We start from the raw sequence: 55,273 nt of genomic DNA, 5'->3' as shown, positions 1-55,273 counted from the left end.
CGTGCCAGCCGTTGAGGCCCATGAGCGTGGCCAGGGCCAGGAGCTCTTCCTCGTCGATCCGTCCCGCGTCCACCGCGGCCACCAGCGCGCTCATGACGTCCTTGCGCGGCTCGGCGCGGCGCTGGGCTGCCAGCGAGCTGAAGTAGGCGCGGGCCGCCCGCTTGGCTTCTTCCGCCCGGCGCGCCTGAGCGTCATCCGAGGCCCGCGTCAGGATGGTCTGCGCCCATGCCCGGATCTGGGGCTGGTCGTCGGCTGGAATGCCCATCACCTCGCTGATCACGCCCAGGGCGAAGGGTGAGATGACGTGGCCCACGAGGTCGGCGGGTGCGCCCTCGGCTTCCAGCTCACGGCAGCGTTCTTCCAGGAGCTGATTCGCGCGGGCCCGGTGCCGGTCGATGCCGCGCTGGGTGAAGTAGGGGGCGACCACGGAGCGGACCCGGGCGTGGTCGGGAGGGTCGACGAAGCTGACGGCGCGGTCCAGGGGGATGAAGTGTCTGGTCATCTTGGGAACGGAGCGACCCAGAATGTCCCGGCTGAATCGTCGGTCGGAAGTGACGAACCGAACGTCCTCGTGCCGAGTGACGAGCCAGCACTCTCCTGTGCCGTGCGGAAGACGGATCCGGGACACCGGCGCGTCGGTCAGGGATTCCCACAGGAAAGGATCGAAGTCCAGGCCAGGAAGGTCATGGACGTCATAGACACGGACATCGTCGCTTTCGGACACGTCGGCCTCCCGGTAATGGCGTTCACCGCGAGGCTGAGTCTGGGGGATCAGGGCGTCCTGTGGGGTGCGTTGAAGGAAGTGTCATGCTTCCTGACGGAGTTGCACATGCGTTCGGCGTACTGTGGCACGACCAGCGCACGTTGGGTCACGCGTACCGTTGGCTCCGTTGGCGTTCTTGTTCCGTGTGTTTCGCTTAGTTCTTGCTCTTCGGCCTGCTGGCGCGGGCGGTAGGAGCGCTACAGTCGTGAGTGTGAGGGCCGGTCTGTGCCTGCCTCTTCATTGTCGGGGGTGAGGCCGATGGGCCGGGCCTGGGGGTACGTCGTCAGCGCGGTGGTCGCGGTGACCGGGGAAGTCACGGTCAGTGTGATCGCCAATTCGATGACGATGCCAAAGAAGTACTACCTGACACCGCTCTTCCTCTTCTTGGCACTGTGTCTTCTCATGGCGGCGGCCGACTTCCTTCGGGAGCGCGGACAGCGGCAAAACCCCCCATCGCAAGGCCGGCGGCCTGCCGGCCCGACCGGACCGAGGATCGTGCTGCGCCGCGGGTGGGACGAGGAGCCCCGGCTGATGGTGATGATCGGCCTGTTCGGACTGTTCGCGCTACTGAACGCGCAAGTGTTCTTCGGTGGCCATCCGGGCGTCCATTGGACGGTGGCACAGCAGCAAGTGGCGGACATCGTGGTCGCGGGGTGCACAGGGGTACTGGGGCCCACGATTGCCTGGCTGCTCGTCAGCCGGCGGCCCGGGATCATCGTGTCCGCCCAGGAGGTGGTGGTGTTCGACCGGCGCGGAACACGCATCGTGCTGCCCTGGTCCGAGGTGAACGACATCTACACGGATGCCGGGCGGGGCGGGGCCTGGCTGCTGGCCACGGTGCCGCCCCACTCCCCCTTGATCTACCAGTCACCCACGGCCAAGCTCTACGACTCCAAACAGGGCGTCCTCAAGGTCTGCGACCTCCGACACCTCAGCCTCCTCCAGCACCAGGTTGACGGCGCACTCAACGCCTTCCACCCGTGACAATCGCGCAACTGCCGCCGGGTGTACGGATTCCCGCGCGGCCCATCAACGGCGCACACGACGTGGGGCCCGGCCGAAATCGGCCGGGCCCCACGTCAACCTGTGTCGCCAGCGGTGATCCTCACCGCTGGCGAGAAGCCGCCTACCAGCGGTACCAACGGCCCCGACGACCGCCACTGTCCGCGGACCGGGCAACGAAGCCCAGGAGCCACACGGCCAGCACGATCACCGCGATCCACCACAGTGCCTTCAGTGCGAAGCCCGCACCGAAGAGGATCAAAGCCAGCAGAAGAACGAGAAGCAGCGGAACCATTGTTATCAACCTCCTGGCCACCGGATGCCCTTACATCGCTCCTACATGCATACAATCTGTCAGTTTCTGCGGCGAAGTTCAGGGCAAGCGCATGGGCCATGACGTTGCCCGCGTTACTGCGTCTGATGCGTCACGAGCAACCCACGCTCTCCGCGCCTCGACCGCGGTCGCGCTCGCCCTCGCGGTCTCGACGGAGTCGCCGCGCGGCTGGGTCACACCGTTCGCGCAGTCGGTGGACGAGCGCCCTGGCCGAGGCGACGAGGAGCGCGGCCGGGAGTTCGCCGAGCAGCCCATGAATGATCTCTGCCGACAGGTCGTGCAGCATCGTGCGCGCCTCCTTGAGAAGGAGTGAGGAACTGGTGCGCACAGATCAGTCCCATTCGGCCCGCAGTGGGCTCAGACTGCGGACTTGTTTCGTAATCTGCGTCGGGATCGGCAAAGCCACTGATCGGGCGGGCGCAGGGCTCCTAGGATCCATGGAGAAACAGCGCTGGCTGAGGGGGACTGCGTGGCGGAACCGGTCGGGGTACGGAATCAGGCACAGCTCGTCCAGCAGGTCCGGCTGCTCCTGGAGCAAGCACGGATCCCGGTGCAGGAACTGGCCCGGAGTGCGGGGGTGTCGGAGAACACCATTCGGGGGATGACGAAGGACTCCGCGGGGTTTCCGCAACAAGGAACTCTCGAGCGCCTCGTCAAGGCCTTGGGCAAGGATCCGAGGCCGTGGATGGACGCCTGGCACCGGGCCAACGACTCACGCCCTCGGGTGAAGCGGACCGCAGGCTCCACGCCGACGCAGGCGAAAATCGATGAACTTGGTGACACCGTACGTCAGTTGGCGGGCCGGGTAGCGCAGCTGACCATCGCACAGAGCGCGGCGGACGAGGAACAGGCCGACCGGACGAAGAAGGAGGAGCTCTACCACCGGTTTCTGCACAGCCTGCCCCACCCGCAGTTTCCTCAGGGCACCTGGCTGAACCCCGAGCACACCGAGCCGGGACTCACCTCCGTCCCGGACAAGCCCTGCTACTACAGCTCGGTCGTGTACCAGACCGTGAAGAACATCGGATACCAGGCGGCGAACACCGACAGCCTGCCGAACCTCCTGGGCTATCTGAATTCCCTGGTCTTCTCTCCCGTGACAGGTCACGACCTCGCCAACGAGGGCCCAGCGGCGCCCGACATCGTTCACCAGGCCGCTGTCGACCAATACCTCGGTCAGGTACGCCAGTGTCTGCGCACCTACTTTGCGGAGTTGGCGGAGAACACCGTTTCCCACCCTGACGGGCACGAAAGCCCACCCACCTGACGAGCTCGTGCCGCCAGGGCTCGCCGGGTGGGTGAGGTCGAACGTCAGGCCGGGCCACCTGTCGAAGAGGGTGGCAGGGTGGCCCGGTCTCGCTTCAGGTGCCGGGTGAAGAACTGGGCCGCGGCGTCCCCCGCGAACTGCGGGACGCCAGTGTGCCCGCCGAGATTGGCGTGCAGGGTTTTCTCCCGCGTGCCGAAGGCGTCGAACAGGTCCAGGGCCGCCTGCCGGTCGTTCCCTTCGTCGTCCCACTGCAACAGGACGTGCAGCGGAATGGTGATCTGGCGGGCCTCCTCGAACATGGCGCGGGGTACGAAACTCCCGGCGAACAACACGGCCGCCGAGATGCGCGGCTCCACCACCGCCAGCCTGACCCCGATGGAGATCACTCCCCCCGAGTACCCGACCGGACCGCCGATCTCAGGCAACGCGAGGAGGGCGTCCAGGGCGGCCTGCCATTCAGGGACGCCCTTTTCCACGAGCGGGAGGATGAGGGCGTCGATGATCTCGTCGCTGACCGGCTCGCCGGCCTGCAAGGCCCGGCGCAGGTCGGCGCGCGCCTGCTCGACGGCCGGCCAGCGGGGCCGTTCACCGCTCCCGGGGAGCTCGATGGTGGCGCTGGCGAAGCCGTCCGCCGCGGAGTGCCGGGCCCGTCCCGCCAGCCGGGGGTACAGCTTGGGCAGACCGCCGGGGTGGCCGAGCAGGATCAGCGGCACCGGCGTGGATGCGGACGCCGAGGTGGGCGTCCACAGGATTCCGGGGATGTCGCCGAGCGTGAATGCGCGCTCGATGACATCGTCGTCGAGGCTCTGCTCAGAAGTGAAGTGCATGGTCGTGCCTTTCGGGAGTGCTCAGAGCGGCGCTCCCGGACGACCTGCCTAGCGTCCGACCGTGACCCCGGAGGGGAGCACCCATGTCGATTCCGCGTTCACGGGTACCACCTCCTCGTTCTCTCGCACGGCCGCCGGAAACGTAGCAGCGGTCGCGGTGGCCTGCCAAACGGATTACCGCGCGGAGGTTCCGGATCGAACCGAACGCGCGGCCCGGTGGCGCTGCCGTCGGGGCCCATGAGGCGCGTTCGACGACCTCGACAAGGTCCCTCCGGTCCTCGACACGCCTCATTCCCTCCGTGGGAGTTCCGATGCGTCGCTCCGATCTGCTGACTCTGCTCATCGCCCACACCGGTGATCTACGGCCCGGTGACGGAAGCACCCACGCAGAACTCACGGACCTCCGCCGAGCCGTCCTCGCCGCGGCGCCGCACGCCGTACCGGACGGGCACCGCTCCTCGCAGTCGGCGCCGGACGAGGCATTGCGCCGGGAACTGGAATATCTTGTCGAATCCCACATCACCGGCAACGCGTCCGCGCCGCCCGGACTGCGCCTGTGGCGGCGCGGCACGCCCGGCGACGGCGGCACCCCGCCGGACTGGGCCGTCGCGATGCGTCCCGAGCGGACCTTCGGCCCGTTCCTGGATTCCGAAGGCGGACGCGTCTGGTACGACCTGTTCCATGCGGCCGAGCGCTGGTTCACGGTCCGGTACGAGAGCGGGGGGCCCGTGCTGCTCGCGCTGCCCTGGGAGCCGCGACCGGACGAACGGCACCCGCTGACGGCGGGCATCCCGGCGGGTACGGTGTGGATCGCCGCAGGTCGACTGGACCCGGCAGCACCCGCCAACGCCTGGGCCGGGCTGCGGATCACGTCCATCCAGGCCGACGGACAGGACTGGCGCAACGTCCTGCTGCAGACGCAGTACGCCACCGCAGCCGACGAAGCCCCTCACGACGCGGCCGACCGCCCCTTCTTCCAGAGCATCGTTGTCTTCCCCCACACCACCGTCCGCCAGCGCCTGACCGCCCTGGGCCTGCCGGACGACGCCTCGCTGAGCGTTGTGGCCGTCGAGCTCCTGCCGGCGCGCACCGGTGAACCGCTCGGCACCGACTTGGGCGGCACACGGGTGCTACGGACCTCCGCGCTGACGCCCGTCCCGGAGGTCTGCACACCCGTCAAACCGCTGGTCGCGCTGGGGCATCCGCCGGGCGCCACCAGGGCGGGCCGGCCGCGCCCGTAGACCGTTCACGGCGCCACCGTGCCGGTCAACGCGCCTACTGGCGGGGGGATTTCGGTACATCGCCGGCCGACTCGCGTCCAAAGTGTTGACAGTCAGGGGGAGTTACCTATTATCAATCCTCGTCCGTAATCGCGACCATAGTTCGAAACTTCGAACATGCAGATGTCATGTACATGCCTTTAGGAGCCTCTGGGCTCCTTCGCCCGCGTCGGTGAACGCCGCCGTCCTCACCCACCCCCGGGAGAGAAACCATGTCTGTGGGATCGGTTCGCTCAAGGCCGACCAGGCCATTGGCTCTACTGGCGCTCATGCTGGCCATGGCCGCGGCTCTGCTCGGCGGTCAGGTGTCCGCCGGCAGCAGGGCCGCAGCCGCCGGCTCGCTGCCCTGTGACCTGTACGCAGCCGGTGGCACGCCCTGCGTCGCCGCACACAGCACGACCCGCGCCCTGTACTCCTCCTACAGTGGCCGCTTGTACCAGGTCAAGCGCTCCTCGGACGGTTCCGTGCGGGACATCGGCGTGCTCGGCGCGGGCGGCTACGCCGACGCCGCCGCGCAGGACGCGTTCTGCGCGGGGACGAGCTGCCTCATCACCGTCCTCTACGACCAGTCCGGCCGCGGCAACCACCTCACCCAGGCACCGCCCGGCGGATTCCAGGGTCCCGCGGCGGGCGGGTACGACAACCTCGCCGAAGCCTCCGCCGCACCCGTCACCGTGGGCGGCCACAAGGCGTACGGCGTGTTCATCGCCCCTGGCACCGGGTACCGCAACAACCAGACCAACGGCATCGCGACCGGAGACCGGCCGGAAGGCATGTACGCGATCCTCGACGGCAGCCACTACAACGGCGGCTGCTGCTTCGACTACGGAAACGCCGAGACCAACAGCCGGGACAACGGCAACGGCACGATGGAAACCATCTACTTCGGCAACAGCAAGACCTGGGGCTACGGGACGGGCAACGGCCCCTGGGTCATGGCTGACCTGGAGAACGGCCTGTTCTCCGGAGTCAACCGCGGCTACAACGCCAACAATCCCAGCGTCAGCCACCGCTTCCTGACCGCCCTCGTCAAGGGCGAGCCCAACCACTGGGCGATCCGGTCCGGAAACGCCCAGTCCGGCGGCCTGTCCACCGCGTACAACGGCCCCCGCCCCAACGTCGCCGGATACAACCCGATGAAGAAGGAAGGAGCCATCATCCTCGGTATCGGCGGCGACAACAGCAACGGTTCCGCCGGCACCTTCTACGAGGGCGTCATGACATCCGGCTATCCGACCGACGCCACCGAGAACGCTGTACAGGCCAACATCATCACGGCCGGGTACACCGCGTCCCCCGTGGCCGGCGCGCCCACCGCGGGCTCCCGGGTCTCGCTGCGCGCCACCACCCCTTGCTGCACCAACGACTACCTGCGGCACAACACCGCCGACAGCAACGCCGTCATCGCGGCGACCTCCGCTTCCAGCCCGGCCGCCGACAAGGCCGCCGCCACCTGGATCGTGCGCGCGGGCCTGGGCGACGCCTCGTGCGTCTCCTTCGAGTCCGCCGACAAGCCGGGACAGTACCTGCGCCACTACGACTACCGGCTGCGCGTCGACAGCATCGGCGACGGCCTGTCCCGGCAGGACGCCACCTTCTGTCCGCAGGCCGGCCACCACGGCCAGGGCATCTCGCTCCGGTCCGCCAACTACCCGAGCGACTTCGTCCGCCACTACAACTACGCCACCTACATCGCCGGCGACGGCGGACCGAACGCCTGGGACAGCGCCACCTCCTGGGCCGACGACACGAGTTGGACCGTGACCTCCCCCTGGGCCTGACCCGGACCTGTTGGGCGATGGACCCCATGAGCCTCCGCGGCGGACTGGGGTCCATCGCCTGCCGCCGCGCGGAAGAGCAGGACCCGGTGGCGCCGGTGACCCGTACCCGGAGCCGGCACCGCCCTCCAGGTCCGGAAAGAGCGTTGCCCGCCCGGCACCACGATCCGACTGCGTGTCACCTTCATGCCTTCCTCGGCCGCTGACGCTGCCGCGCACACAACGGGGACATCAGCCACAGTGCTACCAAGAAGCGACCTCGCGCGGGGAGGTGTGTCATGAAGATGATCAAGGGTACTGGGGCGTGGTCGGGCTCGGCCGGCGGCACGGCCGATGGGTGCGGTCGACGCGAGCGAGCGATGAGTTCGGGCGGCGGATCAGGTCTGCCCTGACATGACTCGATTCACCGGCGATCTCCAGGCCGACGCCTCAGTGCCTCTCGACGGCTACGTCACCAGACCCGGTCCCAGCCCGGACACCGGTTCGCACAACTGCCCGGACACCGGCGCCGAGTCCGTGCGCGCACGGTCGTCTTCCGCCGGCCCGAAGGCCGCCACGGGCTGCCCGAAGGGACCGCTCGGCGGGGCGTCGTCGCCGCCCGCCGGCATCTCTTCGATGTGGCCGGCGGGCTCCTCTGCGGCAGGGCCACGATCGACTCGGCCGGTCTACAACGTCTTCCGGTGACCCGATGAGCACGGTCCACGTCAATGGGATCACCTTGGGCATCGAGTCGTTCGGTGGCGAGGACGCGCCACTCGTCCTGCTCGCGGGCGGGACGACGATGCTCTCCTGGCCCGACGCGCTGTGCGAGCGCCTCGCCGCCGGCGGGCGCCGTGTGGTGCGCTACGACCTGCGCGACAGCGGGGAGTCGACGACGGCGGATCCGCAAGCACCCGCCTACACCTTGCGCGACCTGGCCGCCGACGCGGCGGCCCTCATTGACGCGCTCGGCGGCAGGCCCGCGCACCTCGCGGGGATCGGTCTCGGCGGGATGGTCGCCCAGGTGGCGGTGCTCGACCATCCGGGCGCGTTCTCGGCGCTCACACTGGTCGGTACCCGCGCGGTTGCCCCTGGTCCGCCCGATGATGACCTTCCCGGCCATGACGACGAGGCGATGGGTCGACTGTTCACACGTCCGATGCCCGATTGGGCCGACCGTGAGGCGGTCGCGCAGTTCGTCGCCACAGGTGCGGAGATCCTCGGCGACGACCCCGAGGCCGCGCGCGCAACCGCCGCGCGCATCTGGGACCGCACGCCCGGCACCGCACCTCCGGTCCAGATGGCCAACCAGATGGGCATGGCGTTCTCCGGGCTCGACTGCACGCCCCGCTGGCGCGAGCGCCTGGCCGAGATCGAGACCCCCACGCTCGTCGTCCACGGCCACCGCAACCGGTTCTTCCCCTCGGCAATGGCGAGGCGATCGCGCGCGAAATTCCCGGGGCACGGCTGCTCGTCCTCGAAGAGGCCGCCACGGCGATCCCCGAAGGGGCGGTCGGCGACGTAACGGAGGCGATGCTCGCGCTGGGATGAATGGCGGTGCCGCGCCGCGACTATCGACGACCCCCGATGCCCGCCCGACAAGACCCCGGACGCGGGAAAAACCGACAGTTGTAGGCCACGCGGAATCACGTGGCCTACACTGCCGATTCGGTCAGGAGTGAATTCATCCGAGGGGAAATTCACTCAGGACAGGAAGATGACAGGACCGCGGGACCCGAGTCGGCGCGGCATTCCAGGACATCACCTGCCCGCTCGACCGTTACAGGATTTCGATGTCCTTGACCCGCGGGGGACGGTTCGGGAAAGTAATGTCCGTCCACCGGTTGATACGGACCGAGTCGCCATTCGCGTCGTAGTAGATGAGATCGTTGTTGCCCGTCGAGATGCGGTCGACCCACCAGCTACCGAAGGACTTCCGCCCCTTGTTGGCGTAGCAGTCCACGCTGCTCTTGCCGTCCAGGTGCGACCAGATCTTGAGGAAGTTCTCGCCGCCACGGCACTCGACGTGGTCGATGGCGAACGCGTTGCCCGTGGGCATGGCCACGGTGACGGCCGTGGTGGCGGCAAACGCCACGATCACGGAGCGGGCAATCCTCTTCGTCTTCGAGATCACAAGTTCTCCTTCATTCGATGCTCGAACGGGGAGGCCACATCGGGGTCGCAGAAAGGAAGGCATATTCAAACATTCACCCACCTCAGCGCGAACCTGCCATTTTTTCCATCCCCGGTATCCGTTTTTCATTCGTCAAGAAGACGGCATCTCCTCCCCCCTTTCTCGCCCCGCGGGGAACGGGCACGCCACCTCTCTCGTTGCGGTCCCTTACTTCTTGTACCGACCATGCACATCACCGGCCAAGGGCTGAACGGGCAGTCCGGGAGGCACGCTCGCTGCCCGGCGGCGCACCTGGGCATCACACCGACCGCACGGAGAGCCATTCCATACCGTCACGCACGGTGACGTGAACGAGCGCCTCAGTGACGATCGGCTTAGCCTGACCGGGGAGGTGCCCAGGCCCGGACAGACTCCGAGCCGTTCAGCACTCGTCGGGTCCTCCCCCGGTCCACGGATACGTGGAGGTTCCATGCGACTCGCCCACATGTACTCAGCAGCTGCCGCATCCGCGACGCTGGTTCTGGCCGGCGCCACGACCGCCTTCGGTGCGCCCAGCCCGTCCCCGGCCGCGGCCCCGGACACGGTCTTCCTGCAAACGATCCACCAGGCCAACCTCGCGGAGATAGCCGCGGGCAAGGACGCCCGTACACACGCGAAGAGTGCCTGCGTGAAACAGGTCGCCGCGATCCTCGTGCGCGACCACACCATGCTCGACAACAAGGGCGCGGCTCTCGCCAAGACCAAGGGCCTGTCCCTGCCCAACGCACCCACAGCGGCCCAGCAGAAGCAGTTGAGCGCGCTGAGGTCGAAGAACGGCACGACCGGCTACGACACCGCGTGGCTCAAGGACCAGAACACCAGCCACCAGCAGGCCCTCGCGCTGATCGACAAGGAAGTCTCCACGGGCAAGGACACGCAGATCCGTGCGGCGGCCAAGGCGGCGCGGCCGGTGGTGGCCGAGCACCTCAAGATGGTCCAGGGCGGCACGTGTCACATGCCGACCCCCTCTTCCACCGCCTCGCCCAAGCGGTAGCGCAGAGCCCGCGCACGCCCAACCATCACCGGCGCAGCACGGCCCCACCACCCTGGCGGCGCGCGGCCGAAGGGAGCGCAGACCGGCGGTGCGGTTGGGCCAACAACCTTGAATGCGGCGGGCGCGTCCTGTCCACGGTGAACGGCCGTGGACAGGGCGCGCCCGTTCGTTCGTCCACGGGGAGGAAACATGGTGGGAACGAAATGGTCTGCCGCTTCAGGGGGGCGCGGGGCTTGCCCCGCTTGCCGTGATGGCATCTGCCGGAGCACCTTGCCGGGGCCGGCAGGGTTTCGGGCGTCGTGGAGGGGTGAGCGCTGCCCAGATACCCACTCAGCAGCGCACCAGTTTGCCGCTCTTCAGAGTGGATTTGTCGCTGAACAGCCAGCCTTCGGTGGTCGTGCCCTGGATACGGGCGTAGATCCACTTGTTGCCCTGGGCATTGGTGACGTAGCAGTGGTAGTACACCTTCACCCCGGACTTGACCACGGTCACATAGGAGCACACCGCGTACGGCCCGGTGTAGAGGTGGGTGTTCTGGGCCACGTAGCCGTAGCCGTCACTGCGGTTCGAGTGCGCCCAGCCGGTGCACGTCGTCGATACCGGGACGGGCTCCTTCACCGTGGAACTGGGCTTGGCCTTCGGCGAGTCGGAGGGGGACGCGGTCGGTTTGCCGCCGGGCTTCGGCGTTGCCCCGGTCTCCCGACCCCCGCCCTTCTTCGGCGAGGAGCCGGACGGACTCTCGTCGGGGCCGATGGACGTCAGGTCCCCCGGGAACGTGGGGCCGTCGGTCGTGTCGGACATGTCACCGCCGGTGGCACTGCGCGCAGGGGAATGCGCCGCGTCCGTCCCGCCGCCGTCCCCGCCGCCCCGCATGTCCACCAGGGCGTAGGCGCCTCCGCCGCAGGCGAGGACGGTTGCAGCCGCGACCGCGACAACGGTACGGGTACGACGGCTGCGCCCGCGGACCTTCGTCGTACTGGTCTCGGGACGGCCCCCGAAACCACCGTCCGCGCCGAACGCCCCATCTGGCCGCGGCGGGCCGCCGTAGCCGCCGGTCGGCGGCGTGTGGGCGACGACGGACCCGGGGGCCGGCTGGAGGAACGGCGCCGCGGCGGGACCGAAGCCGGGCGGGGGGCCGTGCTGGAGGGGCGGTGCCGGCGCGGGGTCCGGGATCCCGCCCCCGGCGACCGCTTCCAGCATTTCGCGCGCCTGCGCGGCGTCGGGCCGTTGCGCCGGATCCTTGGCCATCAGAGCCTGGAGCACCGCGGTGAGCGGCCCGGCTCGCCGTGGCGCCGGCAGCGGCTCGCCGACGATCGCCGCCAGCGTGGACCACACCGACGTACGGCGGAAGGGCGCAGAGCCCTCCACCGCCGCGTACAGCGTCATACCGAGCGCCCAGATGTCCGAGGCGGCACCCGGCTCCCGGCCCTGTGCGCGTTCCGGGGGCAGATAGTCGAGGGAGCCGACGATCTGGCCGCTCTGGGTGAGCTTGGCCAAGGCGTCCTCGCCGGTGGTCTCCATGCTGGCGATGCCGAAATCGGTGAGGACGACCCGGCCGCTTCGTTCAAGGAGGACGTTTCCGGGCTTCACGTCCCGGTGCAGGACCCCGGCCCGGTGTGCCGCGTCGAGCGCGTCCATCAACTTGGCGCCGATCGCCGCCGCTTCGCGCGGGTCCAGCGAGCCGCGCTCCGCCAGCACGTCGTCGAGGGAGGGCCCGTCGACCAGTTCCATGACGATGACCGGCAGCCCCTGCTCCTCGACCACGTCGTGGACGGTGACCACGCCGCTGTGCCGGATACGGGCCGCGGCCTGCGCCTCCCGCCGCATCCGCACCCGCAGATCGGCCAGTTCGGCCTGGGAGGCGTCGGTGTAGGTCCGTACGACCTTGACGGCGACCTCGCGGTTCAGCAGCTCGTCCACCGCCCGGGCGACCACACCCATGCCACCGCGTCCGATCATCGCGGTCACGCGGTACCGCCCGCCCAGCACTACTCCGACCAGCTCCGCGCCGTTCGCCCCCGTCACCTGTCACGCTCCTTCGTCGCACGTCCAAGATCCGCCACGTGGCAGGCACCAGCGTAGGGGGACGCGGGCGGGCGGGTTCGCACGGCCCATCCGTGAAGGCTCCGACGCGCCTTCACACCGCCACGAGAGCTGCCCTGCTGCGACCGTCGTTCGTCCCACCCGGCTGGGGAATCACCGGCAGAGCGGCCTGTGGGTACCGGGGCCGGCCCCGCTCACATCACTGGGCGGGGACCTTATGGACGGTGGTGTCGTCGGGGTTCAGCCGTCGCCCGTCCGCGGACAGGACTTCCAGTGGGCGCAGACGCCGCCCCTCTCGGCGGTCGACCAACTCCGAGTGCGGTTCGTCGGGGGCGAAGAAGTTCTGTTCGCCCCATTGCCGCAGTGCCACGATGACGGGGAAGAGCGCCTCGCCCTTGGGAGTCAGTACGTACTCGCGGTAGGCGCTGCCGTCCGACGCGGGGACGGATTCGAGCACACCCCCGTCGACCAGGGTGCGCAGACGCGCGGTGAGGATGTTCTTCGCCACGCCCAGGCTGCGCTGGAACTCTCCGAAGCGCCGGCTTCCGTCGAAGGCGTCCCGCACGATCAGCAGGGACCACCAGTCGCCGATCGCGTCCACCGACCGGGCGACGGGACATTCACTGTCGTCGAAGCGCGTCCTGGTCACCATGGCGTCCGCGTCCCTCACTCTCCTGATGGTTGCAACATGCTACCAAGAAAGTTACGGTCAGCACTGGTAGCAAGATGAAACCAGAATGTGGAGGAGTGCTGATGCCCGGCAACAGCGAGGCCGCGACGCAGCGGCCTGAGGCCCGGAGTGAGGAAGACACCGCGTTCGTTCTGCCCCGGGGTCTCGTCCTCCTGTTCGCCGTCGCCTGCGGAGCCGCGGTGGCCAACGTCTATTTCTCCCAGCCGCTCCTGGTGACGATGGGCCACGACCTCGGCATGAGTCCGGCGCTGGTCGGCAGCCTGGTCACCCTCACCCAAGTCGGCTACGCGCTGGGGCTCTTCTTCCTCGTGCCGCTGGGTGACGTGGCCGACCGCAGACGGCTCATCGTGGTCCAGCTGCTGCTCCTCGTCGTGGCGTTGACCGTGACAGCCACCGCCCGCACAGCGGCGATCCTGCTCGCAGGCATGGCCGCGATGGGGCTTCTCGCGGTCGTCACCCAGACGCTGGTGGCCTTCGCGGCATCCCTGGCCCCTCCCGCCGGGCGCGGACGCGTCGTCGGTACGGTCACCAGCGGTGTGGTCAGCGGCATCCTGCTCGCCCGCACGGCATCCGGCCTGCTGGCCGATCTCGCGGGCTGGCGCTCCGTCTACTTCGCCTCGGCATCCCTCACCGCCCTGCTCGCCCTGGTCCTGCACCGCGTGCTGCCGCGCCCCGGTGACGCGCCGACGACAGCCCTGCGCTACGGACAGCTCCTGCGCTCCACGATCGCCCTGTTCGCGCGGGAACCGCTGTTGCGCTTACGGGCCCTGCTCGGTCTGCTGATCTTCGCCGCCTTCAGCACCCTGTGGAGCAGCGTCGCGCTGCCGCTCAGCGAAGCGCCGTACTTCCTGTCCCACAGCGCGATCGGGGCGCTGGGGCTGATCGGTGTCGCCGGCGCCCTGGCCGCGGCCGTGGCGGGCCGCCTGAACGACCGCGGACTTTCCCGGCGGACCACCGGCATCGCCCTGGCCCTGCTCGCCGCCTCGTGGCTGCCCTTGGCGTTCACCCGCGACTCGCTCTGGGCCCTGTTCGTCGGGGTGATCCTTCTCGACCTCGCCGTACAGGCGGTCCATGTCACCAACCAGACCCTGATCTACGCGCTGCACCCCGACGCGGGCAGTCGGTTGATCGGCGGATACATGGTCTTCTACTCGATCGGCAGCGCCACTGGTGCCATCGCCGCGACCTCCCTCTACACGGTGGCCGGCTGGGGAGCGGTATGTGCCCTGGGAGCGGCGTTCAGCTGCCTCGCACTGGCGTTGTGGGCGTTCACCCGACACAGCACCCCGGGCCCCGCCGCCGGCTAGATCCTGCGGTCCGTGGCGGAGGCGAAGCCCAGCCAGGTGTGGCGGTTGCCCCACCAGCACCAGCCGACCTTCGGGGCGTCGCGTCGGTCACGGCCGTCCCGCCCGGTGCCGTTGCTGATCCAGATCGCGGGAGTGCGGGCGTCCAGGAAGCCGTTGGCCTTGCGCAGCCGGGACCCGATGGTCATGAAGCAGTGGTTGCGTTCAAGAGCCGCCGGCTGCTGGAGCACCCAGTGGATGCCTTCGGTGAGCAGCAGCGGGGTGCGGTTCTTCTCGGTGAGGGCGGGCAGCGCCTCTTCCGGACTCCAGTTGGCCAGGTGGTCCCCGCGGTCGACGCCGGTGATGAGGTAGAGGGGAGCGTCGGGCAACTCGACGGCGCGGGGGGCGAAGTGGTCGACGTCCGGCATGTCGGTGACGACGAAGCCCGGCTTGCCCTCGCGGCGCAGCAGCGGTGCGAGGGCGGACGCGGGGACGCGGTCCGGGTGGACGGCGAGCAGGGCGTGGCTGTCGGCGCGGCCGGCGTCTCTCGCGAAGGCGCGCAGGTCCTCGGCCGGCAATCCCGCGAGCTGATGCACACCAAGGGCGATCAGGTGTTCCGCCTGGGTGCTGAGCGGCGGGAGAGAGAGCACGGTGACGGTGGACGACGTAGCGGGCAAGGTACTCCTTCGGTCGCGGCGTGGAGCGGCAGACCTGGGGTCAACGAAGCGCCCCCTCTCGGTGTTCCCGGCGACCGCGCCGCGACAGGCCCAGGCAGGTGTCAGTACTGCCAATGGGGACGGCCGCTCACCATCCGGCAGTGAATCGTCCTGCCGTTCGCGGCATGCGTGGACCGCCCCAGGTCGGCTTTGCGGCAGAACTGGCCCGCGTTGTAGCAGTTGCCGGCGTTGGAGACGATCTCGCAACTGCCGGAGTGGACGGAGCCGGTGGCCTTCGCACTGGGGTGGCTGGTCGGCGTCGCTGACTTCGGGGTGCGCGGCTTGGTGGGTGCGGGTGCCTGGGTGTGCGGCTTCGTGCTCGCGTGGTTCGGCGCGGGAGCGGAGGAGGTGGCGACGGGCGTGGCCGGAGAGGAGGGGGAAGGGGAGGCGCCGGCCGTGGTGGCGGTGACCGAGGGCGGTGGCGGGGTCGCGGTGGAGTCGCCGTCCTGGCAGCCCGCCAGGGTCAGGGCGGCCACCAGGGCCGCGCCCACCACAGCGGCTCTGCCGCGCCGCACACGGGAGGGTCTGGGTATGTCCATGGCTGAGCACTCCTCGTACGGGATCGAATCGGGCACGCGGCGTCCCTGCCGCTCGTGCCGCGCAGCAGGCTACGCTCCCGGCACCCGTCATACGGGGCGAACGGGCGACTCACTGGGGCCGCTGAGGGTCCGTCGGTCCGGGAGTGGCGGGAAACCGCGAGACACCCATGGCATGGCCCGTGCGGACCGCCCGGGACGAGGGATGGGCGATGGCTCTGGTCGACTGTCCTTCCTCGATACCCGGACCGTGACGCAGCTGGTGTGCCTGGTCCATCAGGCGTACGGCGGGTGCGTGGTTGCCCAGCGCCCATTCGACCTTGGCGAGGAGGCGGTAGGCGTAGCTGAGCGACGCGGGATCGGCGATCGCCGCGAACCGCTCCAGGGCAAGGCGTGCGGGGGAATGCGCCTTCTCGGGGTCCCCCGTCTTGCGCAGCGCCTCGGCCACCGTCGCGAACGCGTGCGCCGCCCCCTCCCGATCGTCTCGCTCGTCCAGCAGCAGGGCCGCCCGCCGAGCCGGTTCCACCGCCTGCGCATACTGCCCGGCGTAGATGCGCAGCGCCGCCTCGCCGACAAGGCACTCGGCCAGCAACCCCTGCTCCCCGGCCTCCTCCGCGTGGGAAAGTGCCTCGGTCTGGAACCGCAGGGCCTCGTCGACGAGGTCGGCGGCCAGCGCCCGCTCGGCGAGGGTCATGAGGTGCCGGCCGTACGAAGTCCCGTTCGGGGGCGCCTGCGCAGCCGCGCGGACCAGGGCGGCGGCCACGTCCTGGCGGGTGGCCGAGGAGCCGGACACCGCCCACAGGGCCTGGTCCTGCCGGGGGTGGGTGCCCAGACGGGCGAGCGTCGCCCGGGCCCGGTCTGCCCCGGGCCGGTCGCTGCTGCCCGTGGCATACCGATAGGCGGCGTCGGCCTCCTCCCTGGCTTCGTCGGTCCTTTCCTCCGCGTCCAGCGCGTCGGCCACGTCACAGCTCAGCTCGGCCGCCGGGCTCCACCGGTCCTGACGCGCCGCACGCGCCGCCGCACGCAGCTCTCCCAGTGCGGCGGCCCGCCAGGTCCGGGGCGGCCCGTCGTGGTGCGCGGCCCCCAGTCGACTGCGCAGATGCCCGTACAGGGCGGCCCGCCGCCGGGCCTCCGCCGCGGGCGTGGTGCGCGAATAGCTGCGGTAGAGCTCGTGGAAGGCGTAGCGGGCGCCCGCGCGCTGGAGGAGGCCGACATCGACCAGCTCTTCCAGCATCAACCCGCAGATGCCCGGCGGCAGATGACACAGCGCCGCGGCGGAGTGGCGGTCGAAGTCGGGCCCGGGGTGGGCGGCACAGTCCTGGAGCGCCCGCTGTTGCTGATCGCTGAGAGCCTCGTACGAGACGGTGAAGGCCGTACGGACGCGGTCGTCGTCCTCGTGGAGGTGTTGCAGCGGCCGGTCCGACTCGCGCATGGCGTCGAGGAGCAGGTCGGGCGGGGTGCGGCGGAGCCGGGCGGCGATGGGGCGCAGTGCGAGCGGGAAGCAGCTCAGCAGTTCGGCGATCTCGGTGAGTTCGCCGGTGTGGCCGGTGAGCCCGCTGATGTCCTGAAGCAGCGCCACCGCGTCGGCCACCCGAAGCGGGGCCAGTGCGTAGTGGCGCACCTGGTGCGGCGCCAAAGCGTCGGAGAGCGAGGCCCGGCTGGTGACCACGATCAGGGCGTCGAGGGGCGTGGCGTCGGTCCGGGAGAGGTCGGCGAGACTCGTTATGTCGTCGAGCAGGACGACCGGCACTCCCGCGGTCCTCGGCTCCTCGCTGTTCTCGCTGGCCTCGCTGTCCTCGCCGGCCTCGGCGAGCCCTTGGCAGAGCTCCACCGCGAGCGCCGACTTGCCCACCCCGGGAGGGCCGTGGACGACGAGGACGCCGGGGCCGTGGGCCGCCAGCGCGGTGAGCTCCCGCAGCTCACGCTCGCGCCCGAACAACCGGGTGGCGGGCAGCGGTTGCGGCACACCGGAGTCTCGGCCGGCTTCGGGCGGGGTCGGCGCGGTGAACGCCGGGTTCCGGAAGATGGCGATCCGCTCACCGGAGTTGTGGGCGCCGATCTGCGGGTGCTGGGGGTGCTCGCGGGTACTGAGGGTCTGGTGCAGCCGGGTGTGGAGGGTGCCGAAGTCGAGTACCGGACCGGCCTCGGGCACGCCGGTGCGCAGCAGCGCAAGCATGGCGCCGGTGAAGGCCGACAACTCCTCGTCGGCCGGGGCGTAGGCCACCTCGGTGGCCGCGCTGGAGGTCAGGACGCACACGCCGTCAATGTCGGCGGCCTGCCGCAGCAGGGTCTCCGGGGCGCTCATGCCTCCTTCCACGGCCGCCCCGCTGAAGCAGCAGTCGAGGATCATGGCGCACTTGAGGCCGTGCCGCCGGTGTGCCGCCCGTACTTCGTCACGGATGTGCGCGTACGGCAGGGCCCGCCACATCTGCTGTTCGTTGGAGTCGTGCAGGGCGAGATGGAGTTCGGTGGGCCGGTCGGGGTGCAGCAGGCCGTGCCCGGCGTAGTAGACGAGCAGCGTGTCGGTGGCTTCGCCCACCGCCGCGTAGATGGCGCGCATGACGTCACCGCCGTGGGCCTCGCCGTCGAGTACGCGGCAGCTCTCCGGTGCCAGACCCCACACGGCGTCGTCGCACAGGGCGTCCCGCAGCGCCTTGATGTTCCGCTCCACGGAGGGGATTTGGGTGAGGCGGCCGTCCGGGGAGTACCGGGGCACGCCGATGAGGACCGCCCGGGAGGCCGCCGGGTCGGACAGCAGAGCCGTCATGCGTCGGACTGCTCCCGCTCCTCGCGGGCTCGCAGTATGGACAGCACGTCCTCGGCCGTTCCCTCAAGGACGGTCCCGTCGCGCTCGGTGATCCGCACGATCGGCTTCCGTACGCCCCGTGGGCGCCGCCAGGCGGCCGTGGTCACGAGCAGCCCGAGCAGGCCGACCGTGCTGTTCGCCACGGCGGTGATCGTGTCCACGGACCCCATGGCCGTGGCCGGTGACGCGGGAGCGGCCATGGGCTCGATGGTGATGCCCGCGCGCGCCACGGACGGGTCGCGGCGCAACCACCCGGTCAGGGCTGTGGCACTCGCCGCGCTCTCCGCACTGATCCGTACCTCGGCCATCCCGCTCCCCCGTGGATCATGTGACCACCATCAGCTCAGCATGGTCAGGATCCCAGTTCGGTCGGGCGATTGGGAAGACTTCCCGGCCTTTCCCCCGGCAGAGGGACAGGGTTCCGCGGGGCCGGTCCACCACTTGGCAGGGGCCGCTCCGGTACCGCCGGGCCTCACCCCGGGAAGCGGCCCGTGGAGCGCAGTCGCCAGCGCCGTTCGGCATAGGCGAGGTCGTCCCGCCAGAGCCGTCCGGCGGCGGCGCGGATCAGCGGGCGCAGCACCGGGGCGGCCCGGCGTGCCAGGGCGAAGCCCGCGCGGTCGGAGGAGGCGACGACCGCCTCGACGACCGCTGTGCGCGGGCGGCCCCGTTCATCGGGTCCCAGTGGGGTGGCATGCGTCTCCACGACGCTGCCGGCGCCCTCCCCGCGCGTGATGCGCATGACCACGGTGCGCGGTTCCGGGGCGGTGAACACCGCCCGCACCGGCACCACCAGCCGTCCGGCGACCTTGAACGACACGTCCACGGTGAAGCTGTCGTCGTCCTCGCGGGCGCTGTGCCCGGGCACGTCCAGCACGGTGAGATCGACGAACGAGTACGGGTGGAACCAGGCGCCGTGCCAGGGGTCCAGCCGATTGGCCAGGACGTCTTCGGGCTCGCAGGTCCCCACGCCGGTGTAGACGGCCGACACGGCCCGGGCCGGTGCGGGGCGGACGGGGACGACGGGTGCGTCGAGCGGCTGCTCGCCCCCGACGTCGTCCAGCCGGACCCACACCAGCACCCCGTCGTCGTGGACCGGCCACGGGCTCCAGCCCGCGAACGGGGCGCCCGCCAGGGCGAGTCCGTGCCAGTGGCACACCAGCCGCCCGCAGCGTACGGGGCTGTCCTTCAGCGGAGCCCCCAGGTGCGGGCAGATGCCGGGCCCTCCCACCGCGCGCCCCTCGGCGTCGCGCCAGACGACTACTTCGTGCCCGGCCACGGTCTGGGCCAGCGGCCGGCCGCCGTCCAGGCCGTGCGAGGCGCCCACGACGTACCAGTTCCCCGACGGACGCGCCTGGGCCCGCTTGACGGCCGCGGCGATCAGGCCCGGCTTGGCCTCGCGCCAGGTGGGCTGCTGACGCGCCCAGGGAAGCGCCCGCCCGCGCAGGGACAGGGGCAGCCGGGCGCGCCGGTCCGCCGGTTCGGGCTTCACGCGACCTCCTCGTGAACCGGGCGGCGCGAGCCGGTGGACGCGGGAGGGGACGGGAGGTCTGCATCCGGCTGCCGCCCGCGGACGCGCAGCCGTGCCGCCGCGACGCGCACCAGCCCGTCGGCGGCGACCGTCGCACGGCGTCTTCGGGACACCGCCGCGCGGCGGTGCACCACGGCGTACCCGTCGGCGGCCACGGCGTCCAGGATGCCCCCGTACAGCACGCAGGCGGTACGGACGCACGGCCGCGAGACGTCGGCGAGCATGGGGATCCCGGGCACGGCCTCGCGGTAGACGCCGCGGGTCAGGGCTTCGAACTCGCGCAGCGCGGCCGTGATACGCCGGTCGGGGCGGCCCGTCGCGCGGCTCCAGCGCAGCAGCGGCCGGTCGGCGCCGTGTGCCGCGAGCAGGTCGGCGGGCAGGTACACCCGGCCGCGGTCGAGATCCTCGCCCACGTCGCGCAGGAAGTTGGTGAGCTGGAAGGCGACACCGAGCGCAGCCGCGTGCGGAGCGGCCACCTCCCGTGGCGCGACCGTGCCCAGGACGGGCAGCATCTGGAGTCCGATCACGGCCGCGGACCCGTGCATGTAGGAACGCAGCTCGGCGTAGGTGGCGTAGCCGGTGACCGACAGGTCCGCGCGCATCGCCGCCATGAAGTCGGCGAACAGTCGGTGGTCGATGGCGTACCGGCGTGCCGTGTCGGCCAGGGCCAGTACCACCGGCTCGTCGCCGCCGCTCCCCCGCAGGCCCTCGGCCAGCGTGCCGTGCAGGGCGCGGAGCGCGGCGTCGCGGTCGTCGACGCCGACCGTGGGATCGAGGGTGTCCACGATGTCGTCGGCCCAGCGCGCGAATCCGTAGAGGGCGTGCACGGCCGCCCGGTGTTCCACCGGGAGCAGCCGGGTGGCGAGGAAGTAGGTCCTGCCGTGGCGGGCGTTGAGCCGGCGGCACTGGCGGTAGGCCCGGCGCAGCGCGGGATCGGTGATGCCGGCGGCGTCGAGTTCGCGATCGGTCATGCGGGGGTCTCCTGGGGAGGGACGCGCGGGCCGTGCCGGTGTGCACGGGCAGTGGCTCCGGTGATGCGCGCCGCCGCGAGCTTGCCGGAGAGCAGCACGGTCGGCACGCCGACGCCCGGGGTGGTGCCGCAGCCCGCCAGGACGGCGTTGTCGGTGCCGCGGACCAGGTTGCGGGGCCGGAAGGGGCCGGTCTGGGGGAAGGTGTGCGCGGCGGAGAAGGGGGTGCCCGCGGCGTGTCCGAGCGCGTGCCAGGAGGCGGGGGTGACGAGGCACTCCTCCTCGATGGCGGACGCGATGCCGTCCAGGCCGCGCCGCTCCAGCTCTCGCAGGAGGGTGGCGCGGTAGCGGGGTGCCAGGTCGTTCCAGGCGCCGGGGCCGGGTCCGATGTCGGTGTTGGGGCACGGCGCGAGGACGTAGTGCAGGTGTTTGCCGGGTGGGGCCAGGCCGGGGTCGGTGGCGGTGGGCCGGGTGATCAGCAGGGAGGGGTCGCTCATCAGGTGTCCGGTGCGGGTGAGTTCGTCGAAGGTGCTGTGCCAGGCCGCGCCGAAGGAGAGGGTGTGGTGCGCCAGGTTCGGCCAGGTGCGGTCGGTGCCCAGGTGCAGCACCACCGCGGACGGCGCGTGCCGCAGGCGCAGCGGCCGGCGGGGGCCGCGGCCCAGAAGCCGGTAGGCGACGGGCAGATCGGTGGTGAGGACGACGGCGTCGCAGGGGATGCGGTCGTGGTCGGTGACGACGGCGGTGACGGTGCCGCCGGAGCGTTCCAGGCGCACCACCTCCTGGCCCAGGCGCAGTTCGGCGCCCGCGTCCACCGCTGCCGCCGCCATGGCCCGGGGCAGTGCGTGCATGCCGCCGCGGGGGAAGTACACCCCGGCGACGGTGTCCATATAGGCGATGACCGCGTACGCGGCGAGCGCCCGGGCCGGGGGGACTCCGGCGTACAGGGACTGGAAGGTGAAGACGCGGCGCAGCCGCTCGTCCTTCAGGAAGCGCCCGATGCGGGCGTCCAGTCGGCCGAATCCGCCCAGGGCGGCCAGCCGCGCCAGGTCGGGGGTGAGCAGGTTCAGCGGCGAGTCGAAGTTCGCGTCGATGAAGCGGCGCATCTGGGCGCGGTAGACGCGCTGGAGCCATTGCCGCAGTTCGCGGTAGCCCGCGGCCTCCCGGGCCCCGGCGAAGCGCTCGACCTCCGCGCTCATCGCCTCCGCGTCGGTGTGCACGTCGAGGCCGCTGCCGTCGGCGAAGGTGGCGCGGTAGGCGGGGTGGAGCGGGATGAGTTCGACGCGTCGGCGCAGGCTGTCCCCGACGGCGGCGAAGGCCTCGTCGGCGAGGTGGGGCATGGTCAGGACGGTGGGACCGGTGTCGAGCCGGTAGCCGCCGAGGTCGAGGCGTCCGGCACGGCCGCCGGGCAGCGGGTCGCGTTCGACGACCGTCACGCGCCGTCCGGCGCCCAGCAGGTGCAGGGCGGCCGACAGTCCGGCGAGCCCGGCCCCCACGACCACCACGTGGTCGGTGCGTCCCGGCACCGTGCGCATCACGAACGCGCCCTCTCGGAGCGGCGCTCCACCGGCTCGGAGCGGCACTCCAGCCGCTCCGGGCGGCCGGTGCCGGACCCGTCGCCGCCGGCTCCTCCCGTACCGCCACCGCCTCCCGCACCCGCCACGGAGTGCAGCAGCGCGCCCAGTCTCCGCCCGGCGACCGGATCCAGGGCGGCGCCGTCGAGGTGGCGCAGCGCCTGGTCCACGAGCTCCTCGATCCGGGCCTCGGCGCTGTCCCTGGCGCCCGTCGCCACCAGGACCTCGCGGACCTCGTCGAGGTCGGCGCGCGTCAGGTCCGGGCGGCCCAGCGCGCGTTCGAGTACGGCCAGGGCATGCCGGTCACCGGCGGTTTCGAGCCGCTGCCTGGCCAGGGCGACCAGCCAGGTCGGCTTGCCCTCGCGGATGTCGCTGCCCGCGGGCTTGCCGGTGAGCCGGGGGTCGCCGAAGACGTCATTGAGGTCGTCGCGCAGTTGGAAGGCCATCCCGACGCGCTGACCGGCGCGGCACAGCTCCCGCCGCGTGGCCTCGTCCGCGCGTGCCAGGGCGGCACCGAGCGCGAGCGGCCGTTCGACTGAGTAGCGGGCGCTCTTGAGGCACGCGGTCCGCTGCGCGCGGACCAGCGAGTGCGAAGCCGTGGCCTGACCCTGGACGTCCAGGTACTGACCGGCGATCATCTCCGTCCGTATGTCGCTCCACAGCCGGCGCACCGCGATCGCGGTCCCGGCCGCCAGTGGTGTCTCCGCCAGCAGATCGTCCGCCCAGGACAGCGCCAGGTCCCCGGCGAGGATCGCGGAGGCGTCGGCGAAGGAGGCGAGGCGTACGGGTGGGACGGCGCGGGCGTACTGCTCGCGCACGTCGGTGTGCAGGGCGGGCCGTCCGCGGCGCAGAGCGGACCCGTCCATGACGTCGTCGTGGACGAGCGCACAGGTCTGCAGCAGTTCCAGGGCGGCGCCGATGCGCAGCGCGGCGGCGACCGGCGCCCCGTCCGCACCGCCGCACGCCCGCAACGACCACCACAGCAGCTGGGAACGGGTCCGGCCGCCGCCCCGGCTGAAGCGCGCGACCCGTTCGGCGATGTCCGCGGCGAAGAGCGGGTCCAGTGTCCGTGCCCGCGCGACCCGGTGGGCCAGGACCTGGTCCAGCACGCGCCCCACGGCGCCCCGCACGTCCTGGTCCACGCGGTGGGCCGCCGCGGGCTTCGCGCACGGCGACTGCGCCACGGCGCCGCGCGCGCGGCCCGCCGTTGGAGCCGTGCGGCCATATGGCCGCACCCAGGCGGTGGAGGCCGACACGGCTGTCGTGCGCGGTACGGAAGGCGGACCGTCCGTCAGGTGATCGGTCGCCGGTGAGCGGCGCATCCCGGTTCCTCTCGTCGTGCTTGCGTGCATCGCTTCGTCCCCGCTGACTACGCGCCGAACAGCCGGCACGGATGCACAAGGGGCGACATACGCCACGGACACGGGCGCATGTGTTCCCGTCCCTGGCCGGTTCGCGCACCGACAGGCCGCAGTCACCCGAGCGAGTGGCCTGCATCCGATCGGGCCCCCGGACAGGAATGCTGGGGGCGGGGCATCACGAGAGCTGGAAGAAGGAGGCCGCGGTGTTCGAGGCGGATGTCGTCATCATCGGCGCGGGAGCGGCCGGACTGTCGCTGGCGCACCGGCTGTCCGGGCCCCGTTTCCGGGCGCGCGCGGGCACGGTAGCCCTCATCGACGCGCCGCCCGGCCCGCTGCGTCCGCCCCGCCGGACCTGGTGTTTCTGGGAGTCTGGTGCCGGCCGCTTCGACGCCGCGGTCTGCGCGTCGTGGCAGCGGTTACGTGTCCGGCCGCGCACCGGCGCGCCCGTCGAGGGCGATATCGCACCGCTGCGGTACAAGATGATCAGGTCGGACGCGTTCGAGGCGCTGGTGGCCGCACAACTGGCCCACCATCCGGCCGTGCGGCGGCTGGAGGCCACCGTGGAGGCGGTGGACGACGGCCACCTCGGGGCCCGCGTCCATCTGCGCGACGCCCAGGACCGTCCGCGCGTGCTGCGCGCCCGCTGGGTGTTCGACTCCCGTCCGCCGGGCAGCCTGCCCGCCGCGCGCACCACCCTGCTGCAGCACTTCCACGGGTGCTTCGTCCGCACCGCGCGCCCCGTCTTCGACCCCGCCACCGCCGATCTGATGGACTTCCGCACCCCCCAGCCCGTACGCGGCCTGTCCTTCGGCTATCTGCTGCCGCTCACGCCCCACGAGGCCCTGGTGGAGTACACCGAGTTCTCGCCGCAGGTCCTGACGGCCGCTCAGTACGAGGCGGCGGTAGGCCACTACACCACGGATGTGCTGGGCCTCGGCGCGCTGGAGGTGGTCTCCACCGAGACCGGCGTCATCCCGATGTCGGACGCCCCGCTGACCCGCCAGACAGGGGCGTCCGTGTTCCGTATCGGCGCCGCGGGCGGCGCGACCCGGCCCGCGACCGGCTACACCTTCGCCGGACTGCAACGCCAGACCCGGGCGGTGGCCACGGCGCTGCACCAGGGCCGCAGACCCGTGCCGCCGCCCGCCCACTCGGCCCGCTCCCGCGCGATGGACGCCGTGCTGCTGCGCGCCCTGGAAAGCGGCCGGGTCGAGGGACCGGAGCTCTTCGCCCGCCTGTTCAGGAGGGTGCCGCCGGGGCGGCTCCTGCGGTTCCTGGACGGACGCACCCGGCTCCACCAGGACCTCGCCATCGGGCTGCGCACCCCTGTGGCACCCATGCTGCGCTCCGCGCTGGAGCTGCCGTTCCTGCCCCGCCGCCCCTACGAGCTCACCTGACCGCACACCGCACACAGGAGACCGCATGACCTTGCTGCGCGACCAGGACCTGGCCGTCGCGTTCGACCACGCCGCCCGCGGTTACGACGCTCTGGTGGCCGTCAACCCCGGCTACCACTCCCACCTGCGCCGTTCGGTACGACGTCTGGGCTTCACGGGCGGCGGCCGGGGCCTGCGCATCCTGGATCTCGGCTGCGGCACCGGCGCCTCCACCGCCGCCCTGCACACCGTCCTGCCGGACGCCGTCATCACGGCCGTGGACGCCTCCGCGGGCATGCTGCGACGGGCCGCCGCCAAACCCTGGCCCTCCCACGTCACCTTCGTCCACGCGCCCGCCGAGCGGCTCGCCGAGGCCGGTGTCCAGGGCCCGTTCGACGCCGTGTTCGCCGCCTACCTCTTTCGCAACCTCTCCGACCCGGACCCCGTGCTCGGCGCCGTACACCGTCTGCTCGCCCCGTCCGGCCGGCTCGCCGTGCACGAGTACACCCTCAGCGGCCACCGCGTCGACCGGGCGGTGTGGACCCTGGTGTGCCGCGGTCTCGTCCAGCCCCTCGCCGAGGCGCTGGGAGACGGTGATCTCTACCGCCATCTGTGGCGCAGCGTCGTGGACTTCGACACCGCGGACCGCTTCGCCACCCGTCTGCGCACCGCCGGATTCGACGCGGTACGCGTGCTGCCGCTGCCCGGCTGGCAGACCGGTATCACGCACACCTTCGTCGCCCGCCGCGCCGACACTCCCACCGGAACCGAGGGAGCACGATGACCCGACCGCGCGGGAACACGACCCCGCACCCCGGCCGGGACCGGCGGGCACGCGCGCTGCCGCCTCCGGCCGGATCCGCACACATCCGGGGCGAGCGGCCGAGCACGGCGGTGGTGGGGGGCGGCATCGCGGGCCTGGCGGCGGCGACCGCGCTGGCCGAGCGGGGCGTGGCCGTGACGGTGTACGAGCGCGAGCCCTATCTGGGCGGCCGGGTCGGGGCCTGGCCCACCCGGTTGGCGGACGGGACACGGGCCACCATGAGCCGCGGCTTTCACGCGTTCTTCCGCCAGTACTACAACCTGCGCGGCCTGCTGCGGCGCGCCGACCCCTCACTCGCCCGCCTCACACCCCTGCCGGACTACCCGCTCCGCCACCGCGACGGGATGCGGGACAGCTTCCGCCACGTCCCGCGCACCCCGCCCTGGAGCGCGGTGGGGTTCGCCGCGCTCAGCCCCTCCTTCGGCCTGCGCGACCTGCGCCGGATGCGTCCGGCCGCGGCCCTGCCGCTCCTCGACGTCCGCGTCCCCGACGTCTACCTGCGCCTCGACCGCACCAGCGCGCACGACTTCCTGGAACACATCCGCTTCCCGCCCAGCGCCCGCCATCTCGCCTTCGAGGTGTTCTCCCGCAGCTTCTTCGCCGACCCGCGCCAACTGTCGGCGGCCGAGATGGCCCTGATGTTCCACATCTACTTCCTGGGCTCCTCGGAGGGGCTGCTCTTCGACGTGCCCGACGCGCCCTTCACCGAGGCCCTGTGGAACCCCCTCGCCGCCCACCTGGGGCGGCACGGCGCCGATGTACGTACCTCCAGCCCCGTGGAGCACATCGCCCCGCTGCCCGACGGCGGTTTCGAGGTGACCACCGGCGCCGGGGACCACCAGCGCCACGACGCCGTCGTGCTGGCCCTGGACACCGGTGGACTGCGCTCGTTGGTGGGCCGCTGCGACCGGCTGGGCGACGCGGCGTGGCGCGAGCGCGTCGCCCGGCTGCGCACCGCCCCGCCCTTCCTGGTCACGCGGCTGTGGCTGGACCGGCCCGTCGCCCGCGACCGGCCGGGCTTCCTGGGGACCAGCGGTTACGCGAACCTCGACAACGTCAGCGTGCTGGAACGCTGGGACGGCGAGGCCGCCCGGTGGTCGGCACGCACCGGCGGGTCCGTCGTGGAACTCCACGCCTACGCGCTGCCCGCGGGCCAACCCCGGGATGTGGAACAGAAGCGTCTGGTCGACCAGCTCCATGTGGTGTACCCGGAGACCCGCGCCGCCGCAATCGTCGATGTCCGTCACGAGTGGCGGGCCGACTGCCCCCTGTTCCCGGTCGGCGGCCACACCGACCGCCCGCCGGTGCGCACCCCGGATCCGTGTCTGGTGATGGCCGGGGACCTGGTGCGGGTGGATCTGCCCGTGGCACTGATGGAGCGGGCGGCGACTACCGGGTTCCTCGCCGCCAACGCCCTCCTGACCCGGTGGAACGTACGCGGGGAGCCGCTGTGGACCGTCCCCGACCGGGGCCGTGGCCCGCTGCTGCGCGCTGTGAGCCGATGGGGAGGAGGCCAGCCGGTCCGGGCGGCGCGCGTCACCCCGGGGTCTCCCCGGCCGTAGGGACGAAGTCACCTGTCAGATGGCTCGCATCGGTCTCGCATCGGTGGTCTCCTCCCGTCATGCCGGGGCGCCGCTCTCCCGCAGACAGCGGGCGAGGGCGTGCAGCCCACGGCGGGCGTGGCTCTTGACCGTGCCCAGCGGCCACCCCGTCAACTGGGCGATCTGGGCGTGCGTGAGGTCGTCGTAGTAGGCGAGCCCGAGGACGCGGCGCTGCGTCGCGGGGAGTTTCGCCAGCTCCTGCCGGACCAGCACCCGGTCGAGCACGGCTTCTGGCCGCGCCGCCGGATCGTGCTCCTGGTGGACGAGTGCGGCGCCCGCCGCCGTGACCAGCTCGGCACGGCGTGTCCGGGCGGACAGCGTGTCCGCGATCGTGCGCCGGGTGATGCCGACGAGCCAGCCGGCCAGGACACCCCGCGTGGGTGAATAGGTGGAGCGCCCGCGCCACGCGGCCAGGAACACCGCCTGCGTGACGTCCTCGGCCTCGCGCGCGTCGTCCAGTGCCCGCCGCGCCAGCGTGTAGACCAGGGCGCTCCAGCGCTGGTGCGCCGCGACGAGGCAGGCCTCCTCGCCACGGGCGAATCCCTCGGCCAACTCCAGCTCGCCGAGCGCCCCTTGGGCCGGGACCCGTGACGGTTGCCTGGTGGCGCGGTCGGCGCCGCCGACGCCGGGACAGATGGCCCGCGCTGCGGTCATGATCGGTCCTCCTCCTCGGCCACGCCAACGCGGCCGGTTCACACGGCAGATGACGGCCGACGGGGCGGACGCCCGGTACGGTTCCGCCTCTCGCGGTGTCCGCCTCCCCAGCCTGCAAAGACCCGCACCGACAGCTCAACTCGCATCGAATGTGCGTCGTATAGTGCGGGCGTGAGTACCGACCACGCGCTCGGGCCTACTCGGTCCGAGGACATCGGCATCACCACCGGCGTGCTCGCACAGCGGCTCGGCGTGTCACCGGTGACCATCCGGTCCTGGGACCGTCGTTACGGCCTCGGCCCCGCGCGGCACCAGGGCGGCCGGCACCGCCGCTGGAGGGCGTGGGACATCGCCCTGGTCGAGGAGATGTGCCGGCTGACGGCCCTCGGAGTACCTCCCGCCGAGGCGGCCCGCGCCGCGCGGGCGGCCACCCGCTCCGCCCCCGTCGCCCCGGCTCCGGCCACCGGCCGGCCCACGCCCACGCCTGCGGACGCCCCGCCGCCGCGGCCCGAGGACGCCACGGGACCACGTCCCGCCTCCGTCCCGCCCGCCGCACCGACAGGAGGCGGCCCACTGCCCCTCGGCACCATCCGCCGGGAGACGCGCGGCCTGGCCCGCGCGGCCGTACGCCTGGACGCTCCCGCCGTACAGGCCTGCCTCAACGCGTTCATCCAGGAGCACGGCGTGCTGACGGCCTGGGAGGAGATGATGATGCCCACCCTGTACGCGGTGGGCCGCAAGTGGGAGTCCGGCGGCGACCGTTACGTGGAGGTCGAGCACATGCTCTCCTGGCTCATCTCCACCGCCCTGCGCAGCGTCCCGCTCCTGCTGCCCTGCCCGCGGCCCGCGCCCGAAGCCCCTCCCGCCCTGCTCGCCTGCGTCCCCGACGAGCAGCACACCCTGCCGCTGGAGGCGCTGGAGGCGGCGCTGCGCGAACGCGGAGCCGCCGTCCGCATCCTCGGTGGCGCCGTGCCCACCGAAGCGCTGACGGCCGCGGTGCGCCGCACCGGCCCCGCAGCGGTGGTGCTGTGGTCACAGACCCGCTCGACCGCCAGCCTCCCCCTCGCCCAGCACATCGCCGACACCCACTGGGGGATGCGAGGAGCGCGGCGCGGCCCCGTCGTCCTGCTCGCGGGACCCGGCTGGGGCCACCGCACGGCCTCGTCGGGCCTGCTGCGCCCGCACGGCCTCGGCGAGGCACTCGCCATGTTGTCCCGGGTGCGGAAACCGTGACGGACGGACGTCGAGGGTCACGGGGTTTACGGGCCGCCGATGCGAGCAGCAGGGCGGATACGACCATCCGGTTCTACGACGAGGAGGTCCGCATGTCGGGCGAGGAGAAGACCAAGGCCCACACCGAGCAGGCCAAGGGCAAGGTCAAGGAGACCGTCGGCCGCGCCACGGGCAACGAGCGCATGACCGACGAGGGCCGCGCCGAGCAGGCCAAGGGCGACGCCCGCCAGGCCAAGGAGTCCGCCAAGGACGCGTTCCGCCACTGACACGGCACGCACGCCTGGTACAGCGAGGGCCCCGACCCACTCTCCCGGGTCGGGGCCCCGCCGCGTCCCACCCCGGACACGCGTCCGTCCGGTCCCGCACCCGCCGAGGCATCTCCTCGGCGATCTCCCGTCGCGGGAGGCCTCCCCCGGGTTTCTCTCCGCGGCTTCTTCCTACGGCTTCTTCTTCAGCGCGCCGGGCTTGTGCACGGCCGTACGTCCAGACTTGTCGCTGCGCACCTCGTACTGGGGCTCGTCCGGCGAGGCGTCGACCGTGCGACCGGCCGCGCGGGTGCGTTCGGTGAGCTTGCGCTCGACCGTGCCCTCGGTTTCGCTGCCGTGGCTGCGCCACGCCACCTGGTCCCCACTGGACAGCTCCTGCTTCCCCGAGGACTTCTTCCTCTTCGCCACAGCTCGCTCCTTCCCAGCCCGCACGGCCTTCCCGCGGGAACCGCTCTCCACCCTGCGGGCGAACCACGAGGGGCGCATCCGGGGACCAGAGCCCGCAGGCGCCGCCCCGGGGCGATGAGACCCGAACCGCCTAGACTGGGGCAAAAGACCTGGACCAGCTCCGCGCGGGACTGCTGCGCCCGGCGGGCAGGGCACGAAAAAGCGAGCGGAGTGGAGATGCGGCGGCGCCCCCAGGATCCGGGCCATGAGGCCGAAGGACTCTTCGGCATGGAGGAGCTCATGGCCGTGGCCGCGCCGTCGGACACGGAAGCAGCCCGCCCCTTCCGTGACGGCCCGGAGGCGCACCGACTACTGCGGGTGACGGAGATCCACGCCGAGCCCGCCGCCGCCGCGTCCTGGCGAGGCCGGCAGATCATCGCGCGCTTCCCCGACGCCCGGCTCGTCGAGACATCCTCCCACTGGCGCATCCCCCACCTGCACGGCAACGAGGGAAACGTGGAGCGCTGGGTACGGATCAAGAGGGAAACCCTGGTCCTGGGTGAACGCACCTCCCTCGCCGTCCGGCCGAACGGACGCTCCGCCGACTGGATCGCCCCGGGTCTGTCCAACGGATGCGCCATGGCCTGTGCGTACTGCTACGTCCCGCGCCGCAAGGGGTTCGCCAATCCCATCACCGTCTTCACCAACGTCGACCGCGTCCTCGGCGCCCTGCGCCGCCACATCACCGCCGCCGGCCCCAAGACGGAACCCAACCAGTGCGACGAGCGGGCGTGGGTCTACGACATCGGAGAGAACGGCGACTGCTCGGTGGACGACCTGATCAGCGACAACACCGCCGATCTCGTCAACGCCTTCCGTCAGTGGCCCACGGCCAAGGCTTCCTTCGCGACCAAGCTGGTCAACCCGGACCTCCTGCGGCTCGACCCGCGGGGCCGCACGCGCATCCGGTTCTCCCTCATGCCGCCCAAGGACTCCCGCCTCCTCGACATCCGGACCAGCCCCGTCGCCGCCCGCGTCGAGGCCGCGGCCGACTTCCTGGACGCGGGGTACGAGGTGCACTTCAACCTCTCCCCCGTGGTGATCCGGCCCGGCTGGCAGCAGGACTGGGACGAGCTGCTGCGGATGATGGACGACGTACTGCCACGCCGGGTGAAGGAACAGAGCGCGGCGGAGATCATCATGCTCACCCACAACAAGGACCTGCACGAGGTCAACCTCGGCTGGCACCCCCGGGCCGAGGACGTCCTGTGGCGGGAGGACCTCCAGCAGCCCAAACGGTCCGAGAACGGCGCGTGGAACGTGCGCTACCGCACCGGGGTGAAGCACGAGGCCGTGGAATCCCTCTCCGACATGATCGCGGCCCGCGCACCCTGGCTGCGGGTGCGCTACGCGTTCTGACTCCCGGGCCGTAAACCGGGCCGCGCAGACCTCGCCGCTTGTCCGGGGCCGGGCAGGTCCACCGCCCATCCCCGCGAGCGGCGTCGGCCGCCCTCTTCTCCGCCGGATCCGGCCCCGCCCGCTGAGGACTCGCGTTCACCGAGGACACGCCCCGGCGTCATGAACCCGTTGCCTCGCGTTGCGCACGGGTGCGGATCATGAGCCCGCCGGGGTGGGTGTCCACCCGTGTGTTCACCGCAAGGGAGTTCAGATGAACCCGCGCCACCTGCGCAGGCCCGCAGCCATGGTGCTGCCGCTGACCGCGCTGGCCCTCGTGTCCGCCGTGGGAACGGTCGGCGCGGCCCCGGCGAGGCACACCCCCGTGCCGCGGGTTGTCTCCACCGCGACCCTGCCGGACATTCCCCTGGCCTCCTTCAGCAACCGCCTGCTGCCGGGCAGCGTCCGTGACGACCGCGGAATCCACCTCGGCGGCATCGGCAGCGACTTGTACCCGGCCGAACGGCCCGGCGAGTACTGGACGGTGACCGACCGCGGGCCCAACGGACAGATAGCCGTCGGCAAGGACAAGCGGCGCACCTTTCCCGTCCCCGGCTTCGACCCGGCCATCGTGAAGATCCGTCAAACAGGCGGCCGGATCCAGGTGCTCCAGGCCATCCCGCTGACCACGGCCACCGGGAAGCCCGTGACGGGGCTGCCCAACCAGCCCGCACGCGACGAGGCTCCGTACACCTACGACGCCTCCGCCCCGCTCGCGTACAACCCCGACGGCCTGGACACCGAGGGTCTGGTGCGGGACCGGGACGGAAGCTTCTGGCTGGCCGACGAGTACGGCCCCTCGCTGGTCCATGTCTCACCGCGCGGCCGGGTCCTGGCCCGCCACGTTCCGCGGGGCCTTCACCTCACCGGTGCCGACTATCCCGTGGTGGAGTCCTTGCCGTCGACCTTCCTCAAGCGGAAGGTCAACCGCGGGTTCGAAGGACTGGCGCTGCTTCCCGGCGGTGACCTGGTCCTCGCGTTGCAGAGTCCGCTGCTCAACCCCGACAAGGCGGGAGGGGAGGACTCCCGCACCACCCGTCTGCTGCGGTTCTCACCCCGGAAGAACCGGGTCACCGCCGAGTACGCCTACCGCTTCGATCCGGTCGGCGTCGTCGAGCCCGGCCAGATGAAGACCTCCGAGCTCAAGATCTCCGCGCTGGTCGCACTGGGCCGTGACCGTCTGCTGGTCCAGGAGCGCACCGACAAGTCCAGCCGACTTCACGAAGTGCGCCTGCGCTCCGGCTCCGACATCCTCGGATCGCGCTGGGAGGCCGCCACAAGCCCGTCCCTGGAACAGCTCGACGATCCGGCGGCGGCCGGCGTCCCGGTGCTGTCCAAGCGTCTGGTGGTCGACCTGAACACGGTCGTCGGGGTACCCGGCAAGATCGAGGGCGTCGCGGTCGACGGCTCCTCGACCCTCGTCCTGCTCAACGACAACGACTTCGGCATGAGCGACGGCGCTGGGGCGTTCGACGCGGCCGGCCGTCTGGTGGACACCGGTATCGAGACCACCCTCGTCCGGGTACGCCTGCCGCGCCCCCTGCGCTGACCGGTACGCAGCGTTTCCCCGGCTTCAGCGGCCCATGAGGACATCGTTTCGAAGGGCGTCGCGCAGGTCCTGCAACCCGGTGACCAGGGCCAGACCGGTCTGGTTGACCGGCGTGAGGCGGTCGATGACGGCGCGGCTGCGGACGGTGTCCTCCGCGTTGATGCGTTCCATGATCTGAGCCAGCGTCGACTTGAGACGGGACTGGTGCTGCAGGTGGTGATGGTCGACCGCGTCGATGAGGAGGCGGCCCTGGCTCTGGGTGACGCTCTCGAAAGCACTGCGGGCCTGTTTCACCTGTTCGTCGATCATGTCCTTACGCTCCTGGCGTGCCCTTTCGACCTTGGACTCGCGGTCCTTGAGGGCATCGGTGACTTTCGCGATGGCAATGGCTGTCAGCACGGCCGCTCCCGCCGGAACCGCGATGGTGGCGAGACTCAGGCTGGTCGTGAGCCATACGGCCCCGGCGGCGATGGGGCTGGCGACGCCGAGGGTATTCGCCGCGGCCTGCACCACCCCATAGGCCGTCAGGGGCTGGCGGCTGTCGGTCTGCATCGGGAAGTAACTCGTGTCGAGCGGTTCGGGAGAGACCAGTTGGGAGCCGGTGTTCACTCCGAGGTCCGCCCGGATCAGCTGCCTGGCGCTGGCGTCGAGCGCCTGCAACTCGCCGGCCCACAAGGTGGCGGGGCCCGCGGCTGACGTCATCCACTGGCTGAACAGCTGGACCTGGAGCACGTCGACCTCGTTGGCGTGTTCGGCGCTCAGGTTGCCTCGGTCGATCAAGGGGTCCAGCTGCTGGTGCAGTTCGTCGGCCAACCCGTTGAACGGGGCGCGCGCTGTGCGGATTCTGCGTTGCAGCTCGCGTCCGAGTTCGGTCCGGATGCGGTCAAGGGAGCGCTCGGCACCCCCGATGCGGACACGAAGACCGTCCTGTTGTGCCTCCAGGTCCTCCACGGCCAACTGGTGGGTGTCGAGCATGTCGGCGAGCTGCCGCTGGCGACGGCGTACGAGCCATCGCGCCTCGTCGGCCACCTGGCGCAGGTGCGCGTGGCCCGCGCCGGATTCCATCAGGCCCCGGAGGTGGTCGCGCAGTGTCTCCATGCCGCTGAGCCGACGAAGAGTGCTGCCGTCGTCGCCCTGGGAGTCCTTGAAGTCCGCCTCGGCTTCCCAGGCGGCCGAGACCGGCAGGAAGCCTTCCCCGATGAATTGTCCGCCCGGGGTACCGAAGTGGGTACGGAGGTAGGCGTTGTTGGTGGCCAGCACGCTCTTCCAGGCGGCCTGGCCCTGCTCACGCTGGGTCGCCAGGTCGATTCCCGTGAGGACCCACAACACCTTCTTGTTGGCGTTGCTCTGCATGTGGTGTGCGTACAGGTCACGGATGAGCTGGAGTTCGTTCGCGGTCAGGGCGGATGTCGCGTGACTCACGTAGACGAAGCAGTCCGCCTTCGCCCACGCTTCCCGCATGATGACCTCGTGCTCTTCGATCGGTGACTCCGAGCCGGGCAGGTCGAAGAGCTTGACCGGCAGACGAGCGTCGGAGATGAGCACTTCGATCGACTCGACACGGAGGTTGATGTGCTCGCGGCGCCGGTTGGTGACGTTGCCGTCCACCGCTCCGTATGCGGCCACGACGGCGGGCGGCAGGTCCGTGCCGATATCTTCGGCCCTGCCACCGGTGAAGTTCGCCCGCAGCAGTGCCCGGCCCCCGTCCCGGCCGGAGGGATCGTCTCCCACGGGGATGACCGTGCACGGACATGCCGTGGTCGGGCGCGCCGATGACGGAAGGACTCCCAGGAACTCCGCCGACGGCATACCGTCCTCGTCGGTGATGGGGATGTACTCCAGGGCGCCTTGCAGGCCGCTGATCAGGAAGCTCTTTCCGGATGACTGCCGTCCCAGCAGGGCCACGTTGAGCATGGACGACAGGACGCGTGTACGCAGGGCCTCCATGCGCGCGGCGTCCCCGGCCAGGCCTGCCGCATCGGGAAGGAGATCGCGCACCCCTTCCTCGTCGCACAACCAGCGCTCGCAACGGCTCAGCAGGTGCTTGAGTTCGTCCCGGGCTTCCTCGACGGGCATCATGCTGTACTTCTACCGCAGGACACCGCTCCGGCGCCCGCCAAACCGGTCAACACCGCCCCATCCAGGGAGAATTGCACACCGGACCTCCATCAACCCCGCCGACCACGGCCTCCTCCTCGGAGACCCCGTCTCACCCCCACCGAGTTGGAGTGGGGGAACCGGGGCAGACGGGAGCCATGGGTGATCATGGAATAGCCGCGTACGGGGAAGCCGGGCACATATGACCGCGCCACTGGACCGACAGGCCGCGACGGTGAGCCGACGGGCCTTCAGCCTCCGCCAGACCGTGCTGGTCTTCGCCCTGCTGGCCCTGCTCCTGTGGGGGGTCGCGCTCACGGCGAAGACCCTCGCCCAAGCAGCCGGCGGCGGCCCCCCGGGGGCGGGCGTGGCCATGACGGTGTGCGCGTCGGCGGCCCTGCTCGGCCTGCGCCGGTCCCGCCGCCGTCGCCTGACGGACCGTCTGGTCGAAGCGGCCGACGCGATCAGCCAGGAGCTCGCCGAAACGCCTCAGCCGGCGGCCCCGCCGACCCACCCGGCCGATCTCGCGCCGTACGAGCGTGAGGCGGGCCCGCCGCCCACCCAGGCCGTCGTCTTCACGGCGGAGGAATACGGCGCCATGGACGCGGACACGTTCGAGGAGGCGATAGCCGCCCTGTGCGAACGGGACGGCTGCACCGACGTGGAGGTCGTCGGCGGCGCGGGCGACCTGGGCGCGGACGTGGTCGCGACCGCCCCCGACGGCCGTTCGGTGGTCATCCAGTGCAAACGCTACGGGCCGGTGAACAAAGTGGGCTCGCAGGAGCTCCAGCGCTTCGGCGGCACCTGTTTCGCCGTCCACGAGGCACAGGTGGCCGCCGTGGTGACGACGGGCGAGTTCACCCAGCCCGCCGTCGAATACGCCGAGCAGTGCGGCATCCGTTGCGTGGACCACCTGGGCCTCGCCGCCTGGACCGATGGCACCGGCCCCGCACCCTGGAACGACACGGCGCCCTGACGGACCAGCACGTGTGACGGTCCTGGGGACGGCGGAGCGGGGCCCGGCCGAGGAACCGGCCAGACCCCGCGGGTGGTGCTGTTCCGACCGGACGGCCGACTGCTCGGCCGCCTCGTACGGTGGGACACGTCAGGGGCGTGCCCACTTGGCATTGGTGCCGGTGCCGCACTGCCACAGGCCGACGACCGAGCCGTTGGCGGTGGCCGCGCCGAAGACGTTGACGCACTGGTCGAGCTTGACGGCGCTGGTGATCGTGGCCGTGGTGCCGTTGACGTCCCACTTCTGCTCACCGCGCCCGTCGCAGGGCAGCGCCTTGAGGTGGGAGCCCTGGTTGGCCCCGGCATCCGCGGTCAGGCATTTACCCCCGACCCGCAGCTCCTCGATGACCGCGTGGACGACCTGGCCCCGTGGATCGACCACATACGTCAGACCACCCCCGAGGTGCGTCTGCAGTCGCTGATCCCGAACATCACCTCGGTGATGACGAGCGGTGACTTCAACGGCGACGGCATCACCGACATCGCCGCCGTATGGGGCAACGGAGCGCTGCGCCTATACGCCCGGTCGCCTCTCCACGGAGGTGGCCGGCCGCACTCGTTCCCGCGCCAACCCGCCTCCCGGCCTCAGACCGCGCCCGGCGGACGCGCCGATTCGGCATCGGCCAGGCGCCTGCCGTTGGCGCGTCGCGCTTCTTCGAGTTGGTCTTCGAGGATGACGATGCGGCAGGCGGCCTCGACGGGAGTGCCGTGGTCGACGAGTTCGCGGGCGCGGGCAGCGATACGCAGTTGGTGGCGGGTATAGCGGCGGTGTCCGCCCGGCGAGCGCAGTGGCGTGATGAGGCGGTGTTCGCCGATGGCGCGGAGGAAGCCCTGGGTGGTGCCGAGTATTTCGGCGGCCCGGCCCATGGTGTAGGCGGGATAGTCGTCGTCATCAAGACGGCTGATCGAAACGTCTGCTGTCATTGCACCTCTCTCATGGACCATGGGGCACGTGGAGGGGCCCGGGTGCCATAACCGGCACCCGGGCCCCGAAGGAACTGCTACACCATCTGCCGACTTTGATACTGCGCCGGCCTTCTGTTTCCGTTGCCCCGACCGAGAAGGTGCCGGGGATACGGGGATCGCGGTTGCTTGACCGGAGACCACCTCACTATCGATGTCCTGCGGTACCCGGACTCCGTAACGCTCGTCCGGGCGATCCTGATGGCGTCCAATCCCTCCGTTCTTCCCTCTGGGATCAATCACTTACTGGTACTGCGAACTACTGGTGATGCGGGTACTGCCGTACTGCTGTCGAACTTCCCCGGTGCGCGCGCCCGCAGCCGACGCCTTCACCGGGAGACCACTGAACTGCACTTCACTGCGGAGTACTGCGAACTGCGTTTACCACTGTTTCCTGCGGTACTGCTGATGGCGGCCCCTGATCACTGCGGGCCACCCGGTCCGGTCGCCAGTCCCGTCGCCGTCCTGCAACCGCTATGGCTTCGACACTCCACCACCGCACCGCCCTGCGAACTGCAACTACCTGTACTGCGGGTACTGCTGCCCAGCAGTTCGTCTCTGCCGGGCCCTGCGTCTCTCTGCGTTACGAGAGAAACCATAACCATGCCAGCATCCAATGTCTACTCCGGCCGACATAGATTTTCAGGCGCGGAGTCATCAGGTAGTCGTCACCGGGCCCACCAGGGCAGATGCCGGCTGCGGGGCGGGGCCGACCCCGAGGGAGGGGCCGGCGAACAGCAGGAAGGCCACTCTCACCGCCCCCGCGCACAGTCGGCCGGGTGGAATCGCGGGTGACCAGGCGGCGCCACGGGCGTTGAATGACGCATGACGACCACGACAATCCGGCGCAGGCCTGTCATCGGCGCGCAGCGCGGGGGCGGTGACGCGGCCCCTCTGCCCGAACTGGAGCCCATCTTCACGGAGCTCGTCCGTCGGTGGGAGACGACCGGTCGCCTTGTCCCCGGCCGCCATGACGAGGAATGGGCCATCCTCACGCGCCCGTACCCCTGGCCGAACTATCACCCGCGGTGACAGCCGCCCGAGCCGCCGCGGCGGACACCCGGCCATCGACCAAAGCTCTCCGCCGTCCCACCACACTGCGGCCGGGCCCCGCCCCCGACTGTCGGGGTGAAGGGCGGGACTGTCAGGACCGGCCCCCGCGGGCCTGCCGGCTCTCGGCAGCCCGTCCGGTGTACAGCCTCGCGTATACGTCGCCGGCGAAGCTCATCATCTGGGACTGGAGGGGGCCGGTCATGTTCGCGTATCGCTCCGCGTCGCGGGCCTCGCGTCCACCGCCGGGCGGGCCGCTGAGCAACCATTCCTCCACGTCGTCGATCAAGGCCTGATGGGCCGCGTAGAGGGCGTCGGTCAGACGTGTGACCATGGCCTGCTCCTGGTCGGAGAGCATGAGGCGAAGCAACCACTCGGCTGCCTGCATCTCACGTAACCGGTCATGCACCGCGGCTCGCTTCTCCTGCAACTGCGCGTCCGTTCCGCGCACGTCGGCGCGCTCGCGCAGATGGTCCCGTACGACCCGCATCTGCCGACGCGTAGTGTCCACGGCCAGGATCAACGCCGAGCATGCGGCGCGCTTCTGGGCGGTGGTCTCCGCGTCGTGCTGGGCGTCGTGCTGCACCTGGGCCAGCTCCATCTGCGTACGCGCGTGAAGGCGCGTTCCGGCCCAGGACGTGAGCGCTCCGACGACTGCCCCACTGGCACCCAGCCCCGCACCGACCACCACAGCCCACTGTCCGTCCATGTCCCGACGTTAGGGCGCGGCCCGCCGGGGCCGGGTGGGATCGCTGAATCGAGGCACGTTCCGTACCGGCTGAACGTAAAGGTGACCTTGAGGGTTTTTGTCCTATACGTCCCGCAAGCGGAACGGGGAAGTCATTCGCTATGGTGCCTGCTCGACGAAGCCGGGGAAGATCGGGCGTGGGCGCTTTCGCCCGGGTCCGTCGCAGCGAGGAGATGCGCATGGACGCGATCGAGACGGTGCTGCAGAAAGCGCTGACTATTGAAGGCGCCACTGGCGTGGCCGTGGTCGATTTCCACCAGCGCCGCGTCCTGGGCTCCCTGGACCGCGGCAGCGGGCTCGACATGGACAAGGTCGCCTACGGCGACAGCGACGTCATGCGCGCCAAGCTCTACACACTGGAGCTTCTCGGGTACGCCTCCGACAGCGTCGAGGACATCCTCATCACCCTACAGAGTGAACTTCACATGATTCGCCCCCTCCCTCGTTTGCGTGAAGACGGACTCTTCATCTACCTCGTTCTCCACCGCGACCAGACGCCGCCCCTGGACGAGATCCGCCGACAGCTGCACGCCCTGGAACCTCTGCTGGAGCTTTAGGCACCGGTACGTACACATCCCACATCGCGGAGGCCACCAGGGGTCGGCCGAAGCAGTCCGGCGTGACCCACGGCCACCCGTGAAGGCCGCGCCCCCCGGGAGCGGCCTCAGACTCGGCCCCTCGCAGCCGCCAGGGCCTCCTTGACCTCCCGCACCAGGCGCGCCGCGTCCTCGGCGTTGTTCACCACATCCGTGTCGTTCATATCGACGACGAGGACGTCGCTGGCCGAGTAGTGCCGGTGCACCCAGTCGTCATATCCGGACCACAGCGTCCGGTAGTACTCGACGAGATGCACGTCCTGCTCGAAATCGCGGCCCCGCAGCCCGATACGGTGCAACACCGTCTGGAAGTCCGCCTTGAGGTAGACCATGAGGTCGGGTGCCTTGCGGTACGGCAGGCCCTCGATCTCACGCATCATCTCGCCGAGCAGCCCCTCGTACACCCGCATCTCGAGGGAGCTGATCCGGCCCAGGTCGTGGTTGACCTTCGCGAAATACCAGTCCTCGTAGATGGACCGGTCCAGGACGTTGTCGCCCTGCTTGTACGCCTCCTTGATCGAGGCGAATCGCGTCTGAAGGAAGTAGAGCTGCAAAAGGAACGGGTATCGCTTGGCCTGGATCTCCTCGGGGCTCGCCGTGTAGAACAGCGGAAGGATCGGATTGTCATCCACGCTCTCGTAGAAGACGCTGCTGCCGAGCTCCTTGGCGAGCAGTTCGGCGACGCTCGTCTTGCCGATCCCGATCATGCCTCCGACGCAGATCACTGCCATACCTCACTTCTCCCCGGGGGGTCCTCTGTCCGCGGGCGGATGGGCCGGGCGGGCTGGGTGGCCCACATCACCCGGACACATGCCGACGGGGCCGTTCATTCTTTCGCCGTGGTCATGCTCAGCCTCACGGGGTCCTCGCCCAGGCCGAGGAACCGACGCGGTCTGTCGTCCCCCACCAGGCGGGGACCAGCCTCTTCGCAGGGACCACGCCCGACGGCGAGCCCCCTCCGCGGCTGCCCTGAAGCATAAACGGCGATCCGCCCGACGCCCGCCAGAGCACCGCCATCCCCCGCGCCCGCCAGATGGCACATGGACGGCGCCGGGCATCAGACAGCGGGCATCGGGCATCGGGCATCAGGCATCGGGCATCGGGCATCGGGCATCGGGCATCGGTCTGATCTTCCCGAGGTCGATCGATGCCCTGGAAGCGCAACGCCTGAGCCCGGACGTATCCGGGCGAGGACGGGGTAGGGCACGTACACGAGGCGCCGTCGGCGCGTCGCTGTGACCGCGCAGGAGGAGAGTCGATGACGTACCAACAGCCACTGCCCGACCCCGAGTCGGCGGTGGAGGGACCCACCGAGGCCGAGCACGCGGGGCGGGCGGCGGTACGTCGCCAGGCCCAGGGGATGACCCATCATGAGGCGGCCAAGGCCTTCCACCGGCTGGCCGCGCGTGCGGACAGCCCGGCGCCGGAGGAGATCGGGGACCCGTCGGCACAGCCGGACGGTGGACGCCGGGCCGCCGAACTCGCCGAGTGGGAGCGCATCGTGGACCAGCTCGCCGTGCACGCGGGCACCTACGACGTCGAGTTGGACCCGTATGTCCAGGGGGAACGCGCCGCTTCCCACGACTCGTAGGGAGTGATCCGTCCCGGGTCAGCGAGCGTCTTGGTGGGCGTACGCGGACGTGGTTTCCGGCGCCGCCATCTCCGCCAGTTCGTGTGCCACGGCGTCGGCGATCAACTGGGAGTCGTGTGCGCGGAGGTGGCTGACCACCGTGAGCATGTAGGCATCAGCGGTCTGGACGAGGGTGAGGTTCGCCGTGCCGGGAGTGGAGACCGCGGGCAGGGGGGCGATACCCGTCAAGCGGCGGCTGTGCAGATGGCTCGGGTTGTCACGCCATTTGAACGCTGTGCACACCGTGGTGGTGACATCGGGCCGTACCATGCGTTTGGCCAGCGCTGTCGTCAGGGCGGGCATCGCTCGTACGAGACCGTCCACGAGGGGAAGAACCGTGGTGTGGGCCCGCCCGCGGCTGGGGAGGGCGGCCATGAGTTCTTGGCACGCGTGCAGGCGCCCGGCCGGGGAGTCGATGCCGACGGGCAGCGGCATACGGATGCCGGTGATGAAGTTGCCGAGTTTCTGCGTCTCGTAGCGGCCGCGCAGGTCCACGGGCACGGTCGCGTAGACCGAGGCGGACCCCTGTGGCCAGGACGCGGACGGTGTGCTGTAGCAGGCGGGAAGGGCGCCGGCCACGGCGCCGAGGAGCAGTTCGTTCAGGGTTGCGCCGCGTCCGCCGGCCGGAAGGCAGCGGGCCGAGCGCATGACGTCGGTGTCCAGTCGGGTGACGGCGACCGAGGGGCATAGGTCGCCGGGTGCTACCGGCAGGGGCTCACCCAACACGTTGTTGTCACGGAACTCCCTGAACAGTGCTGCGGGACCCACGCGCTGTCGCGGCGTTTTGGCGATCGCCCCCGGGGGCCGGCTTCTGGTGGGCGGGGCCTCGTCCATCAGGAGACGCAGAAGGGTCTCCAGGGAACTGCCGTCAAGGAGTGCGTGGTGGGTCAGCAACACCAGGCCGTGTTCGCCGCCGGGAGCCGCTTTGGGTAGCAGAAGCCGCCACAAGGGCCGGTCGGACGGCAGCCGCTGACTGACTGCCGTCGTCAGGAGTGGTCGCAGTTCCTGTGCGGAGGCGGTGACATGGTGAGCGGGGTCGAACGGCTTTCCCGCATCCCAGCGGTGACCGGACAGCGCGGCCGGCCCTCGGGGCTTTTTGAGGATCTGCCGCATTCGCTCCAGGCCTCCCCAACGCTCGCTGACGCGAGACCGGAGTTCGGCCAGGTCGAAGGGGTCTCCGGTGAACAGCGCGGCAACGCCGATCGTCCCGGGCAGCCCGCTGCGCACGTAGGCTTCATCAATTCCCGACAGCCCCATGTGACGCCCCTTTTGCTCTGTAGCGCTCTGTGTCGTTCTGTATTGCCCTGACGGGGCACCGGAGCCCTGAGCCGGGCCCCCTTACCGGCGGCTGCCGCAGCCTGCCTGGTTTACGGAGGTCGGGCAGAGGGCCTGCCTGGTCAACGCTGGGCTGCGTCGAGGACGACGCAGGCGTTGTGCCCTCCGAAACCGAAACTGTTGCTGATCGCGGGCCCGGCGGAGAGCTTGCGGGGCTCAACGACGACGTCCAGCTCGCACTGGGGGTCCAGCCGCGTGAGATGGGCGGTCGGAGGTACGAGCCCCTCGTGCAGCGACAGAGCGGTGATCACGGCTTCCAGCGCACCCGCCGCCCCGAGAGAGTGCCCGGTGACCGACTTGGGTGCGGTCACCGGTACCGCGCGGGCGCCGAAGACCGCGGTGATGGCGCGGGCTTCCGCCTCGTCGTTGAGGAGGGTGCCGGTGCCGTGTGCGTTGACGTGGGTGACGGCGTCAGCAGTGATACTGGCGTCGGCAAGTGCCTGTTCCATACATGCTCTCGCGCCGGCACCGTCGGGCCGCGGTGCCGTGATGTGGTGGGCGTCGGATGTGCACCCGTAACCGGTAAGGGTGGCGTAGATACGCGCGTTGCGGAGAAGGGCGAGGTCCAGCCGTTCGAGCACCAGGAACGCCGCCGCCTCCGCGATGAGGAAGCCCTGCCGGTCCGCGTCGAACGGCCGGGACGCACGGGCCGGATCCTCACACTCGGTGATCATGGCGCCGGACCGTCCGAAGGCAAGCGCGGTCGAGGCCGTCAGCGCGCTGTCGTGACCACCGGCCACAACGGCGTCGGCGCGCCCGGTGCGGATCAGTTGCAGGGCCTCACCCACGGCGTACGTACCCGAGGCGCATGCCATGGAGAGGGTCAGCGTGGGACCGGTGACGCCACACTTGGCGCTGATCCAGTACGCGGCGGCATTGGGCATCAGCCGCGCCGGGTAGAGCACATCGGGCTGCCCGAGGCCCTGCTCCTGGCTGATCACGCCGCCGTAGATGGTGCCGGTGACGACCGCCCTGCGGTCGGCGGGCGTGTGCAGGCCTCCCGCGTCGGTGACCGCGTCCATGGCAGCGCAGACCGCCATCTGCACGGTCCGGTCCGTCCGCCGCACCTCCTTCGTCGCAAGGTAGCCCTCGGGCGTGAACCCGGGCACGGGGCAGGCGGGAAACACGACGGTGCCTTCGTCGTCGAAGGTGTGCAGCGTGGCCGTGGAGCGGCTGTGGAGCAGGTTCTGCCACAGCTCACCCGTCGTCGATCCGGCCCCGCAGCGGACCCCGAGGCCCGTGACCGCGACCGCGTCCCTGAGGGTCATGCCACCGCGCCGGGGACTCGTTGGGCACGCAGCGTCGCGACGAGCGAGGCGACGTCACCGACGGTGGACACCGCCGCGCGGTCGGTCCCCCTGAGGGATACGCCGAAGCGCTCTTCCGAGGCGACCTGCAGTTCGTTGATGTCCAGGCTGTCGGCTCCGAGATCCGCGACGAGCCGCGCGTGCGGTACTACCGCCTCCAGGGGCACGGACATGACGTGCGCGCAGAGGGTGCGCAACTCAGCCCATACATCCACGTGTTCTGGTTCCACGGTGCTTTTCTTTCTTCTGGTGGCGTCATGCCGGGCAGGGCCCGTCTGCGGCAGCGCTGCGGGCGCTGGGGTGCCGCTGACCGCCACAGCGCAACCGACACCGCTCAGCACCGTTCGGCATCTGCGGTCGTAGTCACAGAAAGCAACGAGAGTCACCGCCGAAAGTTACGATGCGGAGCGCCACTCGTCGGCGACGCCCAACTGTGCCCCACCGGCCCTGCGTTGGCGGCAACGTTCGGCGCCGTACCCGGCTGTCGTTCAGGCGCTTCCGTGTCAACCGGTGTGCTGCGGTGGCGTGCCGGCCAGTTGTGCCGGAGCGCTCGGGTCGGGTCTGCCGACACGGGCGAGGGACGTCAGTTCGCGTACGAAGGCGTCGGCCAGCGCCTGGGCATAACCGGCGGGAGTGTGACTGACCACGCAGAGCGTGAAGGCCCCCGCGCAGTCCGTCAGGACCAGGTTGACGGCCCCCCGGCCTTCTGCCGGTGCCAGCGGAATCACCCGCTCCAGAGGTGCGCCGCTCAGGGACCACGGACCTCGGGGCCACCGAAGTGCCGTACACAGCACGGGATTCCAACTGGGTGAGGTGGCTCGCTTGGAGAGCCGGCGCAGCGCCCAGGGGCCCAGCCGGGCGGCGGCTCCGATCACACGGGCGACGGTCTCCGCACCAGTTCCGAAGACCGAGGCGGCCAGTAGAGCTCGGCATGCCGCCAGGCGCTCCCCGGGACTCTCGGCCGCCAGGGGAAGCGGTACTCGCACCACCGAGACGATGTTGCCCAGCCTCTCGTCCTCCTGCGGTGTGCGCAGGTCCACGGAGAGCACGCCGTACAGCGGGCGGTGGCGGGTCCCGGGCCAGGCGTCCGGGTCGCCGTGGACAGCCCGGAGGGCACCTGCGGATGCCGCCAGCAGTAGCTCGTTGAGGGTGGCGCCGAGCCCCGGCAGGGCCCGGCGGGCCGCACGTACCGTGTCGGTCTCCAAGTCCACCCAGGCCAGGTCCCTCGTCGGACTGGGCGCTCCGGACGGCAGCGGCAGAGCCTGTCCGTAACCCAACAGGCGGGGCAATCGATCGGTAGCGCCGATCCGATGGCCCGCCAACTTCCCTTCCGGGCGGGCTGCTTGAAGTCTGCGGGCGGCCGTCGCCCTGGCGCCGCTGAGCTTGTCGCCGTGACCGGTACCGCCGTCGAGAAGCTTGCTCAGCAGAGTCTCGAAGGAGCGTCCGTCCATGAGGGCGTGATGGGCGGACAGTACGAGTGCGAAGCGCTCATCCCCGTCCGGCCGGGGCTCCAAGCGCACAAGCCGCAACCACCAGGGCGGCAGCCCGCCGGGCACGGGCTGGGTGACCAGCCTGCCGAGCAGGTCCGTGAACGCCCTGTCGTCGATACCGCCGTCCCCGCACCGCCCCTCGGCGTGGACATCGAGGACATGCGTGCGTACGTCGAAGTCATCGAGCGGCAGCCAGCGGTGCCGACGCAGCCAGAGGTGCCGGGCGGGCCGCAGCAGAGTCCGGTGCAGCAGCGGAATTCCGCCCCAGCGCTCAGCCACACGCTCACGCAGATCGTCGAGGCTCGGCGGCGCCCCCGTGAACAGAACGGCCATTCCACTGGGAGGCTCGGGGAGCGCGCCCGTGCCGCAGAGGAACTCCTCGACAGGCGAGAGGGCGGTGCTGTTCTTCATGCGTTGACCTGCTCGCTTTTCGCGTGGTCGTGCTCGTGGTGGTGCTCTGGCAAGGAAGGCGACGGCAGAGGGGACATCCGGTCGAAGCCCAGGGCGGTCCGGGCGGCTTCGAAGTCCTCGTGCCACAGGGCCGCGCAGCCCTCATCACGGTCCACGACCCGGCTGCCGCCACACCCGCTCTGTCACGGCGCTGTCAACTCGGCGTCGACGCCCGGCGAGGCATCGATGACTGCGGCGATCTGGCCGACCGTCGTGTCCAACGTGATCTGGCTCTCATGGAACCGCAGACCGGTCCGCTCCTCCAGCGCGACGGCGAACAAGACCTGTCCGAGCGAGTCCAGGTCCACGTCCTCCATCGTGGCGTCGGGCGACAACTGGCTCTCCACGCACTGGAATTCGCTTACTAGAACGTTTACCACTGTGCCGTATCCCTGGCCCATCACATCTCCTGGTGACGTCAATCGAACCCCCCGGTTTCCCGGCCCCCACCCGACCCCCCATACTCACGGCGCACCCCGGCAGAAACAGCCGTCCTGGGGCGTTTCACCTATACGAGGTAGCGGGTTGACGCTTCCGGCGTCGCTTGACACCTTCCGGTCCGTCCGTCCGTCCGACCGACCGGGCGGTAACCGTCATTGAGGGGCGTCCCACTCCACGTGCAGCCGTGACAGCCCACGGGTGAGCAGGCCTTCCTTCCACACCACCGGTTCGGCTGGTCCGGCGGCCAGTCGCAACTCGGCGAATCGTCGCAGCAGCAGATCGAGGGCGATCCTCACCTGCAAGGTGGCCAGCGACGCGCCAGGACACCTGTGTACACCGTGACCGAACGTCAGATGAGGCACCGGCCGTCCCTCCCCCGCAAGGTTTTCCGACCCCGTGAAGGCATCCTTGTCGCGGTTCCCGTGCAGCAGGGACACGACCACCGCCTCGCCGGCGGCGACGGTGACGCCGTTCAGCTCGACCGCTTCTCTGGCGACCCTCGCGAAACTGACCGGCGCGGCGGGTGTGAGCCGTAGGAGCTCATCGACTGCCGCGGGCAGTAACGCGGGCCGTCGGCGCAGCCGTTCGTATTCGGTGGGGTCGGACAGCACGGCGAGCGCCGACAGTCCGATCTGAGCCGCGGTGGTCTCATAACCCGCCATCAACAGGGTCAGCCCCATGGTGATGAGCTCGGAGAGCGACAGATCCCCTCGGTCGTGCGCCTGGACCATACGGGTGAGCAGATCGTCGTCCGGCTGCCGCCGTTTGCACGCGATCAGCCCGGTCATATAGGCGACCAGCTTGATACGCCGCTCGGTCTTCTCCCGTACGGACCCGTCCGTGATGTCGAAGAGTTCCTCCACCAGATGACAGAAATGATCCCCGTCCTGCGGTGGGACACCGAGCAGAGAGCACAGCACGCCGAGCGACAGGGGCAGAGCCAGCCCTTCGATGAGGTCGGCGGGCGGCCCCATCGCCAAGAGCCGGTCGATGTGCTCATTGGCCTGCCGCTCCACCGTCGGTGCCAGCGCGGCTATCCGGGAAGCGGAGAAGGCGCCCATCACCACGCGCCGCAACCGCGCGTGCTCGGGGCCGTCCCTGCTCATCATCGACTCCGGAACGGGCTGGACCGGGATGAACTTCGGCGCCCACGCCTTGACGGCCTCGCTCCGGCTGAAGCGGCTGTCGGTCAGTACCTGCCGCCCCAGCGCGTAATCACGGACCAGCCACACCTTGTCGCCGGTCGGCGCCTCCACCAGGACGACATCCTCCGTGCCGTCCACCATGAACGCCGGCAACGGTCCCAACTGATCAGAATACAAACGCCTCTGCCTCATCCACGTTCCATCGCGTGCGGCAGGACCGGGGCGGTACGCATCCGCCAGGCCTCGGCCACCCGTTCCTCCGCACCGGCTCCCCAGGCGGCGGGGGCGGTACGCGGCTTACGCGTCACCCGCCTCGCCCGCCCGGCAGAGAGCGGACCGCCGCCGCCGGCCTGCCCGGCGACCACGGACGGTTCAGCAGGTGCGGCCGGTGTAGTGCGCCCCTTGGATCTTCGAGGCGGGGCCGAGCCACGACCTACCGGGGCCGACACACCGCTCGTAGTCGGGAGCCATCGCCACCCTCACCTTGATGACCACATTCGAACCGTCCGAAGTGCAGTGGTTGTAGAAGGCGTCGGACGAGGTCTCGTAGAAACCACAGGGGTTGGCAGCCGCGGGACTCGCGGTGACGACACCGGTACCGGCGCCGAGCAAGGCGGCAGCCAGGGCGACCCGGACAAGACGGCGTACACGCATGGGCAACTCCTCCAGGGGGAAGACCCATCACGTCCACAAAACGGATATACGGGTCACTGATTTCCTGGCGACGCACTCTACGGCACGGTTCACGTGGAGAAACGATTCTCTGGACCGCTCGTCACACCAACGTGTGCATGCCCGTTGACGGCGCGGCCGACGAAGAAGACTCCTGCGGATACCTGTCAGGCCGCGGCTGCCGCCCCGTGTTCCGGAGCGCTGCGGTCGCGGCCACCCGGGTGGCGGTGGCGCCAGAACCAGAAGATCCCGCACGACAGCAGGGACCAGCCGGCCAGGACGAGGTAGGGGAACGCGTGCTGGGCGTCGGCGAAGTACACGGCGGTGTGCTGGGCGTTCACCGACGCGCCGGGCGGCAGCCACCGCCCGACGTGGCCGAAGACGGACGGCAGCAGCGGCCAGGACACCGCACCACCGGAGGAGGGGTTGCCGAGCAGCACCATGAGTCCCCAGGTCGGCAGCATGGCCCAGCGGCCGATCAGGGTGTTGAACATGGTGAAGACCATCCCCGAAGTGAACATCGTGAACGCGAGGATCGATGAGGACTCCACGAACGGCAGCCGTACCGCGCCGAGTCCCCAGTCGACCACCGCGGCGATGGTGAACCCACCGAGCAGGGAGTACGCCATCGTGAACGCGATGCGCTCCAGCGGGTTCAGGGCGCGCGCGTGCACGCTCAGCTGGATGGAGCCGACGAATCCCAGGACGACGGCGGCCAGGGAGATGTAGAACAGGGCGAGGCCTCGCGGGTCGCCCTGCTGGAGCGGCTTGACGTCGGTGATCGTCATCGGTACGCCGATGGACTTGGCCACCTGGGGCGCGGTCTGCGTGAGCACCTGCGCCACAGACGCACCGGCCGCGCCCGCGACTCGCAGGCTCACCCCACCGGGCCGTACGTCGATGATGGCGAAGACGCTCTGGTCCTCCATGGCCTCCCGGGCCGCGCGCTCGTCCGCGTACGGGCGCGGCGCGAGCGAGGTGTTGAGGGCCCGGTCCATCCCCGCCACAAACCTCTTCGCGACGACCGAGTCGGCCGGTGCGACCAGCGCGCTGGGGATGTGGTGCGGGGTGGGATTGGCCATGGAATACGTGTACGAGCCGGCGAACAGTCCAGCGGCGGCGGCCAGGATGAAGACCAGCACGGTCGCCGGGAGGAACGGGGAGTCCTTGAACTCCAGCCACGCCCGGCCGGCCGTCCCACGCGCTGCGGCGTGCGCCCCGTGCTTGCCGTGCCCGCCGGACGGGTCCTCCCGCTCGGCCCGACGGCCGGCGCCTTCTTCTTCCATCGACATGTACGACCGCTCCGTGACCGGGGACATTGTCTGCGCCGCCTACCCCGCCCGACCTGCCCGCTCACGGGACCGGTGCTGCGGCGCGGGGAAATGGATTGCCGTTATGGGCATCATTGCGCGGATTGGCGTGAATTCGGTGCTTGGACGTGCCGGGCGGCACGTAAAACAGCGGCGTGATACCGGAACGAGCCTTCGGCGTAGGCGACGGACGACGCCGCCGCGCGGCCCGCCCCGCGCGGTTTGCGGGCTCTCGCCGGGGCGGGTCCCGGAGGCATTGTGGTGTTCGGCGGGAACAACCGGTACGGCCGAAACTGTTGCACCGGCATGAGACCGGTGCCGCGCGGACGCGGAACACCCAGAGCGGCAGGCCGCCCCGACGCGGTGCGGCGCCCGCGGGGTCGCGGCACGCCCGCTCATCCGACAAATCGACAGTGAGGGGCGACTGCCCATGCGCCCGCCACTGCCTCGGACCGAGACTTTTCCACGCTGGAGGACTGTTTCATGAACAACCGGCCCCTGACACTCATGGCGGTGCACGCCCACCCCGACGATGAGGCCACGGGAACAGGAGGAGTCCTTGCCCGGTACGCGGCGGAGGGCGTCCGCACGGTCCTCGTGACATGTACCGACGGCGGTTGCGGTGACGGACCGGGGGGCGTCAAGCCGGGCGACCCCGGACACGACCCGGCGGCCGTGGCCTTGATGCGGCGTCAGGAACTTGAGGCCAGCTGCGAAATCCTGAAGGTCAGTCACCTGGAGATGCTCGACTACGCCGACTCGGGGATGATGGGCTGGGCGACCAACGACGCCCCCGGCTCCTTCTGGAAGACACCCGTCGAGGAGGGCGCCGCCCGGCTCGCGGAACTCTTCCGGCGCTATGAACCGGATGTGGTCGTCACCTACGACGAGAACGGCTTCTACGGGCACCCCGATCACATCCAGGCCAACCGCATCACGATGGCGGCGCTGAAGATGACCGAGCTGACCCCGAAGGTGTACTGGACGACTGCGCCGCGCTCGATGATGCAGCGGTTCGGGGAGGTCATGCGCGAGTTCGGTACGGAGGGGCAGGAGCCCGATCCCGCTGAGGCCGCCGCACTGGCCGAGATCGGACTTCCCGACGAGGAGATCACCACCTGGGTGGACGCCAGCGGGTTCGGCGGCCAGAAGTTCGAGGCGCTGGCCGCGCACGCCAGCCAGGGCGAGAACATCTTCTTCCTCAAGATGGGCCAGGAGAGGTTCACCGAATTGATGGGCGTCGAGACCTTCGTACGCGTCCAGGACACCACGGGCGCGGCCGTGCCCGAGAACGACCTCTTCGCCGGACTGCACTGATTGATCAGTGATTGACCGCGCGCGTTGATCACCGATCGTTCGCGGGCACCTTGAGCAGGGCCGGCTGAACACATGTCAGGGCGGGTGCGGGGGATTCACTAGGCCGCTTCGTAGTGGTGGGCGCGCCCGCCCCGCCACTCGATCATCTGCGAGTCCCCCGCCACCATGTCCTCGGCAACGCTCTCCTCGATTCCGGCACGACGCAGGATCTCGGCCAGGTCCCGGTCGGAGTAGGCCAGACCGACGATCTGCCCGCGGATCGTCACCCGCCGCCCACCCGTGCCGCGCGGCGGGTGCACGACTATCGGAGCCTCATTCATGGTTCCAGGGTCCCCCGCAAGGGTCATGGCGGCATGCTGGGGCCCACATCTCCCTGCCGGGGTATTCCGCTGACGACGAGCGAGGGAGGGGAGGAGGGAGGAGAATTGAGGAGTGTCATACCTGAGGGCAGATACCCGGGTACCGCACGTACTCTGCCCCGCCTCTCCCCCACTTTCCCCTGACTCATGTCATTCGTCGCGCAGATCCTCTGCAGATCGCTGACCGGCGTACTGGTGAGTATCGCGGTTGCGTGGGCTCCTGCGGCCCATTCGGCACCCAGCCCGTCCACGTCCCCGTCGGTTTCCCTCAGCCCGTCCGAGGGGGCCCCGAATACTTCCGTGAGCGTCAGTATGGCCAGTTGCTCCTCGCCCGGCTATATCAGCGAAATCGACTGGGACGGGAGCCGCCTCGATTTCACGAAGACGGATGACGCCGGGGTCGTCTCCATCTCCGTGCCGGCCGACGCCACTCCCACGTCTCATGAAGTGCAGGCGTGGTGTATAGACGCCAACAGACAGACGTCCTACGCCACCGCCCCCTTCGTCGTCACGGCACCTGCTGACGCCGAAATCACGCTGGACCCCACCGAAGGCGCGTCGGGGACATCTGTCACGGTAAGCGGTTCTAAGTTCAACTGCTCATATGTGGATCTGAAGTGGGACGACACCCCGCTCCCGGGAGCCGACGTCACGAGCGACGGAACGTTCACCACGCGGTTTGCCGTTCCGGCAGATGCAACCGCGACGACCCACCATGTATACGCCACCTGCACGGATTATCCCGACCGGAACGCCACCGCTGATTTCGTGGTGCCGGAGCCCACAACGAACGGAACCACGACCACGGGTGGGACCGATCACGGAGACAGCGACGGAAACTCCACGGGAAACGACACGGGCACCACCGGCAACGACACGGGCACCACCGGCAATGACACCGGCACCACGGGCAATGACACGAGCACCACGGGTAGCACCGACGGGAGCACTGGCGGAACCGACCAAGGCAGCGAGACGATCCCCACCGCTTGGGTGGTCGGGCCCACCCTCTTCGGAGCCGTCCTGCTCCTGGCCGTCCTGTTCTCCCTGCTCAACCACCGCCAGCGTGGACCACGTTGGGCCCACGACCACGTTCGCGCCACGCTGCGCCCCGGAGCCGGCACGGTCGCCCTTCATGAGGAGCGGGACACCGGTTCGGCCAATCGCTCCGTACGGCTCGAACCTCACACGGATCCGGGTGACCAGCGTCTGTACTGACCTCTGTTGATCTCCATCGGCCCTCTCAACCTCCTCCGAGGTGAAGCCATGACCACGACTGCTCCGGCGACAGAGCCGTTCTCGGTGCGCGCTTTCCTGTTCGGCCAGGAGGACGGCAGCCCGGCCGACGCGCTCATCGGCCCGCTCCAGGGCACCGGCGCGGCCCGAGTAGTGCTCGCGGGAACGAGCCGCCCGCTGACGGCCGCAGCACAACGGGCCGTCGAGGGCGAGATGGCCTCCGTCATCGGTTCCTTCCTCAGCATGGATCTCTTCGACGTGGCAGCGGGCGGCTGGCGCAAGCACGCCGCGCTCAAGGAGGCCGCGCGCCGCACCCGCGCCGCCCCGGGCAGCGAGGAGGTCGTCGCTCTCGCGACCCACGAGATCACCTCGCGCCACCGCCCCTACGTCGACGTGCTCGTGGACGGCGTCAACCTCGGCACCCTCGATGTGGGTCTCGACCTGGCCTTCAAGGTCACGGGGCTTGTCGCCGTCGTACGCAACGCCCGACTGGTCGCCCTGCGCAGTGGGGAATGCAAGCTCACCGCGTTTCTCACCGTCCAGCAGATCCTGGTGGTGAAACGCCAGGCCCAACTGGACCTCCCGGGCATCTGGCGCCTGCATGCCCCGCTCCCCCTGCTCCGCGAGGAACAGCCGCCGTCGGCTCCGCCACCCCCGCCGCCTCCCCCGCCCCCCACGCAGGACGCGTACTGGAGCGGTCCACGCGGCCGATGATCACGAACCCCCCGCGCCTCAGCCCGTCGCCTGTGCCTGCGGCTGGTCGCCGAGGGAGATCAGCAAGGTGCGCAGGAGCCCCTCCAGCTGTGTGCGCTCGGTGGGGGCCAGACCGTCGAGAAGGCGTTCCTCGTTGGCCAAGTGGTGTCCTACGAGCTCCTCGGTGGCGCGGATGCCCGCGTCGGTCAGGGAGATGAGGACACGGCGCCGGTGAGTGGCGTCGACCTCGCGGTCGACCAGGCCCTTGTCGGCGAGCCGGTCGATACGGTTGGTGAGCGCGGCGGAGCTCACCATCGCGGCCGTGCTGAGCTCTCCCGCGCTGACCGTGTACGGCGGCCCGGAGCGGTACAGCGTCGCGAGGACGTCGAACTCCCACGGCTCGACGCCGTACTGCGCGAAGTGCTCCTTGAGGGCTCGCTCCAGCAGACGGGACGCGCGTGAGAGACGGCCGATCACGGCCATCGGTGAGCAGTCGAGGTCGGGGCGGACCTGCTGCCACTGCCGGATGATCGCGTCCACGCCGTCGCCCTGTGGGGTTGCCGCCATGTGTCCTCCCTTGAGGGATCCTGCCTCGCCCGACTTGCGTGCCGAGCCTGCTTCGCCCTGACCTTAACATTTCGACGTCGAAGTTTTTGACATCGCGGTGGGCCTGTGTCTAATATTTCGACATCGAAATTTTCGACCGGCGCTCAACCGTGGCGTTCGGCTTCCGCGAAAGGGTGATCTCCGTGAAGGTCCTTCTCATCGGTGCCTCCGGCTACATCGGCTCGGCCGTCTCCGCGCACCTGGCCGACGCCGGTCACCAGGTGGTCGCCCTGGTTCGTACCGCCGGACACAAGGAGGCGGGGCATGAGCAGCGTGTCGGAGACCTGACCGACCCCGCCTCCCTCACCCGGGCAGTCACCTCCGACATCGACGCCGTGGTCAACCTCGCGCCCCCGACCGGTGACGCCGAGGTGGACGCCGCGGCCGTCACCGCGCTCACCGATCCGCTGCGCGGCACCGGGCGCGCGTTCGTGTACGCCAGCGGGGTGTGGGTCCTCGGGGCCACCGGCCCCGAAGCCGCCGACGAGAGCGCACCGGTCAACCCGCTGCCCATCGTCGGATACCGCCCGGCGATCGAGCGCCAGGTGCTCGACACCGCCGCAGACGGCGTGCGGGCCACGGCGATCCGTCCCGGGATCGTGCACGGAAACGGCGGCGGCATACCCGCCCTGCTCGTCGAACTCGCCCGTAAGCACGGCGTCGGTACGTATGTCGGCGAGGAGTCCGTGCACTGGCCGATGGTGCACGTCGACGACCTCGCCGACCTGTTCGTCGCCACCGTGGAGAAGGCACCCGCCGGCACGCTGTGGCACGGTGTCACCGAGCCCGCGGTCGCGGTACGCGACCTGGCGGCGGCTGCCGGAGCAGTGGCCGGGGTCGAAGACGAGCCGCGGTCGTGGCCCCTGGAGGACGCCCGCGCGGAGCTCGGCGCGCCGTTCGCCGACGCGCTCGCCCTCGACCAGACCGTGAGCGGGGACGCGGCGCGCGAAAACCTCGGCTGGCTGCCGCGGCGCGCGGGAGCGGTCGCGGACGTCCGCGAGCTCTCCTACCTCCCGGTGGACACGAGCGGCATCGAGGTGTTCGGCGCGGCGGACGGGCAGCGGGGCGACGTCGAGGCCATCGTCCGCTTCGTGGCGGGCGTCCAGTACGCGCAGCAGAACGAACTGGTCGACGCGTTCATGAGCAACTTCCGCACACAGCACCCGGTGTGGACGACCGCGCACGGCAAGCGGCTGTCGGGGTGGGACGAGATCGACGCCTTCACCCGCCAGGTGCTGCCCGGCGCGATGGCGCAGTCGACGGCCACCTACGAGGTCGCGCGGATCCTGTTCATCCGCCCGGACATCGCCGCGGTCAACGTCCACCAGCGGCCGGTCACCCTCGACGGGCAGCCCCTTCAGGACCAGCCGGAGGGCCGCCCGCTGTACGTCCTCGCCAAGGAGAACGGACGCTGGCGGATCGCGGCAGCGCAGAACACCCGGGTCTTCTCCGGCTGACGCACCGGATGCCCCCCCGGGAGGGGGGGGGGGGGGGGGGGGGGGGGGGGGGGGGGGGGGGGGGGGGGGGGGGGGGGGGGGGGGGGGGGGGGGGGGGGGGGGGGGGGGGGGGG

The 55,273-nt window shown here is 70.5% G+C and carries 53 protein-coding genes (1 of these 53 cut by a window edge); 21 read left to right on the top strand and 32 right to left on the bottom strand.

The window, feature by feature from the left end; all coding sequences use genetic code 11:
- Positions 1-502, bottom strand: partial view of a cytochrome P450 gene (locus ACZ5ID_RS32260; RefSeq protein WP_468905035.1) — the 5' portion only. The gene continues 494 nt to the left of window position 1, outside the view; only the first 502 of its 996 coding nucleotides appear in the window; its start codon is at positions 500-502; its stop codon lies beyond the left edge, outside the window.
- A gap of 519 nt (positions 503-1,021) precedes the next feature.
- Between ACZ5ID_RS32260 and ACZ5ID_RS32255 the strand changes: the two genes are divergently transcribed.
- Positions 1,022-1,747 carry a hypothetical protein gene (locus tag ACZ5ID_RS32255; protein ID WP_468905032.1) on the top strand — a complete coding sequence of 242 codons (726 nt, stop codon included), beginning with the start codon at positions 1,022-1,024 and terminating at the stop codon, positions 1,745-1,747.
- A 142-nt stretch (positions 1,748-1,889) separates the two neighbouring features.
- Here ACZ5ID_RS32255 and ACZ5ID_RS32250 read toward each other — a convergent pair whose 3' ends face one another.
- Positions 1,890-2,060, bottom strand: a complete 171-nt coding sequence (locus ACZ5ID_RS32250) for a DUF5670 family protein (RefSeq protein WP_406551949.1) — start codon at positions 2,058-2,060, stop codon at positions 1,890-1,892.
- A gap of 130 nt (positions 2,061-2,190) precedes the next feature.
- Positions 2,191-2,385, bottom strand: a complete 195-nt coding sequence (locus ACZ5ID_RS32245; protein WP_468905028.1) for a hypothetical protein — start codon at positions 2,383-2,385, stop codon at positions 2,191-2,193.
- 183 nt (positions 2,386-2,568) lie between these two features.
- Here ACZ5ID_RS32245 and ACZ5ID_RS32240 point away from each other — a divergent pair, with 183 nt between their 5' ends.
- On the top strand, positions 2,569-3,366 hold the full coding sequence (locus ACZ5ID_RS32240) for a helix-turn-helix domain-containing protein (protein WP_468905026.1): 798 nt from the start codon (positions 2,569-2,571) through the stop codon (positions 3,364-3,366).
- A 44-nt stretch (positions 3,367-3,410) separates the two neighbouring features.
- On the opposite strand, the gene ACZ5ID_RS32235 is transcribed toward ACZ5ID_RS32240, so the two are convergent.
- On the bottom strand, positions 3,411-4,193 hold the full coding sequence (locus tag ACZ5ID_RS32235) for a dienelactone hydrolase family protein (RefSeq protein ID WP_468905023.1): 783 nt from the start codon (positions 4,191-4,193) through the stop codon (positions 3,411-3,413).
- 311 nt (positions 4,194-4,504) lie between these two features.
- On the opposite strand from ACZ5ID_RS32235, the gene ACZ5ID_RS32230 reads away from it, so the two are divergent.
- The 3 genes from ACZ5ID_RS32230 (at position 4,505) to ACZ5ID_RS32220 (ending at position 8,755) form a co-directional block, all read left to right on the top strand.
- Positions 4,505-5,434 (top strand): hypothetical protein, encoded by a 930-nt coding sequence (locus ACZ5ID_RS32230; protein WP_468905021.1) that lies wholly within the window; start codon positions 4,505-4,507, stop codon positions 5,432-5,434.
- Positions 5,435-5,742: 308 nt separating this feature from the next.
- Positions 5,743-7,254: an alpha-L-arabinofuranosidase B gene (locus ACZ5ID_RS32225; RefSeq protein WP_468905018.1), complete on the top strand. Its 1,512-nt coding sequence runs from the start codon at positions 5,743-5,745 to the stop codon at positions 7,252-7,254.
- 685 nt (positions 7,255-7,939) lie between these two features.
- Entirely contained in the window at positions 7,940-8,755 is an 816-nt protein-coding gene (locus ACZ5ID_RS32220) for an alpha/beta fold hydrolase (RefSeq protein ID WP_468905015.1), read from the top strand.
- A 255-nt stretch (positions 8,756-9,010) separates the two neighbouring features.
- Here the strand turns inward: ACZ5ID_RS32220 and ACZ5ID_RS32215 are convergent, their stop codons facing one another.
- Positions 9,011-9,364, bottom strand: coding sequence for a beta/gamma crystallin domain-containing protein (locus tag ACZ5ID_RS32215; protein ID WP_468905012.1), 354 nt, complete (start codon positions 9,362-9,364; stop codon positions 9,011-9,013).
- Positions 9,365-9,833: 469 nt separating this feature from the next.
- On the opposite strand from ACZ5ID_RS32215, the gene ACZ5ID_RS32210 reads away from it, so the two are divergent.
- The gene (locus ACZ5ID_RS32210; RefSeq protein ID WP_468905010.1) at positions 9,834-10,397 is read left to right on the top strand and encodes a DUF4142 domain-containing protein; all 564 of its coding nucleotides are present in this window, start codon (positions 9,834-9,836) and stop codon (positions 10,395-10,397) included.
- A 330-nt stretch (positions 10,398-10,727) separates the two neighbouring features.
- Here ACZ5ID_RS32210 and ACZ5ID_RS32205 read toward each other — a convergent pair whose 3' ends face one another.
- Both ACZ5ID_RS32205 and ACZ5ID_RS32200 read right to left on the bottom strand, forming a co-directional pair.
- On the bottom strand, positions 10,728-12,356 hold the full coding sequence (locus ACZ5ID_RS32205) for a serine/threonine-protein kinase (protein WP_468905149.1): 1,629 nt from the start codon (positions 12,354-12,356) through the stop codon (positions 10,728-10,730).
- A gap of 283 nt (positions 12,357-12,639) precedes the next feature.
- Entirely contained in the window at positions 12,640-13,092 is a 453-nt protein-coding gene (locus ACZ5ID_RS32200; RefSeq protein WP_468905146.1) for a winged helix-turn-helix transcriptional regulator, read from the bottom strand.
- A gap of 101 nt (positions 13,093-13,193) precedes the next feature.
- Between ACZ5ID_RS32200 and ACZ5ID_RS32195 the strand changes: the two genes are divergently transcribed.
- Positions 13,194-14,438 carry an MFS transporter gene (locus ACZ5ID_RS32195; protein WP_468905008.1) on the top strand — a complete coding sequence of 415 codons (1,245 nt, stop codon included), beginning with the start codon at positions 13,194-13,196 and terminating at the stop codon, positions 14,436-14,438.
- Here the strand turns inward: ACZ5ID_RS32195 and ACZ5ID_RS32190 are convergent.
- From ACZ5ID_RS32190 to ACZ5ID_RS32155, 8 genes are all read right to left on the bottom strand, one after another.
- The gene (locus tag ACZ5ID_RS32190; protein WP_468905006.1) at positions 14,435-15,091 is read right to left on the bottom strand and encodes a DUF5701 family protein; all 657 of its coding nucleotides are present in this window, start codon (positions 15,089-15,091) and stop codon (positions 14,435-14,437) included. The genes ACZ5ID_RS32195 and ACZ5ID_RS32190 overlap by 4 nt on opposite strands.
- Before the next feature lie 101 nt (positions 15,092-15,192).
- Complete coding sequence (locus tag ACZ5ID_RS32185; protein WP_468905003.1) at positions 15,193-15,669, bottom strand: hypothetical protein; 477 nt, start codon at positions 15,667-15,669, stop codon at positions 15,193-15,195.
- A gap of 109 nt (positions 15,670-15,778) precedes the next feature.
- The gene (locus ACZ5ID_RS32180) at positions 15,779-18,433 is read right to left on the bottom strand and encodes a caspase, EACC1-associated type (RefSeq protein WP_468905000.1); all 2,655 of its coding nucleotides are present in this window, start codon (positions 18,431-18,433) and stop codon (positions 15,779-15,781) included.
- A complete protein-coding gene (locus ACZ5ID_RS32175) occupies positions 18,430-18,780 on the bottom strand; it encodes an effector-associated constant component EACC1 (protein ID WP_468904997.1) in 351 nt (116 codons plus the stop codon). The genes ACZ5ID_RS32180 and ACZ5ID_RS32175 overlap by 4 nt, the downstream gene beginning before the upstream one ends.
- Positions 18,781-18,944: 164 nt before the next feature.
- On the bottom strand, positions 18,945-19,961 hold the full coding sequence (locus ACZ5ID_RS32170; RefSeq protein WP_468904995.1) for a DUF5914 domain-containing protein: 1,017 nt from the start codon (positions 19,959-19,961) through the stop codon (positions 18,945-18,947).
- The gene (locus ACZ5ID_RS32165; protein ID WP_468904992.1) at positions 19,958-20,971 is read right to left on the bottom strand and encodes a phytoene/squalene synthase family protein; all 1,014 of its coding nucleotides are present in this window, start codon (positions 20,969-20,971) and stop codon (positions 19,958-19,960) included. Before ACZ5ID_RS32165 ends, ACZ5ID_RS32170 begins: the two co-directional genes overlap by 4 nt.
- On the bottom strand, positions 20,968-22,500 hold the full coding sequence (crtI, locus tag ACZ5ID_RS32160) for a phytoene desaturase family protein (RefSeq protein ID WP_468904990.1): 1,533 nt from the start codon (positions 22,498-22,500) through the stop codon (positions 20,968-20,970). The genes ACZ5ID_RS32165 and crtI overlap by 4 nt, the downstream gene beginning before the upstream one ends.
- Positions 22,500-23,861 carry a polyprenyl synthetase family protein gene (locus tag ACZ5ID_RS32155; protein ID WP_468904986.1) on the bottom strand — a complete coding sequence of 454 codons (1,362 nt, stop codon included), beginning with the start codon at positions 23,859-23,861 and terminating at the stop codon, positions 22,500-22,502. Before ACZ5ID_RS32155 ends, crtI begins: the two co-directional genes overlap by 1 nt.
- Positions 23,862-24,103: 242 nt before the next feature.
- Here ACZ5ID_RS32155 and ACZ5ID_RS32150 point away from each other — a divergent pair, with 242 nt between their 5' ends.
- Genes ACZ5ID_RS32150 through ACZ5ID_RS32140 form a run of 3 tightly spaced genes read left to right on the top strand, consistent with a single transcriptional unit; the run spans position 24,104 to position 27,661 of the window.
- Entirely contained in the window at positions 24,104-25,297 is a 1,194-nt protein-coding gene (locus tag ACZ5ID_RS32150) for a lycopene cyclase family protein (protein ID WP_468904984.1), read from the top strand.
- Positions 25,298-25,322: 25 nt separating this feature from the next.
- Positions 25,323-26,060 (top strand): class I SAM-dependent methyltransferase, encoded by a 738-nt coding sequence (locus ACZ5ID_RS32145; RefSeq protein ID WP_468904981.1) that lies wholly within the window; start codon positions 25,323-25,325, stop codon positions 26,058-26,060.
- The gene (locus ACZ5ID_RS32140) at positions 26,057-27,661 is read left to right on the top strand and encodes an FAD-dependent oxidoreductase (protein WP_468904979.1); all 1,605 of its coding nucleotides are present in this window, start codon (positions 26,057-26,059) and stop codon (positions 27,659-27,661) included. Before ACZ5ID_RS32145 ends, ACZ5ID_RS32140 begins: the two co-directional genes overlap by 4 nt.
- A gap of 57 nt (positions 27,662-27,718) precedes the next feature.
- On the opposite strand, the gene ACZ5ID_RS32135 is transcribed toward ACZ5ID_RS32140, so the two are convergent.
- Entirely contained in the window at positions 27,719-28,354 is a 636-nt protein-coding gene (locus tag ACZ5ID_RS32135; protein WP_468904976.1) for an RNA polymerase sigma factor, read from the bottom strand.
- Between the two features lie 171 nt (positions 28,355-28,525).
- On the opposite strand from ACZ5ID_RS32135, the gene ACZ5ID_RS32130 reads away from it, so the two are divergent.
- Positions 28,526-29,587, top strand: coding sequence for a MerR family transcriptional regulator (locus ACZ5ID_RS32130; RefSeq protein WP_468904974.1), 1,062 nt, complete (start codon positions 28,526-28,528; stop codon positions 29,585-29,587).
- Between the two features lie 92 nt (positions 29,588-29,679).
- Entirely contained in the window at positions 29,680-29,853 is a 174-nt protein-coding gene (locus tag ACZ5ID_RS32125) for a CsbD family protein (protein ID WP_406553460.1), read from the top strand.
- 171 nt (positions 29,854-30,024) lie between these two features.
- Here the strand turns inward: ACZ5ID_RS32125 and ACZ5ID_RS32120 are convergent, their stop codons facing one another.
- Positions 30,025-30,261, bottom strand: coding sequence for a hypervirulence associated TUDOR domain-containing protein (locus ACZ5ID_RS32120; RefSeq protein WP_468904971.1), 237 nt, complete (start codon positions 30,259-30,261; stop codon positions 30,025-30,027).
- Positions 30,262-30,528: 267 nt separating this feature from the next.
- Here ACZ5ID_RS32120 and ACZ5ID_RS32115 point away from each other — a divergent pair, with 267 nt between their 5' ends.
- Entirely contained in the window at positions 30,529-31,659 is a 1,131-nt protein-coding gene (locus tag ACZ5ID_RS32115) for a spore photoproduct lyase family protein (RefSeq protein WP_468904968.1), read from the top strand.
- A gap of 250 nt (positions 31,660-31,909) precedes the next feature.
- A complete protein-coding gene (locus ACZ5ID_RS32110) occupies positions 31,910-33,244 on the top strand; it encodes an esterase-like activity of phytase family protein (protein ID WP_468904965.1) in 1,335 nt (444 codons plus the stop codon).
- 24 nt (positions 33,245-33,268) lie between these two features.
- Here ACZ5ID_RS32110 and ACZ5ID_RS32105 read toward each other — a convergent pair whose 3' ends face one another.
- Positions 33,269-35,323, bottom strand: a complete 2,055-nt coding sequence (locus tag ACZ5ID_RS32105) for a hypothetical protein (RefSeq protein ID WP_468904963.1) — start codon at positions 35,321-35,323, stop codon at positions 33,269-33,271.
- A gap of 220 nt (positions 35,324-35,543) precedes the next feature.
- Here ACZ5ID_RS32105 and ACZ5ID_RS32100 point away from each other — a divergent pair, with 220 nt between their 5' ends.
- The gene (locus ACZ5ID_RS32100) at positions 35,544-36,317 is read left to right on the top strand and encodes a restriction endonuclease (protein WP_468904960.1); all 774 of its coding nucleotides are present in this window, start codon (positions 35,544-35,546) and stop codon (positions 36,315-36,317) included.
- 129 nt (positions 36,318-36,446) lie between these two features.
- Here ACZ5ID_RS32100 and ACZ5ID_RS32095 read toward each other — a convergent pair whose 3' ends face one another.
- From ACZ5ID_RS32095 to ACZ5ID_RS32085, 3 genes are all read right to left on the bottom strand, one after another.
- Positions 36,447-36,737, bottom strand: coding sequence for a ricin-type beta-trefoil lectin domain protein (locus ACZ5ID_RS32095; protein WP_468904957.1), 291 nt, complete (start codon positions 36,735-36,737; stop codon positions 36,447-36,449).
- A gap of 203 nt (positions 36,738-36,940) precedes the next feature.
- Positions 36,941-37,279 carry a MerR family transcriptional regulator gene (locus tag ACZ5ID_RS32090; protein ID WP_468904954.1) on the bottom strand — a complete coding sequence of 113 codons (339 nt, stop codon included), beginning with the start codon at positions 37,277-37,279 and terminating at the stop codon, positions 36,941-36,943.
- 1,183 nt (positions 37,280-38,462) lie between these two features.
- Positions 38,463-39,077: a hypothetical protein gene (locus ACZ5ID_RS32085; protein WP_468904952.1), complete on the bottom strand. Its 615-nt coding sequence runs from the start codon at positions 39,075-39,077 to the stop codon at positions 38,463-38,465.
- 218 nt (positions 39,078-39,295) lie between these two features.
- Between ACZ5ID_RS32085 and ACZ5ID_RS32080 the strand changes: the two genes are divergently transcribed.
- Complete coding sequence (locus tag ACZ5ID_RS32080) at positions 39,296-39,673, top strand: hypothetical protein (protein WP_468904950.1); 378 nt, start codon at positions 39,296-39,298, stop codon at positions 39,671-39,673.
- 107 nt (positions 39,674-39,780) lie between these two features.
- Here the strand turns inward: ACZ5ID_RS32080 and ACZ5ID_RS32075 are convergent, their stop codons facing one another.
- Positions 39,781-40,443 carry a deoxynucleoside kinase gene (locus ACZ5ID_RS32075; protein WP_468904948.1) on the bottom strand — a complete coding sequence of 221 codons (663 nt, stop codon included), beginning with the start codon at positions 40,441-40,443 and terminating at the stop codon, positions 39,781-39,783.
- 527 nt (positions 40,444-40,970) lie between these two features.
- Between ACZ5ID_RS32075 and ACZ5ID_RS32070 the strand changes: the two genes are divergently transcribed.
- Positions 40,971-41,303 (top strand): hypothetical protein, encoded by a 333-nt coding sequence (locus ACZ5ID_RS32070; protein WP_468904946.1) that lies wholly within the window; start codon positions 40,971-40,973, stop codon positions 41,301-41,303.
- An 18-nt stretch (positions 41,304-41,321) separates the two neighbouring features.
- Here the strand turns inward: ACZ5ID_RS32070 and ACZ5ID_RS32065 are convergent, their stop codons facing one another.
- The 8 genes from ACZ5ID_RS32065 to ACZ5ID_RS32030 form a co-directional block, all read right to left on the bottom strand.
- A complete protein-coding gene (locus ACZ5ID_RS32065; protein WP_468904943.1) occupies positions 41,322-42,599 on the bottom strand; it encodes a wax ester/triacylglycerol synthase domain-containing protein in 1,278 nt (425 codons plus the stop codon).
- Between the two features lie 140 nt (positions 42,600-42,739).
- Complete coding sequence (locus tag ACZ5ID_RS32060; protein ID WP_468904940.1) at positions 42,740-43,945, bottom strand: beta-ketoacyl-[acyl-carrier-protein] synthase family protein; 1,206 nt, start codon at positions 43,943-43,945, stop codon at positions 42,740-42,742.
- A complete protein-coding gene (locus ACZ5ID_RS32055) occupies positions 43,942-44,214 on the bottom strand; it encodes an acyl carrier protein (RefSeq protein ID WP_468904938.1) in 273 nt (90 codons plus the stop codon). The genes ACZ5ID_RS32060 and ACZ5ID_RS32055 overlap by 4 nt, the downstream gene beginning before the upstream one ends.
- Before the next feature lie 273 nt (positions 44,215-44,487).
- Positions 44,488-45,885: a WS/DGAT domain-containing protein gene (locus ACZ5ID_RS32050; RefSeq protein WP_468904935.1), complete on the bottom strand. Its 1,398-nt coding sequence runs from the start codon at positions 45,883-45,885 to the stop codon at positions 44,488-44,490.
- Between the two features lie 182 nt (positions 45,886-46,067).
- Positions 46,068-46,325, bottom strand: a complete 258-nt coding sequence (locus ACZ5ID_RS32045; RefSeq protein WP_468904932.1) for an acyl carrier protein — start codon at positions 46,323-46,325, stop codon at positions 46,068-46,070.
- A 192-nt stretch (positions 46,326-46,517) separates the two neighbouring features.
- Positions 46,518-47,672, bottom strand: a complete 1,155-nt coding sequence (locus ACZ5ID_RS32040; protein WP_468904930.1) for a cytochrome P450 — start codon at positions 47,670-47,672, stop codon at positions 46,518-46,520.
- Between the two features lie 210 nt (positions 47,673-47,882).
- Positions 47,883-48,164: a DUF6355 family natural product biosynthesis protein gene (locus ACZ5ID_RS32035; RefSeq protein WP_468904927.1), complete on the bottom strand. Its 282-nt coding sequence runs from the start codon at positions 48,162-48,164 to the stop codon at positions 47,883-47,885.
- 185 nt (positions 48,165-48,349) lie between these two features.
- Entirely contained in the window at positions 48,350-49,468 is a 1,119-nt protein-coding gene (locus tag ACZ5ID_RS32030; RefSeq protein ID WP_468905143.1) for an ABC-2 transporter permease, read from the bottom strand.
- Between the two features lie 507 nt (positions 49,469-49,975).
- Between ACZ5ID_RS32030 and ACZ5ID_RS32025 the strand changes: the two genes are divergently transcribed.
- The gene (locus ACZ5ID_RS32025; RefSeq protein WP_406556367.1) at positions 49,976-50,809 is read left to right on the top strand and encodes a PIG-L family deacetylase; all 834 of its coding nucleotides are present in this window, start codon (positions 49,976-49,978) and stop codon (positions 50,807-50,809) included.
- Between the two features lie 98 nt (positions 50,810-50,907).
- Here the strand turns inward: ACZ5ID_RS32025 and ACZ5ID_RS32020 are convergent, their stop codons facing one another.
- Positions 50,908-51,129, bottom strand: a complete 222-nt coding sequence (locus tag ACZ5ID_RS32020; protein ID WP_468904925.1) for a hypothetical protein — start codon at positions 51,127-51,129, stop codon at positions 50,908-50,910.
- Positions 51,130-51,468: 339 nt separating this feature from the next.
- Here ACZ5ID_RS32020 and ACZ5ID_RS32015 point away from each other — a divergent pair, with 339 nt between their 5' ends.
- Positions 51,469-52,386: a hypothetical protein gene (locus tag ACZ5ID_RS32015; protein WP_468904923.1), complete on the top strand. Its 918-nt coding sequence runs from the start codon at positions 51,469-51,471 to the stop codon at positions 52,384-52,386.
- A gap of 48 nt (positions 52,387-52,434) precedes the next feature.
- Positions 52,435-53,118 (top strand): hypothetical protein, encoded by a 684-nt coding sequence (locus tag ACZ5ID_RS32010; RefSeq protein ID WP_468904920.1) that lies wholly within the window; start codon positions 52,435-52,437, stop codon positions 53,116-53,118.
- An 18-nt stretch (positions 53,119-53,136) separates the two neighbouring features.
- On the opposite strand, the gene ACZ5ID_RS32005 is transcribed toward ACZ5ID_RS32010, so the two are convergent.
- Positions 53,137-53,664, bottom strand: a complete 528-nt coding sequence (locus ACZ5ID_RS32005) for a MarR family winged helix-turn-helix transcriptional regulator (protein WP_468904917.1) — start codon at positions 53,662-53,664, stop codon at positions 53,137-53,139.
- A 182-nt stretch (positions 53,665-53,846) separates the two neighbouring features.
- Between ACZ5ID_RS32005 and ACZ5ID_RS32000 the strand changes: the two genes are divergently transcribed.
- Positions 53,847-55,160 (top strand): SgcJ/EcaC family oxidoreductase, encoded by a 1,314-nt coding sequence (locus ACZ5ID_RS32000; RefSeq protein WP_468904915.1) that lies wholly within the window; start codon positions 53,847-53,849, stop codon positions 55,158-55,160.
- Positions 55,161-55,273: the final 113 nt, after the last annotated feature.

The sequence above is a fragment of the Streptomyces sp. NPDC031670 genome, assembly GCF_055580545.1.
This window is presented reverse-complemented; position numbering and strand designations above follow the sequence as displayed.

Coding starts and splice junctions, on each gene's coding strand:
- ACZ5ID_RS32255 (WP_468905032.1), top strand. CDS start 1,022: ATGGGCCGGGCCTGGGGGTACGTCGTCAGCGCGGTGGTCGCGGTGACC.
- ACZ5ID_RS32250 (WP_406551949.1), bottom strand. CDS start 2,060: ATGGTTCCGCTGCTTCTCGTTCTTCTGCTGGCTTTGATCCTCTTCGGT.
- ACZ5ID_RS32245 (WP_468905028.1), bottom strand. CDS start 2,385: ATGCTGCACGACCTGTCGGCAGAGATCATTCATGGGCTGCTCGGCGAA.
- ACZ5ID_RS32235 (WP_468905023.1), bottom strand. CDS start 4,193: ATGCACTTCACTTCTGAGCAGAGCCTCGACGACGATGTCATCGAGCGC.
- ACZ5ID_RS32230 (WP_468905021.1), top strand. CDS start 4,505: ATGCGTCGCTCCGATCTGCTGACTCTGCTCATCGCCCACACCGGTGAT.
- ACZ5ID_RS32225 (WP_468905018.1), top strand. CDS start 5,743: ATGCTGGCCATGGCCGCGGCTCTGCTCGGCGGTCAGGTGTCCGCCGGC.
- ACZ5ID_RS32220 (WP_468905015.1), top strand. CDS start 7,940: ATGAGCACGGTCCACGTCAATGGGATCACCTTGGGCATCGAGTCGTTC.
- ACZ5ID_RS32210 (WP_468905010.1), top strand. CDS start 9,834: ATGCGACTCGCCCACATGTACTCAGCAGCTGCCGCATCCGCGACGCTG.
- ACZ5ID_RS32205 (WP_468905149.1), bottom strand. CDS start 12,356: ATGATCGGACGCGGTGGCATGGGTGTGGTCGCCCGGGCGGTGGACGAG.
- ACZ5ID_RS32200 (WP_468905146.1), bottom strand. CDS start 13,092: ATGGTGACCAGGACGCGCTTCGACGACAGTGAATGTCCCGTCGCCCGG.
- ACZ5ID_RS32195 (WP_468905008.1), top strand. CDS start 13,194: ATGCCCGGCAACAGCGAGGCCGCGACGCAGCGGCCTGAGGCCCGGAGT.
- ACZ5ID_RS32185 (WP_468905003.1), bottom strand. CDS start 15,669: ATGGACATACCCAGACCCTCCCGTGTGCGGCGCGGCAGAGCCGCTGTG.
- ACZ5ID_RS32180 (WP_468905000.1), bottom strand. CDS start 18,433: ATGACGGCTCTGCTGTCCGACCCGGCGGCCTCCCGGGCGGTCCTCATC.
- ACZ5ID_RS32175 (WP_468904997.1), bottom strand. CDS start 18,780: ATGGCCGAGGTACGGATCAGTGCGGAGAGCGCGGCGAGTGCCACAGCC.
- ACZ5ID_RS32165 (WP_468904992.1), bottom strand. CDS start 20,971: ATGACCGATCGCGAACTCGACGCCGCCGGCATCACCGATCCCGCGCTG.
- crtI (WP_468904990.1), bottom strand. CDS start 22,500: ATGCGCACGGTGCCGGGACGCACCGACCACGTGGTGGTCGTGGGGGCC.
- ACZ5ID_RS32155 (WP_468904986.1), bottom strand. CDS start 23,861: ATGCGCCGCTCACCGGCGACCGATCACCTGACGGACGGTCCGCCTTCC.
- ACZ5ID_RS32145 (WP_468904981.1), top strand. CDS start 25,323: ATGACCTTGCTGCGCGACCAGGACCTGGCCGTCGCGTTCGACCACGCC.
- ACZ5ID_RS32140 (WP_468904979.1), top strand. CDS start 26,057: ATGACCCGACCGCGCGGGAACACGACCCCGCACCCCGGCCGGGACCGG.
- ACZ5ID_RS32135 (WP_468904976.1), bottom strand. CDS start 28,354: ATGACCGCAGCGCGGGCCATCTGTCCCGGCGTCGGCGGCGCCGACCGC.
- ACZ5ID_RS32125 (WP_406553460.1), top strand. CDS start 29,680: ATGTCGGGCGAGGAGAAGACCAAGGCCCACACCGAGCAGGCCAAGGGC.
- ACZ5ID_RS32115 (WP_468904968.1), top strand. CDS start 30,529: ATGGAGGAGCTCATGGCCGTGGCCGCGCCGTCGGACACGGAAGCAGCC.
- ACZ5ID_RS32110 (WP_468904965.1), top strand. CDS start 31,910: ATGAACCCGCGCCACCTGCGCAGGCCCGCAGCCATGGTGCTGCCGCTG.
- ACZ5ID_RS32105 (WP_468904963.1), bottom strand. CDS start 35,323: ATGATGCCCGTCGAGGAAGCCCGGGACGAACTCAAGCACCTGCTGAGC.
- ACZ5ID_RS32100 (WP_468904960.1), top strand. CDS start 35,544: ATGACCGCGCCACTGGACCGACAGGCCGCGACGGTGAGCCGACGGGCC.
- ACZ5ID_RS32090 (WP_468904954.1), bottom strand. CDS start 37,279: ATGACAGCAGACGTTTCGATCAGCCGTCTTGATGACGACGACTATCCC.
- ACZ5ID_RS32085 (WP_468904952.1), bottom strand. CDS start 39,077: ATGGACGGACAGTGGGCTGTGGTGGTCGGTGCGGGGCTGGGTGCCAGT.
- ACZ5ID_RS32080 (WP_468904950.1), top strand. CDS start 39,296: ATGGACGCGATCGAGACGGTGCTGCAGAAAGCGCTGACTATTGAAGGC.
- ACZ5ID_RS32075 (WP_468904948.1), bottom strand. CDS start 40,443: ATGGCAGTGATCTGCGTCGGAGGCATGATCGGGATCGGCAAGACGAGC.
- ACZ5ID_RS32070 (WP_468904946.1), top strand. CDS start 40,971: ATGACGTACCAACAGCCACTGCCCGACCCCGAGTCGGCGGTGGAGGGA.
- ACZ5ID_RS32065 (WP_468904943.1), bottom strand. CDS start 42,599: ATGGGGCTGTCGGGAATTGATGAAGCCTACGTGCGCAGCGGGCTGCCC.
- ACZ5ID_RS32060 (WP_468904940.1), bottom strand. CDS start 43,945: ATGACCCTCAGGGACGCGGTCGCGGTCACGGGCCTCGGGGTCCGCTGC.
- ACZ5ID_RS32050 (WP_468904935.1), bottom strand. CDS start 45,885: ATGAAGAACAGCACCGCCCTCTCGCCTGTCGAGGAGTTCCTCTGCGGC.
- ACZ5ID_RS32045 (WP_468904932.1), bottom strand. CDS start 46,325: ATGGGCCAGGGATACGGCACAGTGGTAAACGTTCTAGTAAGCGAATTC.
- ACZ5ID_RS32035 (WP_468904927.1), bottom strand. CDS start 48,164: ATGCGTGTACGCCGTCTTGTCCGGGTCGCCCTGGCTGCCGCCTTGCTC.
- ACZ5ID_RS32030 (WP_468905143.1), bottom strand. CDS start 49,468: ATGGAAGAAGAAGGCGCCGGCCGTCGGGCCGAGCGGGAGGACCCGTCC.
- ACZ5ID_RS32025 (WP_406556367.1), top strand. CDS start 49,976: ATGAACAACCGGCCCCTGACACTCATGGCGGTGCACGCCCACCCCGAC.
- ACZ5ID_RS32020 (WP_468904925.1), bottom strand. CDS start 51,129: ATGAATGAGGCTCCGATAGTCGTGCACCCGCCGCGCGGCACGGGTGGG.
- ACZ5ID_RS32010 (WP_468904920.1), top strand. CDS start 52,435: ATGACCACGACTGCTCCGGCGACAGAGCCGTTCTCGGTGCGCGCTTTC.
- ACZ5ID_RS32005 (WP_468904917.1), bottom strand. CDS start 53,664: ATGGCGGCAACCCCACAGGGCGACGGCGTGGACGCGATCATCCGGCAG.